The organism is Nocardia xishanensis NBRC 101358 (genome assembly GCF_001613365.1).
Lineage (GTDB): Bacteria > Actinomycetota > Actinomycetes > Mycobacteriales > Mycobacteriaceae > Nocardia > Nocardia xishanensis.
The window spans coordinates 57,672-111,508 of sequence record NZ_BDCF01000023.1 but is presented as its reverse complement, the minus strand read 5'-3'; the positions used below and the strand labels follow the sequence as shown (position 1 = coordinate 111,508).

Here is a 53,837-nt window from a genome sequence, read left to right as displayed (position 1 = left end):
CGCCGCGCGTGCGCACCCGGCACGGCCGGGGTCGCGGCGGCGCGTGGAAGCCGCGCAGCGGCGGCTCGTTGTGCGGAGCAGGCGACAACGCCTTGTGATCGTCGGACATCCGGCACCCCCTGAACTCGGACAGCTTGTCGCTAGCCGATTCTGCTCACCGGAGCCGCGATCGCTTGAGTAGTCGACTACCCGAAATCGGACCGCCCAGGATGATCCGCGTGCAGCAGCGCCGCGAGGGCGCGTCGGACGGCGGCGGAGGCGGCCGCGCGGGAAAGCCCGCGCCGTTCCACCAGGTGGTGCCGGAACGGCCAGCCGACGGTGGCGTCGATCGTGTCGAGCAGTTCCTCGTCGGATTCGCCGGTCCTGGTCAGCTCGGTGCGGAAGGCGTGCCCGAGTGCGGCGCGAATCCGGCTGTCGGTCAGTCGCATTCGCGCGTCGACGGCGGGCAGGCTGTGCGATTCGAGCAGGCCGAGCACCCGAGGGTTGCGCTGTAGCGCGAAGATGTCGGCGCTCTGCTCGACGACCAGATCGATGCGCGCGTCAAGCGGCAGCTCGGGATCGATGGTCCGGATCAGGGCCTCGACCTGTTCGGACTGCCGGTCGACAGCGGCGACGCGCAATTCGTCGATGCCGGGAAAGTGGACGAAGATGCTGCGCTCGGATGCGCCGGCGCGCTGCGCGATGTCCTTGGCCGTCGGCGCGAAGACGCCCTCCTTCACCGCGGCCAGCAGAGCGTCGATGATCGCGGTCCTGGTCTGCTCCGGATTGCGGCGCCGCCGCGCGCCGGTTGTGCCCTCACCCATGACCGCATCCGATCACAGGTCGCCCGGTCGGTCGGCGACCGGTCCCGAAGGCGCGGGCGGATTTCGGCGGGCAGAGCACTATTGCAGTATCGCTGCAATAGTGCGTATGGTCGACCGACCGCCGACGGACGGCGGCTGCCGGGCGCTTGCCCGCGGGACGAGCGAGGAGCGTGCATGGTCGAGCGGGAGAACGGGGAGACCGCGCGGCGAGTGTCCCGGCGCGGCGTCTTCGGCGTCGGCGCCGCCGCGCTGGCCGCCGCCGGCGTCGGACTCGGCGGCTGCGCGGACGACGACGAGGTGCGTCCCTCGGCCACCCCGACCGAGCCCAGCGAGCACATCCTGGCCGCGAACCAGCGGGCCGCCGAGACCATGCCCTTCTCCGACACCGAAGACTTCGCCGACGCCGACCGCGGCTTCCGCGCGGCGCTCGACCCGGGCGTCGTCACCGATGCGCAGGGAAAGGTCGTGTGGGACAACGACTCCTACGGTTTCCTGCGGGAGCCCTGCCCGCAGTCGGCGCATCCGAGCCTGTGGCGGCAGGCCCAGCTCACCGTGAAGCAGGGCCTGTACGAGATCGCGCCCGGCTTCTACCAGATCCGCGGCCTCGACCTGTCGAACATGACGCTGGTCGAGGGCGACACGGGCGTCGTCGTGATCGATCCGCTGATCTCGGCCGAGACCGCGGCCGCCGGACTGGCGCTCTACCGCGCGCATCGCGGGAACCGCCCCGTCACGGGATTGATCTACAGCCACTCCCACGTCGACCACTTCGGCGGCGCGCTCGGCGTGACCACCGAACAGGACGTCGCCGCCGGTCGCTGCCCGGTGCTCGCGCCCGTCGGCTTCCTGGAACACGCTGTCGCCGAGAACATCTACGCCGGAACGGCGATGGCGCGGCGCGCGGCGTACATGTACGGCGCCGCACTGCCGCGCGGCCGGAAGGGGCAGATCGGCGCCGGGCTCGGCCAGACCACCTCGCTCGGCACCGTCACCCTGATCGCGCCCACCGTCGAGATCGTCCGCACCGACCAAGAGGAGACGATCGACGGGGTGCGCATGGTGTTCCAGCTGACGCCGGGCACCGAGGCGCCCTCGGAGATGAACTTGTGGTTCCCCGGCCGCAGGGCGCTGTGCATGGCCGAGAACGCCACCCACACCATGCACAACCTGCTGACCTTGCGCGGAGCGTTGGTCCGTGATCCGCACGTGTGGTCGAAGTACCTCACCGAATCGATCAATCGCTACGGCCGCGCCAGCGACGTGGTGTTCTCCTCCCACCACTGGCCGGTCTGGGGCACCGACCGGATCGTGGAATTCCTTTCCGCGCAACGAGATCTGTACGGCTACCTGAACGACCAGACGCTGCGGCTGCTGAACAAGGGCTACGTCGGGGCCGAGATCGCCGAGATGATGCAGCTGCCGCCCGGCCTGACGAAGTCCTGGTCGACGCACGGCTACTACGGTTCGGTCAGCCACAACGTCAAGGCCATCTACCAGCGGTACATGGGCTGGTTCGACGGCAATCCCGCGCACCTGTGGCAGCATCCGCCGGTCGAGTCCGCCAAGCGCCACGTCGAGGCGATGGGCGGCGCGAAGGAAGTGCGGAAGAAGGCGCAGCGGGCCTACGACGCGGGCGACTACCGATGGGCGGTGCAGCTGCTCGACTACGCCATCTTCGCCGATCCGGCGGACACGACAGCGAAACTCTTGCAGGCCAGTGCTTTCGAGCAGCTGGCGTACGGATCGGAGAACGCCACCTGGCGCAATTTCTTCCTCAGCGGCGCGCACGAACTCCGCAACGGCTCGTTCGGCACGCCCACCCAGGCGAATTCCGGCAACCTGCTGAGCGCGCTCAGCGTGGAGCAGGCGTTCGACGCGATGTCGCTGCGCCTGGACGGGCCGAAGGCGTGGGACACCAGGTTGGTCATCGACTGGCGTTTCCGCGACGAGGGCGATCGCACGCACCGCGCCGAACTTCGCAACGGTGTGCTCGTGCACTACGACCGTCACCCCGGCGACGGACTGCCCGCACCGGACGCCACGATCACGCTCACCCGCGCCGCGCTGCTGCGATCGTTCGTCGCGGGCGGCGATCTGCGGGCGGCGGTGCGCGACGGCGAGATCGCGATAGAGGGCAACGCGGCGGCGCTCGCGCAGCTGCCAGGACTGTTCGACAAGCCGGATCCCGGCTTCGCCATCGTCACACCGTGACGCGAATGAGGGTGGCTCGCGGGCGGATCAGTCGATGACGCCGAGGACTTCCTTGCCGATCACGCCGGCCAGCACCTCGGTCGAATACGCCATGAGCTGACCGGCTTCGGCGTCGCGCAGGTGCCGCTGGATGGGCGAGCGCCTGAGGTATCCGGACGCGCCGCCGACCCGGACGCCGAGCTGCGCGACGTCGACGGCGACCTTGTTGGCGAGGTACTTGGAGCGTCCCAGCGTCGGCAGGAACGCGGGAAGCCCGTTGTCCGCCTGCCACAGCGCCTGCTCGTACAGCGCGTGCGCCGCGGCCAGCCTGGTCTGCGCGTCGGCGACCTCGTGCTGCACCCACTGTTGGTGCGACAGCGGAGCGCCGAGGATCACCCGCGATGTGGCGTGCTCGACGAGGGCGTCCAGCGCAGCGTCGGCGATGCCGAGCGAGAGGGCTGGCAGCCCGGCGGGTATCACCGCGAAATCGCCTGCGTCGGGCCGCCTGCCGCGGTATTCGGCGCGCAGCACGGTCCGTTCGAAGGACAGCAGTTGACTGCGGGTGGCGCGCAACCCGAGGGTGTCCCAGATCGGGATTATCGACACCGTCGCGTCCGGCGCGAGCCCGAAGAAGGTCGGCTCTCCGTCGACCAGGGCGTTGACCAAGAGATAGTCGGCGATCTCCGCGCCGGAGACGAAGCGCTTCGCGCCGGTCAGTTCCCATCCGCCGGGCGCGGGCACGGCCTCCTGTTGCGGCTGGAGGAACCGGTTGCCGCTGGCGGGTTCGGAGAGCGCGTTCGCGAATCGCTTGCCCGCCAGGAACTCCTGGGCGAAGAACGAGCCGAGCGTGTCCGCGGTGATCTCGGCCAGCGCGACGCCCGCGCCCGCGTGCATGGTCCAGATGGTCGCGGTGGAGGGATCGGCCTTCGCCAGCGTGCGCACCAGCCGCCCGAACGCCCGGTAGCTCAGTCCGGTCCCGCCGACGCGCTCCGGCAGCACCGCGCGATCGACCTCGGCCTCGCGCAGCGCCGTCAGATGGTCGACTGCGATCTCCGCGCGTTCGTCGTAATCGGCAGCGACAGACGCGAATTCGGCGGACAGCTCGGTGACGCGATCGAGCGCAGCACGCTCGCTGACGCGCAACGGGAAAGGACTGGGATCGGTCACTGGGCGCTCCGGTCGCGAATCGGCGGACGGGTCTCGACCAGCCTACGCAGCCAGGGCGCTGTTCGGCGCGAAGCGCTCTCGCTCACGGAACGGGCGTGACGGCGGGCAGTTGCCATCGACCGTCGATGGCCTCGGGCCGCGGCGCGTACAGCCGCATGATGAGCGAGAACTCGCCCTCCGCCGGAATGGGCAGCCAATTGTGCTGCGGCACAGCGGGTCCCGGATTCCGGTGCTGAATCGCCAGCTCGACCGCACCGTCCGGGCTCGGCACCACCGGCTCCTGATGGCCGATGGAATAGATGTTCGCCGGATTGGGCACCAGGTAGCCGTCCGCACCGTACGCGGTGATCGACCAGAACGCGTCGACGGGCGGGGTCTGCCGCGGCTCGAAACGCAGCCGGAACCGCTTGGGCGTGCCGTAGGTGTCCGCGGTGCCGAAATAGGTGGGATAGATCGCGTCCTGGGGCAAGTTGGTGCCCAATCCCTTGTCCGCCACCGCGGCTCGGTGCAGATAGTCGGTGCCGTAGACACCTGCTGCCGGATCGAAGGTCCAGCCGTTGTCCATCCGGGTCTGCGGGTCGACGTAGACGCCGATCGTCCGTCTCGCGTCGTCGGCCGCGGTGGTGAGGGCCGCGTTCGAGAGTCCCTCGACCCGGCCGCCCGGCTCGATACCGATGCGGGCGAACCGCTCCATCGCCGGTGCGTCGGCGGGTGCGGGCGGATCGATGCTCATCAGCGCGCAGAGCCGGTCGTAGAAGCGCCTGGCGTCCATCTCGGTGACCTGCTCGGCGGGCGGCCGCGACGGTGGCGGCCGCAACGGCTCGGCGGACGAGGGCCGACGAGCGACCCAGTCGTCCAGCGAGACCAGCCGCACGTCCCGCTGGATCGCGCGCACGGCCGGGATGTCGTCGGGGCCGTCGACCTGGATGCGGCCGAGCACCCACACCGTCGGCGTCGGCATCGGTAGCGGGGTCAGCTCGTCGGGCAGCGCGCCGGACCAGTTCGGTCCGGTGATCACGTAGCCGAACGGCGGCGTGCGTACCCCGGCCCGCACCTGAGGGTGCACGCTGCCCGGATTGTGCACGGTGTTGGTCCAGGCGTCCATGATCTGCATCAGCCAGAAGCGGTCCCGGTCCATCGCCGGGACCTGCAACGCGACGGGGCCGTGCGAGAGATCGAGCCAGGCGCTGGAATACAGGGTGTCCACGTTCAACCGCACGATGTCGCGCCGATCCGGCGTCGGCAGCACATCGGAATGCTGGAAATGGTTGACCGGCGTGCTCTCCAGCGCCGCCTTGCGCGTCTCGTGCATCAGCAGCAGCGGATAACCGAAGACGTAGGCCTCGTTCGCGATGGCGGCGGACTCGCCCGTGACGGCCGCGTCCTCGTCGTCGCGGCCGCACGCGGCAAAGCCGAGCGCGGTAGCCGTCGCCCAGCCGAGCATCGTGCGGCGCGTGATCACGCGTCCGGCACTCGACGACGCAGCGTCATCCGGCTCGCTCATGAGTCTCCTCGTGCGAACGTTCGAGGGACGGTTTCGCGAGTTCAGCCACTTATTCGTCGATCACATTCGATCCTCTGCCCACCGTAGCGCCTTGACCGGACAGCTGTCGACGGCCAGCGCGACGACCTCGGCGTCCGCCGGAGAAACCGACTCGACCAGCGGCGCGACGACACCGTCCGCGCCGACGCGGAACAGCGCGGGCGCGAGCGCCTCGCACATGCCGTGCCCCTCGCACCGGCCGCGGTCGGCCATGAGCTTCACCGCCCGATCCGTTCGAGCCGGATGGGCAATCCGTCGGCCGGCGTCGGTCCGGTGCCGGCCACCAACGGCACCTGGTAGCCGGCGGGCACCGTCCAGCGGTACTCGAGCAGCATCTGGTGCAGCACGGCTTTTACCGTCATCCCGCCGAAGTAGAGGCCGATGCACTTGTGTGCCCCGCCGCCGAACGGCGACCATGCGAAGCGGTGCGCCTTGTCCTCGCGGCGTTCCGGCGCGAATCGCTCGGGATCGAAAGCGTCCGCGTCGCGCCAGAATTCCTCGGTGCGCATCATGGTGTACGGACCGCACATGACCAGCGTCCCGCGCGGCACGTAGTGGCCGAGGATCTCGGTGTCGCGCAGGGTTTCCCGAGCCTGCTGGGCGACCGGCGCGTACATCCGCAGCGCCTCCTTGAACGCCATGTCCAGCGCGGGCAGCCGATCGAGATCGTCGTAGTCGAGCGAGACCTTGCCCAGCGCACGGGATTCGGCGCGCAGCCGCTCCTGCCACTCGGGATGCCTGCCCAGTTCGCCGACCAGCATGGCCGAGGCGATGGTGCTGGTGTCGTGGGCGGCCATCATCACGAAGATCATGTGCTGGACGACCTCGTCGTCGGTGAAGGTGTGGCCATCGACGGTGCTGGCCCGGCACAGCACGCTGAACAGGTCGTTGCCCTCTCCCGCGCGCTTGACCGGGAGTTCGCGGCGGAAGTATTCCTCGAGCACCCGGCGCCCGCGCAGCCCGCGCGCCCATACCCCGCCGGGCAGGTTGGCGCGCACCAGCGCCGTCCCGCCGTGCACCGCGTCCTCGAAGGCCCGCTCCAGCCGGTCGCCCTGCCGGCTGAACTCGGCGCCCGCGAACACCTCGGTGGCCTGTTGCAACAGCAGCTTCTTGATGGCGCTGTAGACCGGGAAATCCGGGGCGGGCCGCCACTTCTCGATCCCCTCGCGCAGCAACGGCGTGGTCAGGTCGAGGTAGCCGACCAGCCGTGGCCGGGTGAACGCCTGCTGCATGATCCGGCGATGGAACAGGTGGTCGTCGAAATCGCGCAGCAGCAGTCCGCCGCGGAAGAACGGGCCGATGAAGAACTCCCAGCCACGTTGCGCGGAGAAGACCTTGTCCCGGTCCAGCATGACGACCTCGAACGCCTCCGGGCTCGCGACGGTGACCACCGGCTTGCCGAGCACGCCCATCCACTGCACCGGACCGAACTGTTCGAAACGCTTGCGGGCGAACTCGATCGGATCGGCGAGGGTGTGCAGGGTGTATCCGATGCCGGGCGGCCCGAAGTCGCCGAGGGTCGGGCGCAGCCCGCTGCCCGCCGGCGGTTCGGCCAGCGGCCGCGCCTTCGCCGGATAGTGCCGCACCAACCGGACGCTGACCCGTTGCACCCGCCACGACAGCCGCGTCCGCAGCTGTCTGGCCCCTTCGGACACCGCACTGACTCGTTGTGGCACGAGAAGACTCATGGTCCTGTTCCCTTCGCGACGCTGCGATGCATCGACCATATCGGAAACAGACGTTTCCGTATACGATTGTTTCCCAACTTGTGCTGTGCCAAGCTGACCGGGTGACCCGAGCATTCACCGGCACCTACCGCGGGGTGTCCAGCGCCGAGCGCCGCGAGGATCGGCGCAGGCGCCTGCTCGACGCGGGGCTGGCCATAGTCGGCACCCAGGGGCTCGCGGCATTGACCGTGCGCGGGGTCTGCGAACAGGCCAAAGTCGGGCCGCGGTTCTTCTACGAGGCGTTCCCCGATCTGGGTGCGCTGGCCGCCGAACTGCTGCTCGCCGTGCAGCGTTCCGCGCTCGACAAAGCCCGCGCGGCCATCGCCGAGACCGAGGGCACGCCCGCGCAGCGCATCCGCGCCGGGGTGGCCGCCCTGATCACCGAACTCACCGACGACCCGCGCCGGGCCAAGCTCGTCTTCGCGCAGGCTTACGGCAACGAGGCGCTGATGCGCACACGCTTCGCGGGCATGCGCACCGTCGCCGCGACGATCATCGAGCAAACCCGCATCGTGCTCGACCTACCCGAGGGCCATGACGCGGCGGTCGCGGCAACCTCCCAGCTCATCACCGGCGGAGCCGCCGAACTGGTGCTCGTCTGGCTGGACGGCGGATTGGACGTCGACCGAGACGGCCTGATCGATCTGCTCGCGGATTTCACTATCGCGATGATCGATCGGCTTCCCGCGGTGGCCGGGCGGCTCAACGGCACCGCATGAACGCGCACGAACGCGCAGCGAACCGAACACATTCGGTCATCCGCGCCAATTGCCCGCGATTTGCCAATTCGGCGCTTCCGGGCCGGAGGTAACACCGGAAAGCCGCTCGGCAGTTGAATCATCGTGCGAGGTAATGCGTTTCACCAGGTGGACCGGACCGTTCGGCCACGATGTCCGCTCGGGGGCTATACACTGTTTTGTAGGTCAGTTCTCCTCTCAATTGCCGAATTGACCTCGGACACAAGATGTCCCGACCTATGACCGGCTGTTCTCTTCTGATTACGTTGGGAGGCAAGATGATCGATCACAGCCCCTTCGGTCCCGCCGACCCGCGGCCCACCCGGAGGTGCAGGATGATCGAGAGCGCGTACGCGGCCGAGGCGGCAGACACCACCGAACCGCGTCATCGCACCGCCGCCGACCCGGACGGGCCCGCCGCCCGGTTGCCGGGCAATCGCATGTGGACGGTCTCCGCCGTCGTCGTCGAAGCCGACGGCCCCAGTCCGCGCCACGGTGTGGTCGCGGGCGCCGATCTCGGCGACGCCGCCGAGCAACTGTGTGAATATCTGCCCGAGACCCGCTCCGACGAGGACTACTACCTCGTGGCCAGGCAGGTACCGCTTGTCGCGCACGGCCCGCGCAGCGGCGGCCAGATTCCGCGCCGCACCTGGGTCAGCCCGATCCAGCGCGACGACGATACGGGCCAGGCGACCTACGGGCGCTGGATGCGCGCCGAGGAGCATCCGCAGTTCCAGCTGCACGGACCCATCGGCACCAACTGAGCTCGACGACGCACCGGACCGCGTGATTCGGCCGGCTCAGGCCGAGCGCCGCGTCCGGTGGTCGGCGACATGCACTCGATTCGAGCACCGCGTCGTGCAGAAGCGCCGCCGGCCGTTGCGCGAGGTGTCCACGAACACCTGCGCGCACCCCGGTCGCGCGCAGCGCCCGATGCGGTTCGGGTCTTCGCAGTACAGTGCCGCGAGCCCGGCGGCGGTGTAGGCCTTCACCCGCTCGTCGGTCGGCGCCTCCTCGTCGGCGTAGTGCAGATGCGGCGCGCGGCCGTCGTGCGTCGAAATGTAAGGGCGGCTGGTCGTTTCCGCCAGCAGAGCGTTGAGCCGCGGCACCGAAGGATCGTCGAAGACGTCGGCGAGCCGCGCGATCCAGCGGCGCAATTCGGCGGTCTGCCGTGCGTCGAGCGACCCCAACGGCTTGTATCCCACCGCGTCGAGCACGTCGAGCAGATTCGCGTCCTGGTCGGCGTTCACCAGTCGTGCGGCCAGCTCGGCGGCCGTGCCGCCGTAAGGGTTGAAATGCACAAAGCCATTACATCAGGCTGAGCACATGTCCGCCATCTGCCCTTCCTGCTCCTGGTCCTCCCCCACGGTCGTTTCCGCGCACGGCGCGATCCGCTATCTGCGTTGCGTGTGCGGGCGCTGGCTGGTCAGCGAGGACGGGGCGGTGATCGCCGCGGCCGGCGACAGCTCGCTGGCGGAACCCGTCGCCGATATCGCCTGAGACCTCAGGCCGTCCGGGGGCCGCGCGGCGAACGACCCGTCTTGTCGCGGTACATGGCGGTGTCCACCGCGTGCATGAGCGCGTCGATCGCGCTCGGCCGGTCCACCACGTACACGGTGCCGACGCTGGCACCGACGTACACCGGATGACCGGCCACCCGCAACGGCGTCGCCAGTGCGCCGCGCAGTTCGTCGGCGACCGAGGTGAGCTGCGGCTCCCCCGCGCAGCGCTCGACCAGGACGATGAACTCGTCACCGCCGACGCGGGCGGCCAAGCCGCCGAGCGATTCGGCTGCGGCGCGCAGGCGCTGGGCCACCTCGTGCAGCACCCGGTCGCCGACGGTGTGTCCCCACTCGTCGTTGACCGTCTTGAAGCCGTCCAGATCCAGGTAGCACAGGCCGATCGGCGGCACAGCGCTCGCGAGCCGATCGAAGAAGAGCAGCCTGTTGGGCAGCCCGGTCAGGTTGTCGTGGTGGGCGTCGTGCCAGAGCCGGTCGGCCAGCTGCTTGCGCTCGGTGACGTCGACGGCCACGCCGATCAGGAACTGAATCCGCCCATCCGCGTCGCGCACCGCCGACATCGACAGGTCGATATGGGCCAGGCCGCCGTCCGGGCGCACGTGCGTGGTCTCCAGGCGAAATCGATCCGTCTCCCCGGCCAGCATGCTCCTGAACCGTCCGTAGGCGTGCCCGATGTTGGCGGGTCCGAGCAGTTCGGCGACCATGCGCCCCGGCATCTGTTCCTGCGGCAGTCCGAGCATCTCGGCGAAGGCGGCGTTCACCGCGAGCACCCGCCCGGTGACGTCCACGGTGCCGATCCCGACCGACGCGCCCGCGAACACGGCCTCGAACCTGGCCTCCGAGAGCTGGCGTCGCGCCTCGGCATCCCGCGCCGTGGCCAGCGCCGCGCCGAGCGTCGTCTCCTGTTCGGCCAGCGCGGCCGCACGCAACGCGCCGGTGCAACCCGCGGCGAACTCGGCCGCCACGGCCACCGCGCGATCGCGCACGCGTTCGTATTCCGCGCTGCCCGGCGGGCAGACCTCCGCGACCATGTCGTGGCAGATCACCGCGATCGAACGGCTGACCATCAGCGGGTCGCGATAGTTCGCGGCCACCAGCACAACGGCCGCGTCGTGGGCGTCGCGCAGGTCTCCGTCGCCGCGAATGGCGGCGACGAGCAGCTCGGACAGATCGGCGAGCATCGCCTCGGTCTCGGTTCGCGTGAGCGTGGGGGCGACGACGCCGTCCAGCGCGTCCGCCCACCGCAACGCCAGCTCACGCAGACCCACTACCGCGACCTCCTGCCCGTCCGACCGGCGCCCTCGACGATTCCGGCCTCAGCCCTTGCGACCGAGCCCGGCCAGGCCGAGCGAGCGGCCGGGCGCCTCGTGTAGATCGCGCTCGGATTCCGGTCGCCAGGCGGGTAGTTCCACGACACCCGGCTCCACCAGATCCCATCCGTCGAACATAGCCGCGATGGCCGCGGCGGAACGGAAGTGAATTCCGACCTTGCTCTGCTGCGCCGCGTTCGCACCGAGCTGCGCGGCGTCTTCCGGCCGCAGCTCCGAGGTCAGGTGGGAGATCGCGAGATAGGAACCGCTCGGCACGGCTTCGCGCAGCGCGGCGACCTTCTCGCCGGGCGCGTCCTCGTCGGAAAGCAGGTGCAACACCGCGACGAGCAGCAGACCGACGGGTCGATCGAAATCGATCGACCCGGTCGCGCGGACCTTGGCGAGCAGTTCCTCGGGCTTGCGCAGGTCCGCTTCGATCGCCGCGGCGCGGTCGTTGTCGCGCAGGATCGCCTTCGAGTGCGCGACGGCGACCGGATCGATGTCGACGTAGAGCACCCGGATCTCCGGGTCCAACCGCTGCGCCACCTCGTGCACGTTGCCCGCCGTCGGGATGCCGGAGCCGATGTCGAGGAACTGGCGGACCCCGGCGTTCACCAGATAGCGCACCGCCCTGCGCAGGAACGCGCGGTTGCTCAGCGCGACCAGCGGCAGATCGGGCACCAGCTGTTTGCCCAAGTCGGCGGCCTTGCGGTCGACCTCGAAATTGTGCGAGCCGCCCAGCAACGCGTCGTACATCCGTGCCGGGCTCGCCTGCTGCATATCCACGCCCTCGGGCGCCCACGCCGGCCTGTCCATCGCATACCCCTTTGTGTCCACGAGCCGGTCTTCCGCGACCGGGAGGCTCGCGCCGAACGGATGGTCTCGCCGATCACCCGCCAGGCGCCGTCCGCATCGTAACCGCAGGTACGAACGACAGTGCACCGCACAAGATCACAGTTGCGCACCGCGGTGCGCCGGATGCGGATACCCGCCCTTCGACCCTCTTACACCTCGAAATAAATGCAGACATGCGCATGTCTGCAAGATAGGCTAGGCTGTGGCGCGGCAGCCATCCGACAGGGAAGGGACGTTCGCTCATGGGAGATCAATGCGTGTCGCCGCGGCAACCGGCGCGACCGGCGAACAGCGCGGCGCGGGAACACGACCGCGCCGACGAGCTGCGGCATTCCCATGATCACAGCCACGAGCACGGCGACGGGCACCACCACGATCACGGCGTGTCCGCGGACTCGGACCCGCGCTGGCTGAGCATCGCGCTCGCACTGATCGTGGCGTTCATGGCGGCCGAGGTGGTGGTCGGCCTGCTCGCGCAGTCGCTGGCGCTGATCACCGACGCCGCGCACATGCTCACCGACGCCGCGTCGATCGTCCTCGCGCTCATCGCCATCCGGCTGTCCAAGCGACCCGCGCGTGGCCGGTACACCTACGGCTACAAGCGCGCGGAGATCCTGTCGGCGCAGGCCAACGGCATCACCCTGCTGCTGCTCGCGGCGTGGTTCGTCTACGAGGGCGTGAACCGGCTGATCCACCCGCCGGACGTGGCAGGTCCGCTGGTCTTCGTCACCGCGCTGGTCGGCATAGTCGTCAACATCGCCGCCGCGTGGTGCATCAGCCGCGCCAACCGCACCAGCCTCAATGTCGAAGGCGCCTTCCAGCACATCCTCAACGACATGTACGCCTTCATCGGCACGGCCATCGCGGGCGCGGTGGTGTGGCTGGCCGGTTATCCCCGCGCCGACGCCATAGCGGCGCTCGTGGTCGCCGCGCTGATGCTGAAGGCGGGCTGGGCGCTGGTCCGCGAATCGGGGCGGATCTTCCTGGAGGCCGCGCCGGCACACCTCGATCCCGACGCCATCGGCGCGCGCATCGTCACAGTCCCGCATGTATGCGAGGTGCACGATCTGCACGTCTGGGTGATCACCTCGGGCGAGCCCTCGCTGTCGGCGCACATCCTGGTCGACGACCGAGCCGACTGCCACGCCGTCCGGCTGGGGGTCGAGCGGGTGCTGCTGGCGGAGTTCGGACTGGAGCACACGACATTGCAGGTGGACCACGTGTCCGATCCGGATGCGCCGCGCGCCGATCTGCACTGCGCCGAGCCGCACGGTCCGGTGCACCGGGCATGAGATCGGCGCGGTGTCAATTTCATCGTTGTTGCGCTGCGGGTTCTTCGACCGGCTGAGGGCTGCGGCAAGAACAAGACTGTTTCTTCGCGGATCGTCGCCGCAAGCTTGGGCCGCCTACTGAGAACAGGAGAGCAGCTCATGACGACCGCGCCCAACACCGATCTGCCTTTGCACCTTTCGGGAAACAATGCGCCGATCACCGACGAAGTGACAGTGCGACCGGCCACGGTGATCGGGACCGTTCCCGAAGATTTGAACGGGGCGTATCTGCGCAACGGCCCCAATCCGCGCACGGGTTGGTCGCCGCACTACTTCGCCGGCGACGGCATGATCCACGCCGTGGCGCTGCGGGACGGACAGGCTCGCTGGTATCGCAACCGGTACGTGCGAACCCCCTTGTTCGCGCATCCCGGGCAGTCCAGGCTCTCGCTGACCCTCGACGGCGACACCGGGAAGCTGGACTACCGCGTCACCGCTGCCAACACCCACGTGGTCGCGCACGCGGGACGGCTGCTCGCGCTCGAGGAGGGCGGCTTTCCCTATGAGATCAGCCCGGAATTGGAGACCGTCGGACCGTTCACTTTCGCGGACGCGCTGCGTACTCCCATGACCGCCCATCCCAAGATCTGCCCGAGGACCGGGGAGCTGTTGTTCTTCGGCGTCCAGCTGCGCCCGCCGTACTTGACGTACTACCGGGCCGCGGCGACCGGCGAGCTGCTCCACGCCCAGGTGGTGCCCGTTCCGCGCGCGACGATGATGCACGACTTCGCCATCACCGAGACCTACGCGATCTTCATGGACCTTCCCGTGGTCTTCGATCCGGCCGGCACGGGCATGCCTTGGCGATGGGACGACCGGCACGGCGCTCGTTTCGGCGTCATGCCCCGGCAAGGCGGACGCGTGCGCTGGTTCGACGTCGAACCCTGCTACGTGTGGCACACCATGAACGCGTTCGAGGCCGCCGGCGCCATCACGGTCACCGGCTGCCGGGTGCCTACGCTGTGGCGAGGTGGTGCCGACGACATCGGTGGCGGACTACCGCGACTGCACCGCTGGCGGCTGGATCTGCGGACGGGCGCCGCTACCGAGCAGGCGCTCGACGACGCGGCGATCGAGTATCCTCGGGTCGCGGACGCCGAGGTCGGGCGGCACAACCGCTTCGGGTATGTCACCAGCTTCTCGCTGGAGGCCGAGCCGAACCGCTCGGAAGTCTACAAATACGACTTCAGCGCGGAAGTTTCGCGCCGAGTACATCGGCTGCCCGCCGGACACACTTGCGGCGAAGCGGTTTTCGTCCCGCGCCACGGCTCTTCGGGCGGTGACGACGGATATCTGATGACCTTCGTCCACGACCGCGCACGCGGCACCAGCTATCTGGCCATCCTCGACGCCGCCGATATGGACAACCCGCCTATCGCGGAAGTGCACCTGCCGGTTCGAATTCCGTCCGGCTTCCACGGAAATTGGGTGCCAGAGGTCTCCTGACGGTGCTCGGCGCGCCGGGAGCCGTCCCCGGCCTGGGTTGACCTTCATGTTGGTTGAGACTCCATGATTGCCCGGTGCGGAGTTCCAGGGTCGAGGAGTTGATCACCATCGGGGCGCTGGCGCGGGCCAGCGGCCTGACCGCGAGCGCGCTGCGGTTCTACGCCGACTGCGGGCTGCTCGCGCCCGCCGAGATCGACGCGGCGACCGGATACCGGTATTACACGCGCTCGCAGTGCGAGCGGGCGGTGCTGATCCGCCGGCTGCGCGGCATCGACCTGTCATTGGAGGCCATCACCGAGGTGCTCGCGGCCGATCCGGACCGCGCCGAACGGTTGCTGGACGCGCACGTCGCCGAGCTGGAGCGCCGTGCGAATGAGGCCGCGCGAGTCGCGGCGCAGGTCAAGCGGGCTCTCGGCGCGGTGCACGGCACGGCGGTGCCCGCGGCCGAATTGGCGCGCGCCATAGCGCAAGTCGGCCTGGCCGCGGCTGTCGACGACTCGGCTCCGGTGCTCACCGGCATCCTGGTCGAGGCGGATTCGAGCGCGCTGACGTTGACCGCCACCGACCGGTACCGGCTGTCGACCCGCACTGTCGCGCCGCTGCGGGACGGCGGTGAGTGGTCGGCCGTGGTCGCGGCCGCGACGCTGGCCTCGCTGCGTCCGTGGCTGGACTCGATCGAAGAGGTCGTGCTCGCGCCGCGCGGATCCGGCGTCGCGCTCACCTCCGGCGACACCGAGCACGACTGCGCTGGAATCGAGGAACCCTTCCCGGACTACCGCGCGGTGCTCGACGGACTGCCCGCGGTGCGCACCCGGGTACTGGTTGCCCGCGCAGCGTTGCTCGAGCTGCTGGAGACGGCCGCCGACGACAGCGTGGTCTGCGCCGTCGACGGGTCGGGTCTCGCGGTCTCCGGAGCGGTCACCGCCACCCGTCTGCCCGCCGTGATCACCGGCGCCCCAATGGATCTCGCGTTCCGATCGACGGTCTTGCGCCCCGCGGTCACGAGCGCGATCGGGCCGGAGCTCATGTTCGATCTCGCCGCCCCCGATCAACCCGTCGTCGTCCGTTCGGCGATCGACGGCGATCTCACCACCCTCGTCATGCCCACATTCGTTCCGAACACGAAGGACGGCCGATGACCGATCGAACCGATACCACCATGGACGCCATCACCCACGCGGTCGGACTCGGGCGCGCGGGCGACCGCGACACGGCCCGCACACTGCTGACCGACCTGTGGACCGAACTCGGCCCGCAGGGCGATCCACTGCACCGCTGCACCCTCGCGCACTACCTCGCCGACCTGCACGACGACGCCGCACAGGCCCTCACCTGGGACGTCCGCGCACTCGACGCCGCCGACAGCCTCACCGACGAACGCGTCCGCCGCCACCACGCGGACCTGAACGTGCGCGGCTTCTACCCGTCGCTACACCTCAACCTCGCCGACAACTACCGCCGCCTCGGCTCGTTCGAGGCCGCCGAGCGTCAGATCGACGCCGCCCGCGCCTGCCTGCACACGCTCGGAAACGACGCGTACGGCGCGATGGTGCGCACGGCGGTGGAGGAGGTAGCACAAGCGATCCGGGACGGCCGCACCGAACCACGAGCGTCCGCACCCAGCTGACCACCGCGTACAGCGCGCGACGCGAGACCCGCCGCTGAGCCGAGTGCCTGCTTGCCTCGGGAAACAGCAGAGTCCAGCTGAATCCGGTTCCGGCACTTCCGCACTCACGCCGAGGCGATTGCGGTGCCCGCCTCGCCCAACCTCACGCCAGCTCGAGGATCTGTCACTGTGACGACAGCACGCCGGAGACGCGTGCACGATCGGGATGTCGTGGCCCACATCGGAACAGCTCGACGAGGACGATGGACCCGGGCACTACCGTCGACAACCGCGACGGGATGGAAATGTTCTGCGAGAAGGAGGACGCGTGACATCGGGACCAGTACTGGTGGTCGGCGTCGACCCCGCCAAGCTCCCCGATTGGGACCCGGAACCGGTCCTGGCGGCGATAGCGCGCGGTCGGGACCGCTTCGAGGAACTCGGTATCGAGGCCGACTATTGCCTGGTAGCACTCGACGAGAACGCCGAGACGACGATCGTCGACGCGCTGACCCGCAAAGACTACGTCTGCGTGGTGATCGGCGGTGGCATCCGCACGCAGGAGCCATTGCTCGAATTGTTCGAAAAGGTGGTCAACCGTGTCAGGCAGTACGCGTCCGGCGCGGCCATCGCCTTCAACAGCAGCCCCGATGACTGCGCCGACGCGGCTCTGCGGTGGCTTCGCTAGCCGCACGGCCTTCCCTGATCGCTAGCCGACGCCATCGAACTCGAAGCGCAACCGCTCGTCTCCGGTCAGCCATTGCGCGTTCCGCTCCATCTCCTCGCGACGTCCGCGCGGAAGCGCCTCGAAGAAACGCACCGCCATCCGGTGCTGAGCACGGCGGTACCGCCACACACCCACCACCTCGCCGTCGACGAGCACCGCGCCCGGCGCGGACAAGGCCCGCCACACCTGTTCTCTCCGAGCCCGGTCGGGGACGAGCAGCGACCGATCCGCTTGGCGCAGATAGGGATCGCCCGGCGGAACCAGCAGAACCCCCTCCGGCGGCGGCGCACCGCGCACCTCGTCCAGCATCGATTCGGGCAGATCGCATTTCCGGTCGTCCACCCGTACTCGCACCAATGTGCTCGCCACCGCTCGCCACGGCTCGTCGGCGCCGACGCCGAGCCAGTCGCGGAACAGCGGACGGGTGGTCGGACCGTTCACCCGGAAGAAGGCCCGCAACAGCGCGAGGCGCGGCTGTCGCACGCCGACGGCAGGATGATCCGGCGTCGGGTACAGCATCGTCGCCCGGTTCGCCTCCGGCCCGAGCACGATCTGCGCCTGGCACCCGGCCGCGCGGAACAGCCCGTCCGGCACGTGCTCCGCTTCGCAGCGCTCGCACCAGCGCACCAACGCGCGCGAGACCCGCGCGGTCACGGCTGTGCTGACCTCGGCCTTCGGCATCGGCCGGGTGACAACAGCGCGCAGCGCCGCGGCGACCTCGGCGACGGCGCCGGCCTGGGCCGCACCGTCCTCGTCCGAGGGCCGCGGCGCCAGCGCGTCGCGCACCACGTCCAGCTGGGCCAGCCGATGCGCGTGCGGGGCGCCGCGCATCGACCACCAGCTCACCAAGGGCCCGGCCGGAGCGATCGCCCGGCCGAGCGGGGTGGAGCCGATGCGCTCGGTGCGCTGACGTAGCGAGTACGCGGCGCCGCCGAACCGGCCGTCCTGCAATCCGAGCAGCAGCAGGTCGTCCAGCGCCCCGCCGTTCGTTCGCCCGTTCAGGCCGTGGCGGCGCCAGCGGTGACCGAGCCACTGCGCACGGCCGACGGCGATCGTCTCGGTCATCGGCCCACTGTGGCGACCTCGCCGCCCTCAGTATTCGTCGGCAGGCCGCCAGGTCGATACCGCCCAGATCACCACGATGCTCAGGGCGATGATCAGGATCGACCAGTACGGGTAGTAGGGCAGCGAGAGGAAATTGAGGATGATCGCGAGCGCCGCGATGACGATGGCCGCGACCTTGCCCCAGGTACTCCCCGTCATCAGCCCGATCGAGCAGATCACCAGGACAACGCCGAGCACGATGTGGATCCAGCCCCAGGTCGAGATGTCGAACTGGTACACGTACTCGGGGCCGACGACGAACAGATCGTCCTTGACGACGGCCGAGATGCCCTCGAAGATCTGCAATACGCCAACGGTCAGCAGCAGGATCGCGGCGCCGATCGAGGTGCCCGCCGCGATGCCCTGGCGGACCGGGTGCCTGGTTTCCGGTGTCGGTGTGGTCATCTGCATTCCCTTCCGCGAAGGAGAAACCTGGATTTCCATCCCAACCGGTGCACCCGCGGAAAACCTCACCCGTTTCGGGTGAGGATTCGCGATCAGCGCGCCGCGGCGGACACCGGAGCGCGCAGGTGTGCGCGCGGCGTCGGCTTCAGCGTCTTGTTCAGGTCGGTGCGCAGCGTCGTCGCCGAATCCAGCAGATAGTTCTGGCGGACCTTCCACGGGTGACGCTCGCCCTGGCGAGGGAAGTCGCCGATGGAGCGCTGGACGTAGCCGGAGGCCAGGTCGAGCAGCGGGTGCTCGACGAGTTCGCCGTCCGGCTCGGGGACGACCGCCGCGTAGTCGTTGGCGTCCATGTGCCGTAGCACCTTGCAGACCAGGCGGGAGCTGAGGTCGGCGCGCAACGTCCAGGAGGCGTTTGTGTAGCCGATGCAGACCGCGAAGTTGGGCACGTCGGTGAGCATCGCGCCCTGCCAGACGAACTGCTCCGACAGCTGGACCGGCACGCCGTCGATGTGCGGGGTGATGCCGCCGAACGCGAGCAGTCGCAGCCCGGTGGCCGTGACGATGACGTCGGCCTCGACCACCCGTCCCGACTTCAGCCGGATGCCCTCGGGCACGAAGCGGTCGATGTGATCGGTGACGACCTGCGCCTTGCCCTTCTTCATCGCCTTGAAGAAGTCGGCGTCCGGCACCGCGCACAAGCGCTGATCCCACGGGTCGTAGCTGGGTGTGAAGTGCTCGGCGACGGCCTGCTCGTCCTTCAGCATCCGCGTGGTGAGGCCGGTCAGCAGTTTGCGCGCGGCCCCGGGAAAGCGGCGACAGTACTGGTAGAAGCCGATACCGAACAAGATCTTCTTGGTGCGGATCACCCGGTGCGCCAGGCGCGGCGGCAGCAGACGGCGGATCGCGTCGGCCTGCTTGTCGCGGCCGGGGACAGCGCTGATCCAGGTCGGGCTGCGCTGCACCATCGTCACCAGTTCGGCCTGCTCGGCCATCGACGGCACCAGCGTGACGGCGGTGGCGCCGCTGCCGATCACCGCGACCCGCTTGCCCGCGTAATCGAGATCCTCCGGCCAGAACTGCGGGTGCACGATCCGTCCGGCGAAGCTGTCCGCGCCGGCGAATTCCGGCGCGTGACCGCGGTCGTAGTCGTAGTAGCCCGCGCAGGCGTAAAGGAAGTCACAGGTGAGCGTGCGCTCGACGGTGCGGCCCGCCGCGTCGCGCTCGGCGAGGGTCAACGTCCATCGGCATGCGGCGCTCGACCAGTCGGCGGAGAGCACCTTGGTGCGGAAGCGAATGTGCCGGTCGATGCCGTGCTCGGTCGCCGTCTCCTCGATGTAGCGCAGGATCGATGATCCGTCGGCGATCGCCTTCGCGTCGCGCCAGGGCTTGAAGGGGTAACCGAGGGTGAACATGTCCGAGTCGGAGCGAATGCCCGGATAGCGGAACAGGTCCCAGGTGCCACCGAGCGCGTCGCGCGCCTCCAGCACGGCGTAGCTCTTGCCGGGGCATTCGGTCTGGAGCCGATACGCGGCGCCGATGCCGGACAGGCCCGCCCCGATGATCACCACATCGAGGTGGTCCCGGATATCGCGGTTTCGGACATCGCTGTCCTCCGGTACTGCTGCGGTCATGGATTCCAGTGTGCGGATCCGGTCGACGGCTTTCTTGACTTCACGCGACAACTATTTGACTCTGTACGACATGTCCGTCATCCGATCCGCAGGCTTGCGCGGTTTCCGCGCCACGGTGGCCGAGCTGGGCGGCAACGCCGAGGAGTACGCGACCGCGGTGGGCCTGCCGACGGCCGCGCTGGACGCCGACGATCTGCTCGTCCCCGACCATGCCGTCGCGGCGGCGCTGGAACTGGCCGCCCACCGCCTCGACTGCCCCGACCTCGGACTGCGCATCTCCTACCGCCAGGACCTGGACATGCTCGGCCCGCTGGCGCTGGCGATCCGCAACTCCCCCACGCTGGCCGACGCACTCGCATGCTCCTCGCGCTACCTGTTCGTGCACGCCCGCTCGCTCAGCCTCGGCCTGGCCGCCGACCCGTACGGCGATCCCGGTGTGGTCGCACTGCACTACGACGGACCCCCGGACATGCCCGCCCCGGTCCAGGGCACCGATCTCGGCCTCGGCTTCCTGCACCGCGCCATCCAACGGCTGGTCGGCGAACGCTACGGGCTGCGGTCGGTGGAGCTGCCGTACCACCCACCCGCCCCGCTGCGCGCCTACGAGGAATTCTTCGGCGCACCGGTGCGGGTGGGCCGGTCAGCGGCCATCCTGCGGATGCCGTGCGGTCTGGCCGATCGCCCGCTCTCCGGCGGCGACCAGCAGCTGCACCGGCTTGCCATGGCCTTCCTCGCCGAGCAGACCGCGGAGACCGGCACCTCGATCACGCCGCGGGTGCGCGCCGCGCTGCGCCAGCTGCTCGGCACGACGCCACCCGAAATCGCCGCGGTGGCGAGGATTTTGAGCACGCATCCGCGCACGCTACAGCGCAGGCTCGCCGCCGAGGGCGCCACCTTCGCTGCGCTGCTCGACGACGTGCGCCGCGAGGAGGCCCACCGCTACCTCACCACCACCGACATACCGATGAGCCAGGTCGCCTCGCTGCTCGGCTTCGCCGAACAGGCGACCTTCACCCGATCCTGCCGTCGCTGGTGGGGACGCACGCCCACCGCGCTCCGCCGCACGGAACAGCCGACACTCCGCCGAGCGGAACAGTCGAGACAGCGCCGCGCGGGCTGACTACGCGGCCTTGCGCACCTTCTCCACGGCGTCCACGAAGAACTTCTCGAACGCGGCCTCGTCCAGCGAATCCTTCAGCGCGGCGACGCGCACCACGACGGTGGTGCCGCGCAGCACGGCCATGCCCTGGTAGGCGGTGGAGGTGAGCGGCTTGCCGGTACCGACGGTCGAGGTGCTGACCGAGCGGTAGACGATGGCCTCGGCGCCCTTCAGCCCCGCGGGAGCGGCCAGGTTCTCCACCTTGACCACCGAGGTGATCTGCTTGCCCTCCACCGTCGAGGTCGCGCTGACCTCACCGCACTTCTTGTTCCCGTCGGTGATCTGCGCCAGGTCGGCGGTACGGCCCGCGACGAACTCCACGAACATCAGTCCGGCCTTGTCGTCGGTGGCGCCCGCGACCGCCGCCTCGCCGAGCAGGTTCTTGGTCGCGGTGCCCATATCCTGCTGGGTGCTCACGCAGTCCGCGGGGGTGATGGTGGAATTCTGTTGCGTACCCGCCAGATCGGCGGCCGCGGTCTCCAGGCGGTCCTTCGGCAGGTCCACTTTCTTGGTGCCTGCCGGGAATTCGGACTCCGACAGCAGTAGCTGGTCACGTGGGGTGCTGGGCGCGGCCGAACTCGTCGCCGCTTCGTCGTTCCCGCCGCAACCGGCGAGCAGCATGACGCCCGCCGAAATCCCCGCCAGCAGGCGTGCCCCTGAGTACCGCAGTGTGATCATGCCGGTCAGCATGCCAGTACCCGTCCCGCACGCCCGCACCGGTCCACCCCGTGCTACGCGCGCGAGGACATCCGGCGCGAAACCTTCTCGGCTACAAACTCATCGCCCTCGGTCCGCCGACTCCATCGCCCGGTTCGGCACGGCGCGGCGCGGACAAGGTCAGGCGGCGGGGATCACCTCTAGGAAGCCGGGTTCCGTCGGCATAGACTTCGGCCCGAATATCGACTCGGAAGGGGTCGCATGGACACGGTCCGAGAGGTTGCCGAAGAGGGCAAGCGGCTCATCGACCTGGCCTGGCTCGGCGAACTCACTCGCGACGACGCGGTGCATCGCTTCGTTCAGGTGGGGGACGGAATGATCTGTTCGGTCACGGCGGGCGAGATCATCGACGACGGCGTGCGCTGGCTGGACGCCAATGCCACTCGACTACGGATTCTCGGCTGGTGCGCCCTGCTGGAACTACCGCTGCTCGGCGGCTTCGCGGTGCTATCACTGGCTCTCGGTGACTATGTCGCCGCACTTCTCGCGCTCGCGCTGCTCGGCGGCATGCAGTTCGCGCATCGCAAACTGATCCCGCACCCGGCGCCCATCAGGCGCGCCCGCCGAGTCCGATCCTGAAAATTTCCTAACTTCGTCGCCGCCAACGCTTTTCGGCATGTGATCGGTACACGCCTCGTACAGTGAACGTGGCCTGCGGACCGGTCGACGACCCGCGGTCGGGGTTTCTGGCTTGCGGGGAGAGCGACCATGCGGATCGAAGAACTGGCAGCGGTCAGGGACGAAGAACTGGCCGCGGATGTCTGCGTGGTGGGTTCGGGTCCCGCCGGACTGACGATCGCGGCCGAACTGGCGAATTCCGCGTTGCGCGTGCTGGTGCTGGAGAGCGGGGGACGCGAATCCTCCGACGAGGCAAACGCACTCGACGACTACGACAACGTCGGCGCACGCCGGGCGCAGCCTGATCGGATCGCGGGCGACCGGATCCTCGGCGGCAATTCGCACTCGTGGAGCGGGCGCTGCGCGCTGCTGGACGAACTCGACTTCCGTCACCGCCCTTGGGTTCCCGGCTCCGGATGGCCGATCGGCCCAACCGATCTGGAGCCCTACCTGCCCCGCGCCGCCTGCCACATCGGCATCGGTCACGGCAGCGGCTTCACCGACGACGGCTTCTGGGAACTGGCCGGAAGAGCCCGCCCCGCCGAGGCGCTCGACCCGCGGCGGTTGCGCCCCTACTTCTGGCAGATCAGCCGCGACCCCGCCGACCCCTTCGACTGCAAGCGCTTCGGCGCGCACGTCGAAAGCCAGAGCACGCCCGATGTTCTGGTGATCGTCGGCGCGACCGCTACCCATCTCGATACCAACACGGACGGCACGCACGTCGAGACGCTGCAAGTGGCGGGCGCCGACCCGCGACCGCGAACCGTGCGCGCCCGCGCGGTGGTGCTCGCGACCGGCGGCATCGGCAATCCCCGCCTGCTGCTCGCCTCGCGCCGGGCACGGCCCGAAGGACTCGGCAACCGGAACGACCAGGTCGGGCGCTATCTCATGGATCACCGCTGCGGAGCGGTCGGCGCGCTGGAACCGGCTGCGGCCGACGCGATCACACAGCGCTTCGGCAAGTACGTGGTCAGGACGCCGCACGGCCGTCACACCTTCATGCACGGCGTGGCCCTCGCACCCGAGATCCAAGCTCGTGAGGGTCTGCTGAACTGCGCGTTGTGGTTACAGGAGGTGCCCGCCGCGGACGATCCGTGGGACTCGGTGAAACAACTGCTGCGCGGCCGCGGCGACCGCCACGACGCCAGGGTCGCCCTCGCCAATTCCGGACTGCTGCTCGCCGGTGCGCGACGGCGCCTCCTCCAGCACACCGGACTGCCGCACAAGCTGGACCGAATCGAGTTGCGCTGCATGGTCGAACAGGCGCCGAACCGGGACAGCCGGGTCACCCTCACCGATCGCGCCGACCGGCTCGGGATGCCGACGGCGCGGGTCGACTGGCGGGTGCACGACCAGGAGGACGTCACGGTGCGCCGCGCCGCCGGGCTGGCAGTCGCGGAGTTCGCCAGGTTGGGATTCGCGGCGCCGACCCTGTTCGACTGGGTCGCACCGGACAGCGCTCTGCCGCTGGAACTCACCGACTGGGCGCATCCGACCGGCACCACACGGATGTCGGCCGACCCGCGCGACGGCGTCGTCGACGCCGACTGCCTGGTGCACGGAATGGACAACCTGTTCGTCGCGGGCAGCTCGGTGTTTCCCACCACGGGCCACGCCAATCCGACGCTCACGATCGTCGCGCTGGCCGTCCGCTTGGCCGATCACCTCCGCACGAAGGTCGGCACTGCCGGTTAGGCGCACCACGTCGTCCCACCGGGTCCATTAGGGTACGAGATATGGAGGACTCGACGATCAGCGGTTCTCATCCGCACGAACCGCACGCGGGCGGATTCGCGACCAGGCTGAACTGGTTGCGCGCCGGCGTGCTCGGCGCGAACGACGGCATCGTGTCGACGGCCGGGCTCGTGGTCGGCGTCGCCGCCGCGACCACGACCACGAGCGCGATCTTCACAGCGGGCATCGCGGGTGTCTCGGCCGGTGCGCTGTCGATGGCGGTCGGCGAGTACGTGTCGGTCAGCACCCAGCGGGATTCCGAGCGCGCGCTGCTCGCCAAGGAGCGCAGGGAGCTCAGCGAGGTGCCCGAGTACGAGCTCGCGGAACTCACCGACATCTACCGCGCCAAGGGGCTCTCGCTCGACACCGCGCGCAAGGTCGCCGAGGAGCTCACCGCCTACGACGCCTTCACCGCGCACGCGGAGGCCGAACTCGGCTTGAATCCGCACGCACTCACCAATCCGTGGCAGGCCGCGTTTTCCTCGGCGGTCGCGTTCACCCTTGGTGCGCTGCTGCCGCTGCTGGCGATCCTGCTGCCGCCGGTCACCGCGCGCATCCCGGTGACCGTCGCCGCGGTGCTGCTGGCGCTGGCGCTCACCGGTTCGATCAGCGCGAGGCTCGGCGGCAGCGATCCCGTCCGCGCGATGATGCGGGTCGCGCTGGGTGGCGCGCTGGCCATGCTGGTCACCTACGGCATCGGGCAGCTGGCCGACGTCGCCGGCATCTGAAGGGGGCCCGAGCTCCCAGCCGCCGCAATGGTTTCGGCCGGGCGGCGTAGACTTCGGTGCTTTCCGAAGTCCGAGTCCGGAGGCCCAGCATGCCCTTCCGCGATCGCCGGGCGGCGGGTCGGCGACTCGCCCTGCGGTTGACCCACTTTCGCGACGCCGACGCGGTGGTGCTCGGGGTGCCCCACGGTGGCGTTCCGGTCGCCTACGAGGTGGCGGGCGCGTTACGCGCGCCTCTCACGGTGGTGATGGTGCGCAGGCTACGGGTGCCCTACCGGCCGGAGCTGGCGTTCGGCGCGGTCGGCGAGGGCGGGGTCGGCGTGATCGACGACAAGATTCTGGCGCGCGCGTTCATTTCCGAAACGGGGCGGGCCGAGCTGGAGGCGGAAGAGCGAGCCGACCTGGCCCGCAGCGCTATCCGCTACCGGGGCGGTGCGTCCGGTCTCGCGCTGCACGGCCGGACGGCGGTGATCGTGGACGACGGCATCGCGACGGGCGTCACGGCCCGCGCGGCCGTCGAGGTGGTCCGGGCGGCGGGTGCGGAACGCGTCGCGCTCGCCGCGCCTGTCGGAGCGGCTTCGGCCATCCGCGCGCTGGGCGGGCGGGTCGACCAGCTCGTGTGCCTCGAGGGCGCGGAAGTGGTCACGTCGATCGCCAGGTGGTACGGCGATTTCACCCCGGTGGACGACGCCCAGGTGTGCGACCTGCTGGACAGCGCGGCGGCCGACCTGCGCCAGCGTTCCGGCGGCCGCTAGACCGCTCGGCGGCATCCGGTCCCGGGCATGCCGATGTCGGCCGAGACTCGATGATCTCGGCCGACATCGGTCGATCGGTCAGCGCCGGAACGCGTCCCGCACTTTGCCTGCGGCCTGTTTCAGATTGCCGAAGACCTGGTCGCGCCTGCCTTCCGCCGACAGTCGCGGATTATCGGTCGCACGGCCGAAGAATTTCTTCACCTGACCACGTGCGGCCTGAACTCGATGCTCGAAACGACCGTTCCTGCGGTAATTTTCGTCACGCATCGCTGACCTCAGTAATAATGCCTGCGGCCGCCGACCGGACGGCCCACCGATCCGGCAATCCAGAGCGCCGCGCCGATGATCAGCACGATGATGCCCGCCGTGGTCAGCCATCCGATCCCGAGCAACCAGCCCACGATCAGAAGTATCAATCCGAGAATAATCACGGTCTCATCCCTTTCTTCTTGGTAAACCGTTGACTTGTCAGCCGGCAGTAGGAGCCTGTGTCTTGCCGCCCGGAGCGCCGGCCATCGGCGCGGTTCCGGACGGTCGGCGCAGGAATCGACTCGCGCTCCAAGCCGGCTTGCGGCCGGGCGGCGGCGCGACGGACGGCGCCTGCGGCGGGGGAGCATCGCGGCGAGTGGCCGCTATCTCCTGGCGTGACCTGCGCAGTTCCCTGCGCGCCTCGCTGCCGCGGCGGGAGGTGCGCCACAGCCCGGTCAGCACTAGGAGCAGCCCGAGCGCGCCCGCAGCGCCGATCACCGTGCCGTACAGGAACACCTCTCCCGCGGACGCTGTGAAGTGATAGTCGAAAACGGCGAAATCGCCCGTCGACGTGTGCAGCTCGCCGGTATTCGCCGCCACAGCGGCGACGCCGACGATCACCGCGCCGATCAGGACGATCAGCCCTATGAGAATGATCATGACAATCCTGGTGCGCTGAAAAGTTGTATTACGAATCCGCTATTCCCGGTTCCGGCGGGATCAAACTCACCGCGATCGCGGACGTTTGCGCCGCCCGGTTCCGGTGTATCCGCTGAACTGACCGCAACCGGTCGAATCAGCACCAAGGAGAGTCGGGAACATGACCTACACCTTCGATCTCACCGATTACTCGGACGAGTCCGCCGTCGTCGCCGAGAACGCGCTGCGCGGACTCGGCGGAGTCGATTACGTCGACGTGGACCGCGTCGCGGAGACGATCACGGTGAACTCGACCAGCCTCACCTACGGCGAGGTTCTGAGCGCGATCCGGCAGGCGGGCGTTCCCGCCAAGTAGCGCGCTCAGCGAGTCGGGCCGATATCGAGGCGTTCGGTCATCCGGTCGACGATCCGGCGGTATGCCGGGATTCGCGCCGCGCGGCCGGCGCCGCCTCGCGGCCCCACAACGGACGCTCCAGGTCGCGCTCCTTCATGTCGGCGTGCCTGCCCGTCAGCCGTTGCGTCGGGCCCTGAAGCAGCAGGGGGCGAACAGCCACGGGTGGCGAAGGCCGTGAACGGCAGCAGCAGGCTCGGCGCGACTGCCACGAAGCCTCCGCCGAGTAGTCCGTCAGCCTGCTGCCGACGAATCCCAGCGCGAGCCTGACCGCCACCACGAGTATCCGGCGCGCAGCCGTGTCAGCAGCGGCGGCAACCGCGACGGAGCCGACACCAGCCCGAACGGCGCACGCGCCGCGAGCGGAGTACTTTGGTGCGGACCGAACGGTGCCGAGAAGTGTTGGCGGACAAGCTGATGGGGGCTGGGGTGCGACAGATCTTCGATGCCGGTTTCGCGGCGGATCCGTGGCCGGTGCTGAGCGCGCTGCGTCGCGAGGGCGGCATGCACCGGGTCCGCACGCCCGACGGCCCTCCCGCGTGGCTCGTGACCAGGCATGCCGACGTGCGCGCCGCGCTCTCCGACGAGCGCTTGACCGCCGACGTCACCAAGGCCGGGCCGATCGACTACGCGGGATTCGCCGTCCCGCCCCCGATGGACACGCTGCTCGTCGCCGCCCCCGACGACCACGCGCGGCTGCGCCGCCTGATCACGGCCGAGATCGCACCGCGCAAGTCCGCCGAATGGGATGAGCGCGCAAGCGATCTGGTCGACACGCTGCTGCGGGACACCGATACGGACCCGAAGGCGGATCTGGTCGCGCGGCTGGCGATCCCGCTACCCGCCGCAGTGCTCGGCGAGCTGCTCGGCTTGGCCGACGCTGAACGCGAAGCCCTCCTGGCCTGGGCGAATTCGACGCTGCTTCCCGGCGCGACGGCGCCGCGCGCCAGGGACACGCTCGCCACCATGCGCACACTCGTCGACGCCGTGGTCGCGCGGGCAGGCGCGGGCACCGCGGTCGGGCGGCTGGTCGCCGCGCGCGACCAGACCGGTTCGCCGTCGGACGACGAGCTCACCGGTGTGCTGTTCTACCTGCTGTTCGTCTGGTACGAGGTGCTCGCCGACCTGATCGCGGGCGCGCTGCTCACACTCGTCGCCGAGCCCGCGCACCGCAGGGCTTTCCGCGCCGCAACCGACCGGCGGCGCGCGGTGGACGAGCTGCTGCGCTACCTCTCACCGCAGGTGCTCGCCGGGCCCCGTTTCGCGACAACGGATCTGGACATCGGCGGCTACACCGTCAAGGCCGGGCAGACCGTTCTGCTGTGCCTGGCGGGCGCCAATCGCGATCCGGCGGCGTTCGACCGGCCCGATCGGTTCGACCCGAACCGCACCCGCAACGCCCAGCTCGGTCTCGGCCACGGCCCGCACTCCTGTCTCGGCACCGCCCTCGTGCACGGCGTCGCCGGGGCGGTGCTCACCCACTTCTGCGACCGCTGGCCGGAGACCACGCTGACCAAACCGCCGCGAGAAATCCCGTGGCGCTCCGGTTTCCGGCACCGCGGTCCGCTGATCCTGCCGGTGGCACTCGCCTGAGCGCTCGGGCTTCGAACGCGACAACCTCGGATCACCTGCGCGGCAGTCCGATCGAGGCCACGCCTTCCGGTTCCGGCTTGCCGAGTGGGACGATGCGCCACCAGGTGACGCACCGCCACACCCATTCCAGCGGGCCGTATCGAAACCAGGACAGCCACAGATAGCTGACAAACGCTTGGAAGACAACGATTCCGGCGGCGAGTCCGAGCAGCGCGGGGTAGCGCGTGGTGCCGCCGAGACGCAGGTGCGATTCCGCGACCAGGATCAGCGCCGTGGCCGACACGTAGTTCGTCAGCGACATGCGCCCCATCGACGCGAGCACCTCGGTGAGCACCTCGAAGTATCCGGTGCGCAGCACGAGCAGCAAGCCGCTGACGTAGGCGAGTGCGCCGAACAGTCCCGCGATCGCCTCGATCGGACTGGTCCACAAATCCAGATACGGTGTGCGCCACTGCCATACGGCGGTCACGAGCGCGGCGGGCAGTGCGAGCGCGAAGACCGCAGCGAGCTGCCAGTTGCGGCCGTGTAGGTCGACGACGAGATCGTAACGGCCCGCGGACAAGCCGAGCAGGAACAGACCGGGCACCAGGGCGAGGCCGCCGCCGAGGGTGAGCGCCACGCCCACCGTGCCGACCAGGCCCGCGGTCAGAATCAGCCACGGCGGCAACGCGGATGCGGGCAGCAAGATCACCGCTCCAGCGACCGCGTACGGCAGCAGCGCCTCCCCTGGCTGGAACCGCTGGTGGACCAGCCCGAGCACGCCGAGCGCGATCAGCCTGCGCGCCAGCACGAGTCGTGGGCGCGCGGTCCGTTCGGTGGCGCTGTCCAGGAACAGCGCGAAGCTCAGGCCGAACAGGAACGCGAAGATCGGGAAGAAGCGCCCCTCGACCAGCACCGAGAGCGCGTGCCGGAGCGGGTCCATCGCCTCGCCCGAGGGAACGGTGGCCGTCATGTCGGTCATCTGCCAGATGATGACCACCGGGATGCCGCACAGGGCGAATCCGCGGACGGCGTCCAGTTCGTGAATGCGCTCACGCGGGGCGACGTCGTACATGTTCCGACAGTAACCGCCAGGTCGGCGGAATTCCGTCAACCGACCTGCACATGGCCGGCGCGAAAGCGAAGGTGCGGGAGATGTCGCACACATACACTTCACGCGCTAACTATTTGTGCGTTAACCTAGCCGGGACCCGAGGAGGAACCGTGGAGACCGAGATCGAGGACCCGCTGCGCCTGGACCGGCAGGTGTGCTTCGCGCTGGCCGTGGCCAATCGCGCGGTGCTCGCCGTCTACCGCCCGCTGCTGGAACCGCTCGGGCTCACGCACCCGCAGTACCTGGTGATGCTCGCGCTGTGGGGTGAAGCGCCGATGTCGGTGAAGGAGATCGCCGAGGCCATCCAGCTCGATTCGCCGACCCTCTCGCCGCTGCTCAAGCGCCTCGAGTCGGCCGGACTGATCAGCAGGGGCCGCGACCCGCGCGACGAACGAAACCTGGTCATCGATCTGACCGACACGGGCGCCGCGCTGCGCGCACAGGCCGAGCGGATTCCGCCCGCGGTGGTGCAGCGCCTCGGCGTCACCTTGGCCGACCTCGAGGAACTGCGCGAGGTGCTGACCCGGGTCAACGAGGCCGCCCGCCGGTCGGTGCTCGCCGACCCCGCATCGACAGGAGCCGACGCATGACCCGCGCCCGCCGCCGCCCCAATCCCGTCGAGTGGATCGGCTACGCCTTCGGGCGCGGGCTGCCCGATTCGTTGCGCGACTGGGTGCGCGACGACCTGACCGGAAAGCACGCCGTGGCACGCCATTTGGTGCGCGGCATGGTTCCGTTCACACCGCTGTTCGTGGTGTTCCTGTTCTTCCCCGGCGAGCTGTGGTTGCGCGGGTCGATGGTGCTGCTCGCGATGCTGCTCGCGGTGTTCTACACCGCGGCGTTCATGCCGATGAACCGCGCGCACCGGTTGACCAAGCACGGGCTGCCCGCCGATCTGGAGAACCCGGAGCGGGCGCGCAGGCGCGCGCTGGAACGCGCCCGCTACGCCGCGCAGCATCCGCACTGAACAAGCTCAACGGAGGACGAGCGCGAGGCGCGCGTGCCTGCGCACGAAGATGCTCGGGACCCATTGGGCCGCATCCCGTTCCGGGGCCAGCTCGAACGACTGGGTAGCGGCGAGCAGCGCCCCGAGCGCGACTCGCGCCTCCAGCCGGGCGAGTGCGGCCCCGACACAGAAGTGGACGCCCTTGCCGAACGCGAGATGACCGCGCTGGACGGTGCGATCCAAGCGGAGCCGGTCGGCGTCGGGAAAGACGGCCGGGTCGCGGTTGGCCGCACCCCAGAGCAGGAGCAGGTGCGTGCCCGCGGGCAGGTCGACGCCGCCGAGCGTGGTGTCGGCGACGACGTGCCGATGGTGGGCGCGGAAAGGCGATTCCAGTCGCAGCGCCTCTTCCAAGAAAACCGGTAGCAGCTCCGGATCCTCCCGGAGTCGTTGTTGCAGAACCGAATCGGTGGCGAGCAAGCGGACGGCGTTGCCGATCAGGCCAGCGGTCGATTCCCCGCCCGCGCCGACCAGCTGCACCAGCATCAGCACCGCGACCTGCGGCTCGAGCTCGCCCGCCGCGCAGGCCCTCGCCAGATCGCCGAGCAGGTCGTCGCCGGGGGCCTCGCACGCCGCGGTGAACGCCCGGTGCAGATGACCGGCGAGCTCGGTCGCCGCGGTGATCACGATCCCGAGCCGATCGGTGGTGACCACCCCGCCGAGCAGCTCGGTGGAGGCGTAGCCCCACTCGACCAAGCGCGGGACATCCGCGTCGGGCAGCCCGATCAGACCCGCGACCATGGTCATCGGAAGGCGGTCGGCCATCGCCGTCATCCACTCGATGCGGTCGCCCTCCACGCCCTCGGCCCATAGCCGCCGGACGTTTGCCTGCATCGTGGGCTCCAGTGCGCGAATACGTTTCGCGACGAGCGCGGGTAGCACCAGTTTGCGCTGGCGCAGGTGCTCCGGATCGTCGGCGGTGGCGAGCACGTGCACCGCCTGCTCTTCGCCGTCCATGTCGAAGACCGACGCCGAGCCGTCGGGCTGGTGTACCAGAGCGGCGGTCAGGTGCGAGGAGAAATCGGCGGAGCGGGTGGCCGCCTCCACGACGAGATCCCAGCGGCTCACCAGGTAGAAATCGGTGCCGTCGACCCGGTGCACCGGCGCCGTACGGCGCAGCCGGTCGTAGAGGGGATACGGGTCGTCGAGCGAGCCCGGGTCGAACAGGTCGATTTCGTCCACTGCGCGGGTCATCCGCTCCGCCTCTCGTACTCCGACAGCAATGTCGCACATTAGGTTTCGCCGCCGCGGCGGCCCGAGCCGGGGAGACCATCGCCGCCGCGATCGCAGGAACGACGGGCGGCGAGCGCGTCGCGGCCGCGATCCTCGCCGCGCTCGAAGCGGTGCGAGCCGACCGCGTCGCCATCGCCTTCCTCAACGGCGCGGCCCCGCACGAGATCGAGCGGTTCCTGGCAGGCAACCCGCGGCTCGCACAGGCAGCCTCCGCCCTCACAGCCACCGGCGACAACCCAACCGCCGGACAGTGGATAGTCCGCGTGGTCCTCTCCCTGTTGTTCTGGCCCGCAGGCGATTACGCCACCGAGCGGGCCCTGGTCGAACGATTCGTCGTCCCGGTCTTCACCCCCGCCTAGCCGCGTAGCGCACTATCGCATCCTCGCCACAACGCATCAGCAACGGCGTCTCGCTCAGGCGTCCGCGGGCGGTGCTGGTTCGGCCGGTGGCGGAGGCGGGACCGGGAGTGGGAAGAACTGGGGCACGATCGGCGGTGCTGGGGCGGCCGGCGGCGGGGGTGCGAACGGCGGGCCGGCGGGGGCGACCGGGGGTGCGGCGGGTGGCGGTGCGAACGGAGGGCCGGCGGGGGCGACTGGAGGTGCGGGAGGCACGACCGGCGGTGCGGGGAAGACCGGCGGTACCGGCGCGCCCGCGCCCTGTTCCTGCTGGACGCAGATCCACCGGCCGTCCGGGGACAGGCCCCAGTGGGCGGTGATGCCGTCGTGCGAGCAGTCGTCGCCGACCTGGTGGTCCTCGCGGGCCTGCTCTTGCGGCAGGCAGATCCACTGGCCGTCCGGGGCGTGGCCCCACTGCGCGGTGATCCCGTCGTGCGAGCAGTCGTCGCCGACGCGGTGCGGTTCGCGGCCCTGTCCCAGCGGCACGCACGTCCACTGGTCATCGCGCAGATCCCACTGCGCGGTGATGCCGCCCGCCGAGCAGTCGTCGCCGATCCTGCGTGCCTGCGGGACGGCCGGCGCGGCCGGACGGGCGGTCGTGGTCATCGGCACGGTGCGCGCGGTGGGGGCCGCGGCCGTCGATTTGGTGGCGAACGCGGGCGTCGGCCCGGCGTCGGGATCCGGATTCGACCGCAGCACGAGTCCGATCGCCACCACCACCGCGAGCGCCGCGGCGATGGCCGCGGCGATCATGAGAACGTGAGTGTTGTTCGCCCCTTCGTCCTTGTCATGAGGCGCAGGGCCGCCGCCGGACTCCACCATCGCACCGCCTTCGCTGCCGAACAGAGAACACCGTCACGAGTAGCCGATCTTTCCCGGCAGGTTACCCGAAGGTCGCTGTCACGAAGACCATCCACCCGAATCCCGTGTTCCCACTGCTCATCAGCCACCCAGCAACCGATTCGCCGGTAGCCACGCAGACCCTCCGCACGCTTCACAGAGCTTGTACGCGCTGCGAAGCGAGTGGTAAGTCTGCGAGACCCGTTGCGAGGCGGCCTATTTGATGGCGACGCGGACCTGGATCGCGTCGTCGTCGGTGCTGTGCAGCGCTTGACCGATCAGGGTGCTGAGGTCGAGCCGGGGCGCGGCGGAGGCGCCCGCGTCCGCTAGCGGTCGCAGGCCCGGGACGAGTGCGCGCAGTTCGGGACCCGCTTCGCGGAGCCAGGCGGTGAGCTTCTCGAGGAACGGCACGACGCCGTCGCCCTCGAGGTACATCTCCGGACTGCCCTGCGCGGTGACCAGGCGACCGACCGCCTCGACCAGCTCGTCGAGCGCCTGACCGAACCGCACCAGGCCGGGCGCGCCCGCCGCGGTGGCCGGGCCCGCCCATTCGATGTCCGCGGCGGCGAGCTGAAAACTGTCGAGCAGCTCGGCGATCTTCGGTGACCTGGTCATGATGGTCGAGGCGAGCAGATCACCGGACCTGGCCAGCTCGGGCATCACCGACTCGGTGCCGGTCACGGACTCGCTCATGGTCTCCACCAGCGAGCCGACGACAGCGGGATCGAGCTGGTTCATGGTCTTGGTGACCATGCGCGCCACCTCGGCGACGGACAGCGGCGTCCGCACGTCCTCGGTGTCGAGGCGCTGGCCGTCGCGCAGGTACGGTCCGCCCTCGCCCTTCGGCACGAACTGCACGTACGGCTCGCCGAGCGCCGAGAGATGTTCGATGGTGACGACGCTGCGGGTGGGCACCTTGTGCGCGGCGTCGACACGGAAGCCGACCTCGACGCCGGCGGCGGTGTTGTCCACCGAGGTGACGTCACCGATCTCGATGCCGGTCAACAGGATCGGCGAACCGACACCGAGCCCGCCCGAGTTCTTCAGCACCATGGTGGCGTGGGTGTAGTCGGCGAACGGATCGAACCGCACCACGCCGAATGTCAGGTAGGCCGCGCCCAGGATCATGATGGCGGCGATGCCGCCGAGCGAGGCAAGCGAACCGATCTTCATCGGACGGCTCCGATCATGCGCAGGGTCTCGACGATGCGATCGACCTGCTCCTGTTCCGCGACGGGACCGGCCTCCGCCCGCACGCCGGTGATGTTCACCTTCGGCCCGCGCTCGACGAACGGAATGATCTTGTCCCGCAACAGCGCGACCAGCATGGCCAGGTTCGAGGGGTTGCGCAGATCGAGCGGTCCTCCGGTGGCCAACGGCACGAACGCCCTGGCCGCCGCGTCGCCGGACTGTACAAGCGGCGCGAGCCACACCAGCGACTGGCCGACCGGGCCGAGCCCGCCGAAGATCTTCGTCACGCCGTCGATGGATCGCGTTGCGGCGCCGAGGCGATCCACCGAGGCCGCGCTGAGGACGTTGTCCAGCTCCGGCTGCACCTTGTGCAACACATCGGCGTTGTTGGCGAGGCCGTAGAGCAGCTTGTCCACCTGGTCGAGGTTGGCGGCCAGGTCGGCGGCGTCGGCGCCCATCACGCCAGCGATCCGCGCGGTCTCCTTCGGATCCTGCGGCAGCACCGAATTGAACCGGTTGACGATGTCCTGCAACTGGCCTACCGCGCCGCCCTGCACGAAGAACGCCATCGCGGCCATCGTGTCCTCGAGTTGCACAGGAGGTTTCGTGTGGTCGAGATCGATGGTGCCGCCTGGTTCCAGCAGCGAGCCGAAACCGTCCGGCGGGGTGGTCAGTGCGATGTGGATGTCGCCGAGCACCGTGTTCTGGCGCAGCTCCGCGATCGTGTCGGACGGCAACCGTACCGATTTCGCGATCTCGATGTCCACGACGACGTACCCGCCACGGCCCTGCGGCGACTCGGCCGCAGGCACCACGATGACCTTCTCGACGGCGCCGACCTGCGCGCCGTTGGCGATGACCTTCGCGCGGGCGGGCAGGTTCAGCGCGTTCGCGAACTCGATCCGCACGCGATAGGTCGGGCCGGACACCGAGGTGCCTGGCACCGGCACCGAGGACGGGTCGAAGGCACAGCCGCCGAGCAGAACGGAGGCCGCAAGCGCCAGCGCGATCGCGGTGCGGCGCAGGGTTTTCGGCCGCCTCAGCGGCACACTCCGCTCACTCATGCCCGCGCCTCGCTGACGCTCGGCCCCGGCATGCGCGAGACACGCCGGCACATGAATCGCTCACTGCGTTCGCTCATCGAGCACCCGCCAATCCCAGCACCAACTGCACCAGCTCCACGTTCACCATGCCGTTCTCGACGCCGGCGCACCGGCCTGGCGACACCGTGTTCATGGCCGCGCACACCTGCTCGGCGTTCTGCTGCGGGATCGCCACCTTCGGTGGGGCGTAGGTCAAGCTCGCCGCGCCGGTGTCAGGATCGGCGACGCTGCGCAGCGCGGAGGCGAACACCGGTGTGGTGAGCACGATCTCGCGCAACGAGCCGACGTTGGCGCGCAACAGCTTCAGCATCGGCACCGCCCGATCGAGCAGGGCGAGGATCTGGTCGCCGAACGAGTTCGTGAGGTCGTCGATCATCGGCAGCACCTCGGCCAAGCCGTCGAACAGCTGCGCGCCGGGGATCAGCAGGTCATCGCTCGCCTGGTTCAGCACCGGTCCGACGCGCACCAGCATGCTCTGCAGATCGCCCCAGTACCGGTTCACCTTCTGCGACACCGAGGCGAACGCGTCGAAAATACCCGCGAGGTGGCCGATGTCGGCGTCCGGCGATTTCAGCGCCGATCCGAGCTTGCGGATCAGCTCGTTGATCTGCGGGCCGGTGCCGGCCGTCGCCCTGTCCAGCGAGCCGAGCCCGTCCGCCAGTGAATTCGGCTGGGACGGATCTGGTCCCACGATCTGGTCGGAGAGTTGCGCGAGCGCCGTGAGGGTCTCGGTGAGACTCTTCGGTGTCAGTGTCTTGGTGATGCACCGAGAACTGTTCCAGCGCTCCAGGTTCGTGCCGCTGGCCAGCACGGCGAGTTCGCGGTCGGCGACGACGGTGTCGGACACGGTGGTGGCCGAGGCGTCGGCGTACACCGGATGGTCGGCGTCGACCTCGAAATCGACCCGCACGTTCGGGCCCTGGTTACGCACGGAGGTGACGCTGCCGACCGTGATGCCGCGCATGGTCACCTGGTTGCCCTCGTACAGGCCGATGCTGTCGGGCATGATCGCGCAATAGGATTCGGTCTTCTTCATCGGATCGAAGACGACGAAATAACCGGCCACCCCGAGCAGCGCGATGACCGCGACGCCCGCGATCGACATGAACGCCTGGGTGCCGAGCAGCTTCTTCAGCATCAGCACTCCTTCCCCGGCACCGGCACGCACACCGACGACAGATCCAGACCCGCGGGGGCGCGCACCGTCGCACCCGAGTGGTCGAGCACGATGCCCTCCTCCGGGATCACCAGCGAACGCAACTTCTCGCCGAGCCGCTCGGTGCTCGCGATCATCGGTTCGAGCTTGCCGCCCATCTCCTCCAGCCGCGGCAGCGCGTCGGCCAGCTGCTGCGTCCTCGGCTTCAGCGTGGAATTCCAGGCTGGCGCGAGCGCGGCGAGCCGCTGCACCACGCTGTTGATCAGCGCGACGGACTCGCGCAGTTCCGCGCGCTTGTCGATGAGCACGGTCTCGAGCAGGTTGACGTTGTCCATCAGCCTGCCCAGGTCGGTCTTCGCGCCGTCGTACATGGTGACGTATTCGTCCGCCACCGCGATGGCATTGGAGACCTGGGCGCGCTGGCGGTCGATGGCGTCGATGTAGCCGCCGACCATGTCCAGCGTGGTGCGCAGGGTGTCGGGCGCGGAGGTGAGCGAATCGTCCAGCGCGGACAGGTTGCGCCGCAGCGTGTCGCCGTCGAGCTCCTTCAGCGGCGTCGCGGCGTCCTGGAAGGTCTGGATCAGGCTGTAGGGCAGGCGGACTCGATCCGCGGGGATCGGCTTCTCGCCGAGCGGCGCGTCTCCCGCGGGGAACAGCGCGACGTAGTGGCCGCCCACCACCGTGAGCATGCGGATGTCCAGCGAGGTCTTGTCACCGAGGAACACCTCGGATTTCACGGTGAACTTCATGACCACCCGGTCCGGCTTCAGATCCAGCGATTCCACCGAACCCACCGGGACACCGGCGAGGCGCACGTCGTCCCCTACCTTCACCGACTGCGCCTCCGACAGTTCGGCCGTGTAGGTGGCCTTGCCGAACGGCACCGCGTACAGCACGCCCGCCGCGACCATGCCGAGCACGACGAGCGCAGCGCCGCTGACGCCGAGACGAATCTCCTTGCGCCGCTTGGCCGCGTCGTCGAGGATCGGCCGGTTACCGCCGAACCAGCGGGAAATCACGCCTGGCATATCGCCACCTTCTGTCCGGCTACGAGGACGCGCACCGGGGCAGGCAGTTCGGCGGCGCCCTTGCTGCACTCCGGTCGCCAGCCGGCGACGGTGCGCGGCAGCGCGTTGTCCACCGACTGCAGCAGGCCGGGCAGCCTGCCGAAGACCTCGACCGCCTGCTGCGGATCGGGGAACAGGCCGCGGATCATCGCGTCGATGTCCTGGTCGCCGTGCGGGTCCAGCCCGAGCGTGGCCAGCAGCCGGTCCAGCGGACCGAGCACCGCGGGCGCGGACATCGCGAAATCGGCGAGCCCGCCGATGTTGGCCTGCAACGACTGGAAGACGTCGCTGAGCCGGGCCAGCAGCGGCACCAGGTAGTGCACCCGTCCGCCGACCCGGTCGGCGATGTCGGACATGTTCTTCACCAGCTGACCGATCACCTGCTGGCGGTCGCCCACATACTCGCTGAGCTTGCCGATGGCCGCCATGGCAGGGCCGATGCCGGTGCCGTCGCCCTCGATCACCGCGAGCATGCTCTCGGTGAACTGGTTGACAGCCTCGGGGGACAGCGTCGCGAGCACCGGCTTCAGACCGTTGAACAGGCTGGTCACGTCGAACGAAGGAACTGTCATGTCGGTGCCGATCAGCGCGCCCTCGGCCAGGCGCACACCGGGATTCGGCTGCTGCTGGAGATCGATGTACCGCTGCCCCGTCAGGTTCTGGTACCGGATGGCCAGCGTGCTGTTGTCGTAGATCGGGGTCGCCGTGCGCACCGTGAGATGGATCTTCGCCTTCACCCCGTCGAGCGAGATCTTCTCGACCTTGCCCACCTGCACGCCGTACATGCGCACGTCGTCGCCGACCTTCAGTCCGTTCGCGTCGGTGAACAGCGCGTCGTGCGCCTGGGTCTCGCCGGACACCGGCCGCTCGATCGCGGTGAGCACCAGCGCGAGCACCACCGCCATCACCGAGGCGAAAACACCGAGGCGCCAAGCCGCGCCGAGCACCGTCATCGCACACCGCCCTGGCCGAGCAGCGGCACCGCGATACCGGGCACGCCCCGCAGGTCGACCTCCGAATTCAGCACCGGCCCGTCCGGCGTTTCCGGCATCGCCGCGCGCAAATGCTCCAGCAGCAGACGTAATTCGGCTGCTGACTGCTGCGGACGCGGCACCATCTGGGCGAGCACGCTCAGCAGCGGCGCCAGCATGTCGGTGGCCTCGGCCAGCTGCCCGCCCGCGGTGCTCACCGTGGTGGCGAGGCCGGGCAGGATCTGTCCGGTGAGTGCGGCTACGCCGATGTCGTAGCGGTCCTTGCCGGTCTGCACGATCCGGATGTCGTGAATCTGATCCAGGATTTGGATGGTCGCGCCCGCGAAGTCCCCGCCGCCGTCGAAGGCCGGGCCCAGCCTGCCCATCAGCTCGGAGGCGGGCATGGTCTGGTTGTCGGCGATGGTGCGCGCCACCGTGATCAGCGCCTGCACCAGCGGCGTGAACGCCTTGAAGTCCGCCGAGACCTGCGCGATGACGGTCGCCAGCTGCGGGCTGAAGACCGAGGCGCCCACCTGCGACAGGCTGCGCAGGATACTGCCCATCGTCGCGTCGTAGACGCCCGCGGCGCGCGGGCCGGTCAGGTCGATCTCGGTGTCTTGGCGGAGCGGTGAACCGCCAGGGCCACGGCGCAGTTCGAGTTCGCTGATGCCGAACAGATTGGCGGGCGCGTAGTCGACCAGCAGCGAGTCGTCGATGCCGTACAGCCGGGAGTCGTCCAGCCGCAAGGTGATTCGCTGGGTGCCGCGCTGGCCGGGCGCGATCCGCGCCACCTCGCCGACCAGCACGCCGTCCAAGCGCACCTGGGTGCCCTCGGCGACGCCGTCGCCGATCTGCTCGGTGCGCAGCGCGATGCGCAGGCCGTCTTCCGAGCGCACCGTGCGGTAGAGCGCGGTGGTCAGCGCGACCACCGCGATGAGCGCGACGATCACCAATCCGATCGTGCGCGAACGTTTCTTGTCCGCGGCGACGCCGGGCAAGCCGTACTCAGGCAATGTTCACCCCGTGAAGCTGATCGCCGTGTCGAAACCCCACAGCACGATGGACAGCACCATGTCGATGGCGATGATCGCCACGAAACTGGTGCGCACCGCACGACCCGACGCGATACCGACGCCCTCCGGGCCGCCGGTGGCGAAGAAGCCGTAATAGCTGTGCACGAGAATCACCACGGTGCCGAAGATGGCGACCTTGATCACCGCGGCGATCACGTCGAACCCGGACACGAACTGGAAGAAGTAGTGGTCGTAGACGCCCGCTGACTGGCCGTGCACCAGCGTGATGAGGCCTCGGCAGGCGAGGTAGGACAGGATCAGCGCGATCAAGAAGGTCGGCACGATGGCCAGCGCGCCCGCGATCACCCGGGTGGTCACCACGAACGGGACCGAGCGCAGGCCGAGCGATTCGATCGCGTCGATCTCCTCGGAGATGCGCATGGAGCCGATCTCCGCGGTGATCCGGCAACCCGCCTGTGCGGCGAAGCCGACCGCGGCCGCGATCGGGGCCAATTCGCGAGTCGTCGCGTAGGCCGAGACGATGCCGGTGACCGGTCCCATGCCGAGCATGTCCAGGGTGGCGAAGGATTCGACGCCCACCGAGGCGCCCATGACCAGGCCGAGCACGACCATCATCGGCACCGTGCCGCCGCCGACCACGATGGAGCCGCGGCCCCACGTCATGTTCGTGATGGCGCGCATGGTCTCCGCGCGGTAGCGCTGCAACGTCAGCGGAATCGACGAGAGCACCTGCCAGACGAACACCGCGACGAAGCCGAGCGAATCGACCGCGCGCAGGACGCGGCTGCCGCGCCGGAAGTAGCGCGCGACGGGAGCGAATCCCTTCGGGACGTAGGACGAGACCGCCATCATGCCAGCCTGGTTGGCAGGAACATCGCGGTCACCTGCGTCAACACCAGATTCACGCACACGATCGACACCACCGACAGCACCACCGCCGCGTTCACCGCGTCAGCCACGCCCCGCGGGCCGCCCTTGGCCTCCAGCCCCCGCTGACACGCGATGATCACCACCACGAACCCGAAGATCAACGCCTTCACCAGCGAGATCCATACATCGGCGGCCGTGGTGAACGACCCGAACGTCGCCCAGTAGCTACCCGGCGTCACCCCTTGTCCGCCGATCGCCACCGCGTAGCCCGCCAGCACACCGACGAAGATGATCAGCACGTTCAGCAGCGGGGCGACCACCAACATCGCCACCATTCGCGGAATCACCAACCGGTGCACCGGAGAGATGCCCATCGTGTGCAGCGCATCGATCTCCTCCCGAATCGTGCGCGCACCCAGATCCGCGGCGATCGCCGCGGCTCCGGCACCACCCAGCAAGAACCCGGTGGCCATCGGCGCACCCTGCTTGATCACGCCCAACCCACCGGTCGCGCCGAGCAGCGAATCCGCGCCGAGCGTGTGGATCAGGTTCCCCACCTGGATCGAGACGATCACTCCGAACGGGATCGCCATCAAGATCGCGGGCACCGTCGTCACCGTGACCAACCGCCACGCCTGCACGATCGCCTCGCGCCACTGGAACTCCCGGCGCGCGATGTCACCGACCGTTCCGGTCACCGACTCCTGCGCGATGCCCACCGCACGACCGAACGTCCGCAACGACGACACCATCGTCTCGGAGAAATTCTCGCGAACGATCGCGGTCGCGGATTCGCGGTCCGCGGTGCGGATTTCCGTGGTCATAGCCGGGGCCCGCGTGCCGCGCTTTCCGCACGGGAGATGTCGAAATTCATGGCGCTCTCCGAATCCGGCGTCAATGCCAACATCCGTCAAGCTAATCGGTACTCCGCGTCACAACAAAATTCGGTTGCTGTGACGCTGGCCACTCGATAACTGTCCAAGTAACCACTCTCCGCTATTCGTGAGACGCATCACGACGACTACGGACTAGCGGCGAGGAACACAAAAGCCGAGAACAGAGCCAGATGGACGCCGCCTTGCAGCAGCGTGGCGCGACCGGGAACCACGGTCAGCACGCCGACGACAACCGTCAGCGCGAGCAGCACCATCTGCGTCGCGCCCAGTCCCAGCACCAATGGACCCTGTAGCCAGATAGTTGCCACAGCGATGGCGGGGATGGTCAGGCCGATGCTCGCCATCGCCGAACCCAACGCCAGGTTCAGGCTGATCTGCACCTGATCGCGGCGGGCGGCGCGCACCGCGGCCAGCGTCTCGGGCAGCAGCACGAGCAGCGCGATCGCCACGCCCACCGCCGCGGGCGGCATGCCCGCGTTCGCCACCGCCGATTCGATGGTCGGCGAGACCACTTTCGCCAGTCCCACCACGCCGACCAGCGCGACCAGCAACAACCCGAGACTGGCGAGCGTCGCGCGGACCGAGGGGCGCTTGTCACGCGCGTCGTCGTCGGTGACAACGCCGTCCGCTTCCACCGGGAGGAAGTCGTCGCGGTGGCGCACCGTCTGCACCATGACGAACAGGCCGTACAGCGCGAGCGAGGCGACCGCGGCGAAAGCGAGCTGCGCGGGCGAGAACTCCGGGCCCGGCACGCTCGAGGTGAAGGTAGGCAGCACCAGGCTCAGCGTGGCCAGCGTCGTCACCGTGGCCAGCGCCGCGCCGGTGCCTTCCGCGTTGAACACGGCCAGGCGTCTGCGCAGGGCGCCGACCAGCAGTGCCAGACCGAAGATGCCGTTGCAGGTGATCATCACCGCGGCGAAGACGGTGTCGCGAGCCAGGGTGGCGGACTTCTCCCCGCCGGAGATCATCAGCGTCACGATGAGCGCGACCTCGATCACCGTCACGGCGACCGCGAGCACCAACGATCCGAACGGCTCTCCCACCCGGTGCGCGACGACCTCGGCGTGATGCACCGCGGCGAGCACCGATCCCGCGAGGAACACCGCGACCACGATCACCCCCGCTGTCGGCAGACTCCGGCCCCACGTGGCGACCAAAGCGACTGCGGCGAGGAGAGGGATGAACACGGTCCAGCGGGTTGTCAACGCACGGATCATGCCTTCCATCGTCCCAGCTATCTCCGGGCACCCAGATCGGTATCATCGGGGGGATGCAGCAACGACTCCGCGAGGCCGTCGCAGCGAGCATCCTGCTCGTCCCGCTGCTGGCCGCGTGCACCACCGCACCGCAGGCCCAACCAGTGCTCGCCGCGGCCACGACCAGCGAATCCGTGGAACGCGACGGAACCTTCGTGATCGATGTCGCGCCGCAGACCATGCGATGCACCGGCGCCGCGCCGATGGACTGTCTGCAGATCCGCCGCGACCACGACGGCCCGTGGGAGTTGTTCTACGGCTCGATCACCGATTTCGAGTTCCAGCCTGGCTACCGCTACCGCCTGCGCATCGAACAGACCCCGGTGGCGAACCCGCCCGCCGACGCGTCATCGGTGACGTGGCGGCTGGTCGAGGTGCTGGACAAGCAGCCCGCATAGGCGGCGCGGTTCGTCATACGAGTGAGAGCGCAGGCGCCCTCAGCGGTACATGCCGAGGCGCCCGGCTCGCAGGTCGTCGAGGGCGTCGAGGTAGAGCTGGTTGGTCAGCGCGGGCGTGGCGTCCAGATCGAAGTAGCGCAGTTCGAGCGATTCCGCGTCGCCACCGAGACGCCCGCCGATCGGCGCGCAACGAAAGAACACGGTGATCGGCTGCACCACGTCGCCGTTCGGGTACACGTGCCGGTAGCCGGTATAGATGCCCTGGAGCGCTTCGATTTCCACCCGCAGGCCGGTCTCTTCGGTGACCTCCCGCACCACGGCCGACGCGGCCGACTCCCCCAGCTCGATGGCTCCACCGGGCAGGCCCCATTGACCATCGTCGCTGCGACGTTGCATGAGGACGCGCCCGTCGGACACCACGCACGCCGCGGCGTACGCCAGTTGAATGTGGTCGTGGCCGACCCGCTCGCGCAGCCAGCGAATGTAGTCGGCCACCGCTCAGTCGTTCAGGTCGACGCGGACGGTGAGCAGGTCGGTGCCGACCAGCCGGACGGCGGCGCTGTTGGCGCGCGGCAGCTCGCGCAGGCGCGCGCGGGCGTCGTCTTCGGGGAGCAGGTGCGCGGTTCCGGTGTGCCAGCGGCCGTGCAGCCGCACGCGAACCCGGTTGTCGGCTTTGATGTTCCGGACGTACTGCGAGCGCTCGCCGAACTCGGAGACCAGCCAGAACTGGTCGCCGGACCGGCGGCCGCCGATCGGGGTGATGCGCGGTTCGCCGCTCACCCTGCCTTTCGTCTCGAGCAGCTGCTGATTCGGCAGCCTGCGCAGGATCGGGTTGCCGACCCAGCGCTGGAAGGTGGTCACCAGACGGTGTTGCACATCGTCCCTCTTCGGCATACGCCGACCGTAACACCGCGAAGGACGAGCGGCACGCCGCACACGGCGGCGCGATACCAGATCGCTATTTCCGCTGTACACCGCGACTTTCACGGATCATGTGACGCAGCGCGGACGCCATGTCCATACCGGGCAGTGCGAATCGTTTCCCCGCTCGCCCCGCCATAAGCGAGAATTTGCCGGTGCGGACCCAGTTCACCCACGAGCTCAACGCGTTGACGAACGATCTGACGCTGATGTGCCGACTCGCCCACGACGCCGTCGAGCGCGTCACCGACGCCGTCGCGGGCGCCGACCTCGCAGTCACCTACGAGGTCTTCGCCCTCGACGAGCAGCTACAGAAGATGTACGGCGCGTGCGAGGCGCGGACGGTGGTGCTGCTCGCACTCCAGGCGCCGGTGGCCAGGGATCTGCGCCACGTGGTGACGGCGATCCAGATCGCCAACGAGCTGTCCCGCATCGGCTGGCTGACCAGCCGCGTTGCCGACCAGGTCTACCGAAGTCATCCCAATCACGTAGCGCCGCAACTCATCCTGGACGTGCTGACCGAACTCGGCAGGTTCGCGGCGCACCGCACGGCGCTCGCCGGGCAGGCCGTTGCCACCGCCCACCAGTCCGCCGACGCCCAGCAGGTCACCGCGGCGCTCACCGGTCTGCGCGAGCGCCTGCACGCGGCGTTGATCGATCCGGAGCGATCGCAGCCCGCCACCGCGGCCATCGACCTCGCACTGCTCGGCAATTACCTGGAGCGTTGCGTCGACCACACCACGCGCATCGAGCGCCTGATTCGATTCCTGGACACCGGGGTACCGCCGATGGCCCAGCCGCCGGACTCCGAGCTGGACGAGGACTGAGGGCGACCAACAGTCGCGTACCACTGCGGGTCGCACGTCCGGACGACCGATCGACTTGTCCGAAGGCGGATTACGGCCCGCACGTGACGGCCGCCACAAAGCGCCGCCCCCAGGCGAACGTCCCGCGCGAAGCTTCACCTCGGGACCTACCCCTCATCAGCCCCGTGGCGTCGCGCGGTGCGACTGCGGCCTGGACAACCGCACGCCCGCACGCACGCGGACGAATTCGTTCGTGATCCGCCCCCTGAGCCGGCGCCGGCACGACGGCTCAGGGGTGGTCCGGCATTCCCCGGTTCCCCGTGCGGCACAACCCGTCGCCGACGAGTGTGCCGAACGTCATACTCGGCGTTGGCATTCCGGCATAGCCGGGACAAGGTACTTTGGCGCCCGCGATAATTGCACGAGGTAGGCGTTAGGAAACAACTCGATGAAGCTCACGGCGCGGCAATCGTCCCTCTGGCACCCGGCGGCCGGGAGAGTCATCGGCGACGCGGCGATCTCGTTCGACGGAGGATCGCTGTGAACCGCAAAGTGCTGGCCGTGATCGCACCGATCGTCTTCAGTCTCTCGCTGACCGCGGCATGCACCGTTTCTCGCGGCACCGACAGCAAACCGCAGACCTCGCCAGGACAGCAGACTTCGACGTCCGCCAAGGAAGTTCGTGACCTGCTCGCGAAACTCGCTGTCGCGCAGGAAGCCGCGATGACGGGGTACAGCCGCGAGAAGTTCCCGCACTGGGACACCAACAAGCCCGAACACGGTTTCGGCGCCGACTTCACGCAATACAGTCGCTGCACCACGCGGGAAGTGATGCTGCTGCGCGACGCCGTCGGCTCGGTCCGGCTCGACCCCAAAACCTGTGCGCTCACGGTCGGTTCCGACGGCGGCTGGCGCGATCAGTACGGCGTGCTGGACGGCAAGACCGGACAGCTCAAAGAGTACAAGTGGATCACCGACCCGTCCGGCGTCGACGCCGAGCACATCGTCCCGCTGGCCGAGGCGTGGCGATCCGGTGCGGCCACGCGCGACGAGGACACGCGACGCCGCATCGCCAACGACGCGATCAACCTCGTCGCCTCCGACCCCTCGGCCAACCGGTCCAAGGGCGATCAGGACGCCGCGAACTACCTGCCGCCGGGAAACTTCCGGTGTGGCTATATCGGTCGCTACCTCCAGATCAAAGTAAAATACGGCTTGACCATCGATTCCGCCGAACAGTCCGCCCTGCGTACCGCAGTCGACGACTGTGTCAGCCGAGGAGGGTTCAGATAATCGACATCATCGAGATCTCCGGCAAGGCCGCCGTCATGACCGAGGAGGAAGGGACGGTGTCCGGCGATCTCGATGTCACCGTCGATGCGACGGGCAAGGGACTCGTCCGCTACCGCGACACCGAGACATGGCTGACCATCGGTAATCTCGACGGCAATCCCCCGCGCACCTGGTCGACGACCGCCGAACTCGCCGCCGCCATCGAAGCCGGACGCGGCGCCCGCGACGCGGCGGGCAACCTGGTGTTCTTCGAGGCGTGACGAGTTCGCGCGCGTCCTGCTGACGCCGAACCGCCGCGACGTGACCGGCTAGGCGTCGATACCGATGTACTGCTGGTCGAGGCGGATCCGGCCCTCGCCGTCCAGCGCGATCACCTCGTAGCCGCCGCCGACCACGGCGCCGTCGGCCCTGGTCACCATCGCCCAGCCGAAGCCGATCAGGTTCGCGGTGAGCTGGGTGGCGGGACCGTGCGTTTCGAAGAGGTGCTCGCCGGGGGCGACGAACATCTCGTAGGCGCGGCTCACGCGCCGCTCCAGGGCTTCGGCGCCGCGCACCTCGAGCGGCGGGATCGGGAAAGCCAGGTTCGTCGCGGCGTCGCGGATTGCTTCGGGGGGATCGACCAGCACCTGCGCGCCGTCGACGGCCCAGAGTTCGTCGATCAGGTTGCGGCGCAGCGTGGGATCGGGCTCGTTCCAGAGTGCGATGTACCGCTCGGCGAAGCGGGCCGGTTCTTTGTCTTCGTGCTGAGTGCTCATGGCACCGAGTTTGGCGAGAACGATGCGGCGCCGCGATTCCCCGCAGGGTATGGCGCGGCCGCACCGGGTTCGATATCAAAGACCGATGAGCACCGTGGCGCAGTCACCCAGGTACACCGTGGCCCAGCCACGAACGAACACCGTGGCCCGGCCACAGACGAACACCGTGGCCCAGTCCCCCGTCGACGCGGAGACCCAACCCGGCGCGTTCGCGCATCAGCTCAAACGCTGGCGCACCACACGCCGGGTGAGTCAGCTGGACCTGGCCATCCGCGCCGACACCACCCAGCGCTACCTCAGCTTTCTCGAACAGGGCCGCTCCCGCCCCGGCCGCACCATGGTCGTGCGCCTGGCCGAATCTCTGGACCTCTCACTGCGGGAACGCAACGGTCTGCTCCTCGCCGCGGGCTACGCGCCCGTCTTCGCCGAATCACGATTGGACACACCGGAATTGGCGCCCGTCAGGGAAGCGCTCGACCGCATACTCGATGGTCACATGCCCTACCCCGCGGTCGTGGTGCGCCCGTACGGCGTGCTGGTCGCCGCCAACGCCGCCTTCGAGCTGCTCACCGAGGGCGCGGCGCCCGAACTGCTGGCGCCGCCGGTCAATGTGCTGCGGCTGGCGCTGCATCCCGATGGCCTCGCCCGCCGGGTGCTGAACATGCCGGAGTGGGGCAGGCACGTGATCGAATCGCTGCGCGGGCGGGCGCTGCGCAGTCCCGATCCCGAGTTGGACGCTTTCATCGCCGAGTTGGCGGGCTATCTCCCGGCCGCCGAACCCGGCCCCGACCATCTCGGGTTCGCCGTCCCGCTGCGGTTGCGCAGCGACGCGGGCGAATTGCGGCTGATCACCACCATCACATCCTTCGCGACCGCCGTCGACGTTACCCTCTCCGAGCTACACCTGGAGGCGTTCCTCCCCGCCGACGACCACACCGCAGCCATCCTCCGCACCCGCACCGACCGCTGACACCGCACACAGCCACCACACGCCTCACACAGCGCCAAGCCCTGTGAAGCGTGGAAACGGTGTGTGGGAACAGCTCACCGGCGGCTGGCGCGCCGGTAGCCGATCACGGCGGGCACCGAGAACACGATGACGCCGCCGATCGACCAGACGAAGGTCATCGTGAGCGGGTGGGCCAGCGGACCGCCCAGTGAGAGCGCCTTCATGGTGTCCACCGCGACCGACATCGGCTGGTTTCGGACAACGGGCTGGATCCACTGCGGGAAGGCGATCAGCGGGACGAAGCCGGTGCTGAAGAACATCAGCAGCGAGGTGAGGATGGTGATGCCCTCCACCAGTGTGGCTTTCGCGGTGAACACCGCGACGGCGGTGACCATGGTGGCGAAGGCCAAACCGAAGATCACCGGAATGACCACGAACAGCAACGCGGCCAGGAATCCTTGGTGGAAGCGGAAGCCGAGCGCATGGCCCACGACCAGGACCACGATCGTGCCGAGCAGAATCCGGCAGCCCTCGGCCAGGATTCGGGCGATCAGCCCGGAGGACCGGTGCACCGGCAGCACCCAGAAGCGGGCGAGCAGCCCCGCGTCACGTTCCCTGCCGAGCATCACCCCGCTGGCCACCGCGCCGCTCAGCGCGCCGACGACGGCGACCATCGGCACGGACCCGTACAGCGCGTCGGTACCGGAGAACTTCGCGATCTGATTGCCGATGACGATGTCGAGCATCAACAGCAGCAGGCACGGGATGATCAGCGTCTCCAGCAGCGCCACGGGATTGCGGGACCAGCGCAGCAGCAGGCGCTGGGTCTGGATCGCGGTGTGCCGCAGCAACGAGGCCGGCGAGCTCTCGCCGTGCGACAGCGTCGCGCGTTGGGTCGTCACGATCATCACGCCCTCCTCGAGCTAAGCCGGACCGCTGTCGGCACGCAGACGATCAGGATCGCCGCGGCCCACAGCAACGGCGGTGTCATCAGCGCCCAGCTCACCTCGCCCGCACTGCCTTTCGTGTCGCCCGCCAGCGCGCGCAACGCGATGACGAACTGCGATACCGGCTGGTTGCGCACGAAAGGCTGGATCCAGCTGGGGAATTGCTCCGCCGGAGCCAAGCCCGTCGACAGCATGCCGAGGATCAACGGCGGCAGCACCAGCGCCTGGGTGGTCGCCTCCGGACTCTTGGTCAGCGTCCCGATGACGTCGGCGCCCAGCGTGAACACGATGCCGATGAGCAACGAGAAGCCCAGGAAACCGAGCGTGTGCCAGCCGTCGAGGACGAAGCGGAAACCTATGATGTGCCCGCAGACCAGACCCGCCGATATCGCGATGCACAGCCGGAAAACATTGCCGGACATGCGCGCCGCGACCGGAACCAGCGGACCGATCGGCATCGAGCCGAAGCGGCGGTCGATCCCGGCGACGGCGTCGGTGGCCGACCGGAACGCGGCGCCGATCGCGGTGAACGCACAGGCCTGCAGGATGACGATGGGCATCATGAACTGCGCGTAGCTGCTGAATCCGGTGCCGATGACGGTCATCACCGTCTTCAGCGGAATGTAGAAGCTGGCGGTGAAGGCAGCGGGCGCGACGATGGAGCTGAGCACCTCACCGCTCTTGATCGCGGGCGTCACCAGCCTCGTGGTGAGCACCCACCACTGTTGCGCGCGGACCGGCGTGGCGCGGGTCTCGGTCAGCCAGGCGCCGGCGGTCATCCGGCCGCTCCCGTCTCTGTGGCCGCCAGGTGGCCGGTGAGCTGGAGGAACACGTCGTCGAGGGAGGGACGGCGCAGGGCGATGTCGACCAGCTGGATGCCGGCCGAGTCCAGCCTGCGCAGCGCCTCGGCGAGCGTCTTCGCGCCCTCGGTGGCGGGGATCGCGATGCGGTCGGACTCCGGTGTGAGCGCGGCCCGATTCTCCTCGGGCAGCAGCGAACCCAGCGCGGCCGCGATGGCGGGCAGATCCTCCATCCGCAGCGGCACCACCTCGCAGTAGCTGCCGCCGGTGCGCGACTTCAGTTCGTCGGCGGTGCCTTCGGCGATGACGACGCCGTGATCGATGACGATGATCCGGTCGCACAGCGCGTCGGCCTCTTCCAGATACTGCGTGGTGAGCAGCGTGGTGATGCCGTGCTTGCGGAAGCCGGACACCAGATCCCACACGCCCTGGCGGCTGCGCGGATCAAGGCCCGTGGTCGGCTCGTCGAGGAACACCACGTCGGGCCTTACGACGAGCCCGCACGCGATATCGATGCGCCTGCGCATACCGCCGGAATACGTGCCCACTCGCCGGTCGGCGGCGTCGACCAGGTCGAACTCGGCGAGCAGTTCGTCGGCGCGCGCCCGCGCGGCGGGTTTGCGCAGACCCATCAGCCTGCCGAACATGACCAGGTTCTCGTAACCGCTGAGCATGTCGTCCAGCGCCGCGAACTGCCCGGTCAGCATGATCGAGCGGCGCACCGCCGCCGGGTCGGCGACCACGTCGTAGCCCGCGACCTGCGCGCGGCCGCGATCCGGCGCGATGAGCGTGGAAAGGATGTTCACCATGGTGGTCTTGCCCGCGCCGTTCGGGCCGAGAATGCCGAGCACCTCGCCCTGCGCGGCGGTGAAGTCCACGCCGCGCAGCGCGTGCACCTCCCCGAAGGACTTCTCCACGCCTTCCACCACAACTCCGCTGTCGTTCACTGCATGCCTCCAAGATGCTCGTCGAGCACACGCGCGATGATCGGAAGCACGTGTGGTGCGGTCATTTCGTCGTGGGTGACCTCGACGTCGTAGTCGGTGATCGCGCCGGTGACGTACGGGCGCCAGCCCTCGGGGCCGAAGATGTCCGAACTGTCGACGGTGGCACTGAAATACAGGGCGTCGCCGTGGTAGACGGGACGCTGATATCCGGTTCTGGTGCGCGCCGACGCGTTGTAGGAGCCTGCCATGCGCTCGAGCGTGTCGGCGTCCACCAAGGCGACGCCGCCGGTTCGCTCGGCGATCAACGCGGCCGCGTCCTGCGCCGTGGCGCCGGCGGGGACGTCCTCGATGCCGAACACCGCGCCGAAGGTGCTGACGAACGAGCCCGCGGTGAGCGGCTCGATGCTGTCGCCGTCGATGTCGGCGGTGTCGGCGTCCAGCAGCGCGAGCACACCGACCGGCGCGCCCTCCTGCTCGAGCCGGGCGGCCATGGCGTGCGCGATGAGCCCGCCGAACGACCAGCCGAGCAGGTGATACGGGCCTTCCGGTTGCACGGCGCGGATCTCGCGGATGTAGCGGTCGGCGAATTCCTCGATGCTGCGCACGGACGGTTCGCGACCGCTCAGATCCGGCGCTTGCAGGCCGTAGATCGGGCGGCCCGGCGCGAGCGCCTCCGCGAGACCCAGGTAGGTCCACGACATTCCGGACGACGGATGGATGCAGAACAGCGCGGGCCCGTCGCCGCCGAGCCGGATCGGGAGCAGCACGTCGAGACCGAGGGCCGTGCCAGGCGCGGGCGGCGCCGCCGCGGCCGCGAGTTCGGCCATGGCGCGCTCCTCCTCCGCGCCCGCCGCGCGCGCCTCCGGTGTCATGGCGAATTCGGCTGCGGCACCGAGCGCTTCGATCCACAGGCGGGAGAGCTCGGCGACGTCGGCGCGATCCAGCAGCGTCGCGGGGAAGCCGAAGGTCGCGCGCAGCCGGTCGCCGATGACCACGGCGTTGACGTCGACCTCGGCTTGCAGCGGCACGTCCCGGCATTCGGTCGCCGGCAGGTCGCCGAGCTCGTCGGTGGGCAGCCAGCCGAGTCCTTCCAGGCCGGGCGGGATCTCGCCGGTGGCGTATCGGCCCAGATAGTTGAAGGCGACGCGGCCGGGCAGGCGGCGCGGAAGCTGTTCGGCGGTCTGCTGATTCAGGTAGCGCAGCAGGCCGAAACCGATGCCCTTGTCCGGCACGGCGAGCAATTGGTGCTTGATCGCGCGGATCGCCTGGCCGAGCGCGGGGCCACCGGCCCATGCCTCGTCGACGTCCACCGTCCCGAGGTCGAGCCGCACCGGGTAGATGCTGGTGAACCACCCGACGGTCCGGGAGAGGTCGGCGCCGGGGATCACCTCCTGCTGACGGCCGTGCCCTTCCAATCGCACCAGGACGCTGCGCTCCTGGCCGGCCCGCCACTTGTGCAGGGCGAGGGCCAGCGTGGTGAGCAGGGCGTCCTCGACGCCGCCGTGGAACAACGCGGGCAGCGTGGTCAGCAGCGCGCCGGTGACCTCCTCGGACACCTCCGCCTCCACCATGCGCAGCTGCCCTGCCTGATCCACGGCCGGATCGAGCTCGCGGCCACCGATCAGCGGATCGGGTCCGTCGATCAGGCTGCGCCAGTAGTCGAGTTCGGCGACCCGCGCCGCGCTGTGCGCTTCCTCGGCCAGCGCGTGCGCCCAGCGCCGCATCGACGTACCGGTCTCGGCGAGCACCGGCGTCGCGCCCGCCGATACCTGCGCCCACGCGGCCATCAAGTCGGGCACCAGGATGCGCCAGGACACGCCGTCCACGACGAGGTGGTGCGCGATCACGATGAGGCGGCCGGAGCGGCTGCGGTCTCCGGCCTCGCCGACCGGATCGAGCCAGAGGAACTGCAACACCACACCACGCGCCGGCTCGAGCCGGTTCATCGCGGAATCCATTTCGATGAGCGCGTATTCGCGCAGGTCGACCGTGTCCGCGTCGGCGGCGAACTCGATGCGGCGGATCAGGCTCGCCACGTCGACGCTGCCCGGTTCGGACACCTCGAGCCGCACGTCGGGATCGCGCAGCAACCTGGCGCGCAGCATGTCGTGGCGGTCGACCACGGCCGCGATCGTCGTCGCCAGCTGCTCGGCGCGGATGCCGACGGGTAGTTCGAGCACCGCGGTCTGCGCGAAACGGTCGTAGTCCCCGCCGCGTTCGATCATGTACCGCACGATGGGCGGCAGCGGCATCTCGCCGACCCCGCCGCCGGGCAGCTCCTCGAGCACCACCTGCTCACCCGCCGCGTCGGCCGCCGCGGCCAGCGCCGCGACGGTGCGGTGCTCGAACACCTGGAGCGGGGTCACGGTCACGCCGCCCTGCCTGGCGCGGGAGACCAGTTGGATGGCGAGGATGCTGTCGCCGCCGAGCGCGAAGAAGGAGTCATCGGCGCCGACTCGCTCGCGGCCGAGGAGTTCGGCGAAGACGGCCGCGAGCGTCTGCTCGGTGGGTGTGCGCGGCGCGACGTACTCGGTCCGTTCGTCGGCGAACACCGGTTCAGGAAGGGCTTTCCGGTCGAGCTTGCCGACGGCGTTGAGCGGAATCGCGTCGAGCACGACGAAGGCCGCGGGCACCATGTAGCCCGGCAGCGCCGCGGCGGCGTGCGCGCGCAGCTCATCCACGTCCAGTTCGACGCCGGATTCGTGGACCACGTAGGCGGCCAGCGCGGTGGCGCCGGACGGGCCGCGGACGCCGAGCGTCACGGCGAACTCCACGCCTTCGGCCCGGCCGAGCACGGCGTCGATCTCGCCGAGCTCGATGCGCTGGCCGCGCACCTTCACCTGGAAATCGGTGCGGCCCACGTATTCCAGTTCGCCGTCGCCGCCCCAGCGCACCAGGTCGCCGGTGCGATACATCCGCTCGCCCTGCGCCCCATAGGGATTCGCGACGAAGCGGGTGGCGTTCAGATCCGGTCGTGCGTGATAGCCGCGGGCCAGTGCGGGACCGGCGAGATACAACTCCCCCGCGACTCCCACCGGCACCGGGCGCAGCCGCCCGTCCAGCACCAGCACCGCCGCGCCGCGAATCGGACCGCCGATGGTCACGGGCGCGTCCACCGACAGCGCAGCCGAACCCGTCGCCCAGATGGTGGATTCGGTGGGGCCGTAAAGGTTCACCATGGTCCGGTCCCGCGCCCAGCGTTCCACCAGC

General features: G+C 69.3%; 59 protein-coding genes (1 of these 59 only partly in view). 24 read left to right on the top strand and 35 right to left on the bottom strand.

Annotation, left to right across the window (positions count from 1 at the left end):
- Positions 1-185: 185 nt before the first annotated feature.
- Positions 186-803 carry a TetR/AcrR family transcriptional regulator gene (locus NX1_RS19865; RefSeq protein WP_068061451.1) on the bottom strand — a complete coding sequence of 206 codons (618 nt, stop codon included), beginning with the start codon at positions 801-803 and terminating at the stop codon, positions 186-188.
- A gap of 369 nt (positions 804-1,172) precedes the next feature.
- On the opposite strand from NX1_RS19865, the gene NX1_RS19860 reads away from it, so the two are divergent.
- The gene (locus tag NX1_RS19860; protein WP_245668589.1) at positions 1,173-3,014 is read left to right on the top strand and encodes an alkyl/aryl-sulfatase; all 1,842 of its coding nucleotides are present in this window, start codon (positions 1,173-1,175) and stop codon (positions 3,012-3,014) included.
- A 27-nt stretch (positions 3,015-3,041) separates the two neighbouring features.
- Here the strand turns inward: NX1_RS19860 and NX1_RS19855 are convergent, their stop codons facing one another.
- The 4 genes from NX1_RS19855 to NX1_RS19840 all read right to left on the bottom strand — a co-directional run bounded on the left by NX1_RS19855 (position 3,042) and on the right by NX1_RS19840 (position 7,391).
- Positions 3,042-4,160: an acyl-CoA dehydrogenase family protein gene (locus NX1_RS19855; RefSeq protein ID WP_068061448.1), complete on the bottom strand. Its 1,119-nt coding sequence runs from the start codon at positions 4,158-4,160 to the stop codon at positions 3,042-3,044.
- A gap of 82 nt (positions 4,161-4,242) precedes the next feature.
- Entirely contained in the window at positions 4,243-5,664 is a 1,422-nt protein-coding gene (locus NX1_RS19850) for a DUF1254 domain-containing protein (protein WP_245668583.1), read from the bottom strand.
- A 60-nt stretch (positions 5,665-5,724) separates the two neighbouring features.
- A complete protein-coding gene (locus NX1_RS19845; protein ID WP_068061505.1) occupies positions 5,725-5,916 on the bottom strand; it encodes a ferredoxin in 192 nt (63 codons plus the stop codon).
- A gap of 5 nt (positions 5,917-5,921) precedes the next feature.
- Positions 5,922-7,391 (bottom strand): cytochrome P450, encoded by a 1,470-nt coding sequence (locus NX1_RS19840; protein ID WP_157119875.1) that lies wholly within the window; start codon positions 7,389-7,391, stop codon positions 5,922-5,924.
- 101 nt (positions 7,392-7,492) lie between these two features.
- Between NX1_RS19840 and NX1_RS19835 the strand changes: the two genes are divergently transcribed.
- Together NX1_RS19835 and NX1_RS19830 are read left to right on the top strand one after the other, a co-directional pair.
- On the top strand, positions 7,493-8,149 hold the full coding sequence (locus NX1_RS19835; protein ID WP_068061443.1) for a TetR/AcrR family transcriptional regulator: 657 nt from the start codon (positions 7,493-7,495) through the stop codon (positions 8,147-8,149).
- Between the two features lie 353 nt (positions 8,150-8,502).
- Positions 8,503-8,931: a hypothetical protein gene (locus tag NX1_RS19830; RefSeq protein ID WP_068061441.1), complete on the top strand. Its 429-nt coding sequence runs from the start codon at positions 8,503-8,505 to the stop codon at positions 8,929-8,931.
- A gap of 36 nt (positions 8,932-8,967) precedes the next feature.
- Here the strand turns inward: NX1_RS19830 and NX1_RS19825 are convergent, their stop codons facing one another.
- The gene (locus NX1_RS19825; RefSeq protein WP_068061439.1) at positions 8,968-9,468 is read right to left on the bottom strand and encodes a CGNR zinc finger domain-containing protein; all 501 of its coding nucleotides are present in this window, start codon (positions 9,466-9,468) and stop codon (positions 8,968-8,970) included.
- Between the two features lie 25 nt (positions 9,469-9,493).
- On the opposite strand from NX1_RS19825, the gene NX1_RS35515 reads away from it, so the two are divergent.
- Positions 9,494-9,667 (top strand): hypothetical protein, encoded by a 174-nt coding sequence (locus NX1_RS35515; RefSeq protein WP_245668582.1) that lies wholly within the window; start codon positions 9,494-9,496, stop codon positions 9,665-9,667.
- Between the two features lie 4 nt (positions 9,668-9,671).
- On the opposite strand, the gene NX1_RS19820 is transcribed toward NX1_RS35515, so the two are convergent.
- A complete protein-coding gene (locus NX1_RS19820; RefSeq protein ID WP_068061436.1) occupies positions 9,672-10,955 on the bottom strand; it encodes a sensor domain-containing diguanylate cyclase in 1,284 nt (427 codons plus the stop codon).
- Between the two features lie 48 nt (positions 10,956-11,003).
- Entirely contained in the window at positions 11,004-11,813 is an 810-nt protein-coding gene (locus NX1_RS19815) for an SAM-dependent methyltransferase (RefSeq protein ID WP_068061433.1), read from the bottom strand.
- 422 nt (positions 11,814-12,235) lie between these two features.
- Here NX1_RS19815 and NX1_RS19810 point away from each other — a divergent pair, with 422 nt between their 5' ends.
- From NX1_RS19810 to NX1_RS19790, 5 genes are all read left to right on the top strand, one after another.
- The gene (locus NX1_RS19810) at positions 12,236-13,144 is read left to right on the top strand and encodes a cation diffusion facilitator family transporter (RefSeq protein ID WP_245668588.1); all 909 of its coding nucleotides are present in this window, start codon (positions 12,236-12,238) and stop codon (positions 13,142-13,144) included.
- A gap of 138 nt (positions 13,145-13,282) precedes the next feature.
- A complete protein-coding gene (locus NX1_RS19805; protein ID WP_068061428.1) occupies positions 13,283-14,629 on the top strand; it encodes a carotenoid oxygenase family protein in 1,347 nt (448 codons plus the stop codon).
- Positions 14,630-14,703: 74 nt separating this feature from the next.
- On the top strand, positions 14,704-15,768 hold the full coding sequence (locus NX1_RS19800; protein WP_068061426.1) for a DNA polymerase III subunit beta family protein: 1,065 nt from the start codon (positions 14,704-14,706) through the stop codon (positions 15,766-15,768).
- Entirely contained in the window at positions 15,765-16,256 is a 492-nt protein-coding gene (locus NX1_RS19795; RefSeq protein ID WP_068061424.1) for a hypothetical protein, read from the top strand. The genes NX1_RS19800 and NX1_RS19795 overlap by 4 nt, the downstream gene beginning before the upstream one ends.
- A 307-nt stretch (positions 16,257-16,563) precedes the next feature.
- A complete protein-coding gene (locus NX1_RS19790) occupies positions 16,564-16,923 on the top strand; it encodes a hypothetical protein (protein ID WP_068061421.1) in 360 nt (119 codons plus the stop codon).
- A 21-nt stretch (positions 16,924-16,944) separates the two neighbouring features.
- Here NX1_RS19790 and NX1_RS19785 read toward each other — a convergent pair whose 3' ends face one another.
- The 3 genes from NX1_RS19785 to NX1_RS19775 form a co-directional block, all read right to left on the bottom strand.
- Positions 16,945-18,027, bottom strand: coding sequence for a DNA glycosylase AlkZ-like family protein (locus NX1_RS19785; protein ID WP_068061419.1), 1,083 nt, complete (start codon positions 18,025-18,027; stop codon positions 16,945-16,947).
- A gap of 27 nt (positions 18,028-18,054) precedes the next feature.
- Positions 18,055-18,477: a DUF7144 family membrane protein gene (locus tag NX1_RS19780; RefSeq protein ID WP_068061417.1), complete on the bottom strand. Its 423-nt coding sequence runs from the start codon at positions 18,475-18,477 to the stop codon at positions 18,055-18,057.
- An 86-nt stretch (positions 18,478-18,563) separates the two neighbouring features.
- Positions 18,564-20,102, bottom strand: coding sequence for a flavin-containing monooxygenase (locus tag NX1_RS19775; protein ID WP_068061414.1), 1,539 nt, complete (start codon positions 20,100-20,102; stop codon positions 18,564-18,566).
- A 70-nt stretch (positions 20,103-20,172) separates the two neighbouring features.
- On the opposite strand from NX1_RS19775, the gene NX1_RS19770 reads away from it, so the two are divergent.
- Positions 20,173-21,222, top strand: coding sequence for an AraC family transcriptional regulator (locus tag NX1_RS19770; RefSeq protein WP_068061501.1), 1,050 nt, complete (start codon positions 20,173-20,175; stop codon positions 21,220-21,222).
- On the opposite strand, the gene NX1_RS19765 is transcribed toward NX1_RS19770, so the two are convergent.
- On the bottom strand, positions 21,223-21,939 hold the full coding sequence (locus NX1_RS19765; RefSeq protein ID WP_157119873.1) for a hypothetical protein: 717 nt from the start codon (positions 21,937-21,939) through the stop codon (positions 21,223-21,225). It abuts the gene before it with no gap.
- 240 nt (positions 21,940-22,179) lie between these two features.
- On the opposite strand from NX1_RS19765, the gene NX1_RS19760 reads away from it, so the two are divergent.
- The 4 genes from NX1_RS19760 (at position 22,180) to NX1_RS19745 (ending at position 25,810) form a co-directional block, all read left to right on the top strand.
- Entirely contained in the window at positions 22,180-22,557 is a 378-nt protein-coding gene (locus tag NX1_RS19760; protein ID WP_068061408.1) for a hypothetical protein, read from the top strand.
- A 129-nt stretch (positions 22,558-22,686) separates the two neighbouring features.
- Positions 22,687-24,291 (top strand): GMC oxidoreductase, encoded by a 1,605-nt coding sequence (locus tag NX1_RS19755; protein WP_068061403.1) that lies wholly within the window; start codon positions 22,687-22,689, stop codon positions 24,289-24,291.
- Between the two features lie 41 nt (positions 24,292-24,332).
- Entirely contained in the window at positions 24,333-25,058 is a 726-nt protein-coding gene (locus tag NX1_RS19750) for a VIT1/CCC1 transporter family protein (RefSeq protein ID WP_068061400.1), read from the top strand.
- Positions 25,059-25,147: 89 nt separating this feature from the next.
- Entirely contained in the window at positions 25,148-25,810 is a 663-nt protein-coding gene (locus NX1_RS19745; RefSeq protein ID WP_068061397.1) for a phosphoribosyltransferase, read from the top strand.
- Between the two features lie 78 nt (positions 25,811-25,888).
- On the opposite strand, the gene NX1_RS19740 is transcribed toward NX1_RS19745, so the two are convergent.
- From NX1_RS19740 to NX1_RS19735, 3 genes are read right to left on the bottom strand one after another with little or no spacing between them, the layout of a single operon-like run.
- Positions 25,889-26,077, bottom strand: coding sequence for a CsbD family protein (locus NX1_RS19740; RefSeq protein ID WP_068061394.1), 189 nt, complete (start codon positions 26,075-26,077; stop codon positions 25,889-25,891).
- 8 nt (positions 26,078-26,085) lie between these two features.
- On the bottom strand, positions 26,086-26,241 hold the full coding sequence (locus NX1_RS36970; protein WP_169812253.1) for a DUF6131 family protein: 156 nt from the start codon (positions 26,239-26,241) through the stop codon (positions 26,086-26,088).
- A gap of 37 nt (positions 26,242-26,278) precedes the next feature.
- Positions 26,279-26,719, bottom strand: coding sequence for a hypothetical protein (locus tag NX1_RS19735; RefSeq protein ID WP_068061391.1), 441 nt, complete (start codon positions 26,717-26,719; stop codon positions 26,279-26,281).
- Positions 26,720-26,879: 160 nt separating this feature from the next.
- Between NX1_RS19735 and NX1_RS19730 the strand changes: the two genes are divergently transcribed.
- Positions 26,880-27,074, top strand: a complete 195-nt coding sequence (locus tag NX1_RS19730) for a hypothetical protein (protein ID WP_068061389.1) — start codon at positions 26,880-26,882, stop codon at positions 27,072-27,074.
- Between the two features lie 37 nt (positions 27,075-27,111).
- Here the strand turns inward: NX1_RS19730 and NX1_RS36425 are convergent, their stop codons facing one another.
- Positions 27,112-27,273 (bottom strand): hypothetical protein, encoded by a 162-nt coding sequence (locus NX1_RS36425; protein WP_157119871.1) that lies wholly within the window; start codon positions 27,271-27,273, stop codon positions 27,112-27,114.
- Positions 27,274-27,485: 212 nt separating this feature from the next.
- On the opposite strand from NX1_RS36425, the gene NX1_RS19725 reads away from it, so the two are divergent.
- The gene (locus tag NX1_RS19725) at positions 27,486-28,703 is read left to right on the top strand and encodes a cytochrome P450 (protein ID WP_157119870.1); all 1,218 of its coding nucleotides are present in this window, start codon (positions 27,486-27,488) and stop codon (positions 28,701-28,703) included.
- A 31-nt stretch (positions 28,704-28,734) separates the two neighbouring features.
- On the opposite strand, the gene NX1_RS19720 is transcribed toward NX1_RS19725, so the two are convergent.
- Positions 28,735-29,757 (bottom strand): DUF418 domain-containing protein, encoded by a 1,023-nt coding sequence (locus NX1_RS19720; protein ID WP_068061386.1) that lies wholly within the window; start codon positions 29,755-29,757, stop codon positions 28,735-28,737.
- A 149-nt stretch (positions 29,758-29,906) separates the two neighbouring features.
- Here NX1_RS19720 and NX1_RS19715 point away from each other — a divergent pair, with 149 nt between their 5' ends.
- Positions 29,907-30,386, top strand: coding sequence for a MarR family winged helix-turn-helix transcriptional regulator (locus NX1_RS19715; RefSeq protein ID WP_068061383.1), 480 nt, complete (start codon positions 29,907-29,909; stop codon positions 30,384-30,386).
- Entirely contained in the window at positions 30,383-30,763 is a 381-nt protein-coding gene (locus tag NX1_RS19710; RefSeq protein WP_068061380.1) for a DUF5313 family protein, read from the top strand. Before NX1_RS19715 ends, NX1_RS19710 begins: the two co-directional genes overlap by 4 nt.
- 6 nt (positions 30,764-30,769) lie before the next feature.
- On the opposite strand, the gene NX1_RS19705 is transcribed toward NX1_RS19710, so the two are convergent.
- A complete protein-coding gene (locus NX1_RS19705; protein WP_068061377.1) occupies positions 30,770-31,993 on the bottom strand; it encodes a cytochrome P450 in 1,224 nt (407 codons plus the stop codon).
- A 149-nt stretch (positions 31,994-32,142) separates the two neighbouring features.
- Here NX1_RS19705 and NX1_RS19700 point away from each other — a divergent pair, with 149 nt between their 5' ends.
- Positions 32,143-32,391, top strand: coding sequence for a hypothetical protein (locus NX1_RS19700; RefSeq protein ID WP_068061375.1), 249 nt, complete (start codon positions 32,143-32,145; stop codon positions 32,389-32,391).
- Between the two features lie 54 nt (positions 32,392-32,445).
- On the opposite strand, the gene NX1_RS19695 is transcribed toward NX1_RS19700, so the two are convergent.
- From NX1_RS19695 to NX1_RS19650, 10 genes are all read right to left on the bottom strand, one after another.
- Positions 32,446-33,249, bottom strand: a complete 804-nt coding sequence (locus tag NX1_RS19695; RefSeq protein ID WP_068061373.1) for a hypothetical protein — start codon at positions 33,247-33,249, stop codon at positions 32,446-32,448.
- 234 nt (positions 33,250-33,483) lie between these two features.
- Complete coding sequence (locus NX1_RS19690; RefSeq protein ID WP_068061366.1) at positions 33,484-34,440, bottom strand: MlaD family protein; 957 nt, start codon at positions 34,438-34,440, stop codon at positions 33,484-33,486.
- On the bottom strand, positions 34,437-35,522 hold the full coding sequence (locus NX1_RS19685; protein ID WP_084501576.1) for an MlaD family protein: 1,086 nt from the start codon (positions 35,520-35,522) through the stop codon (positions 34,437-34,439). The genes NX1_RS19690 and NX1_RS19685 overlap by 4 nt, the downstream gene beginning before the upstream one ends.
- Positions 35,523-35,595: 73 nt before the next feature.
- On the bottom strand, positions 35,596-36,699 hold the full coding sequence (locus tag NX1_RS19680) for an MlaD family protein (RefSeq protein WP_068061493.1): 1,104 nt from the start codon (positions 36,697-36,699) through the stop codon (positions 35,596-35,598).
- The gene (locus NX1_RS19675; RefSeq protein WP_068061363.1) at positions 36,699-37,745 is read right to left on the bottom strand and encodes an MlaD family protein; all 1,047 of its coding nucleotides are present in this window, start codon (positions 37,743-37,745) and stop codon (positions 36,699-36,701) included. Before NX1_RS19675 ends, NX1_RS19680 begins: the two co-directional genes overlap by 1 nt.
- Complete coding sequence (locus NX1_RS19670) at positions 37,733-38,737, bottom strand: MlaD family protein (RefSeq protein WP_068061360.1); 1,005 nt, start codon at positions 38,735-38,737, stop codon at positions 37,733-37,735. Before NX1_RS19670 ends, NX1_RS19675 begins: the two co-directional genes overlap by 13 nt.
- Positions 38,734-39,768 carry an MlaD family protein gene (locus NX1_RS19665; RefSeq protein WP_068061357.1) on the bottom strand — a complete coding sequence of 345 codons (1,035 nt, stop codon included), beginning with the start codon at positions 39,766-39,768 and terminating at the stop codon, positions 38,734-38,736. The genes NX1_RS19670 and NX1_RS19665 overlap by 4 nt, the downstream gene beginning before the upstream one ends.
- 3 nt (positions 39,769-39,771) lie before the next feature.
- A complete protein-coding gene (locus tag NX1_RS19660; RefSeq protein ID WP_068061353.1) occupies positions 39,772-40,638 on the bottom strand; it encodes an MlaE family ABC transporter permease in 867 nt (288 codons plus the stop codon).
- Positions 40,638-41,483: an ABC transporter permease gene (locus NX1_RS19655; RefSeq protein ID WP_068061346.1), complete on the bottom strand. Its 846-nt coding sequence runs from the start codon at positions 41,481-41,483 to the stop codon at positions 40,638-40,640. Before NX1_RS19655 ends, NX1_RS19660 begins: the two co-directional genes overlap by 1 nt.
- 197 nt (positions 41,484-41,680) lie before the next feature.
- Positions 41,681-42,772: a calcium:cation antiporter gene (locus NX1_RS19650; protein WP_218024149.1), complete on the bottom strand. Its 1,092-nt coding sequence runs from the start codon at positions 42,770-42,772 to the stop codon at positions 41,681-41,683.
- A 53-nt stretch (positions 42,773-42,825) separates the two neighbouring features.
- Between NX1_RS19650 and NX1_RS19645 the strand changes: the two genes are divergently transcribed.
- Positions 42,826-43,209: a DUF4377 domain-containing protein gene (locus NX1_RS19645; RefSeq protein WP_068061340.1), complete on the top strand. Its 384-nt coding sequence runs from the start codon at positions 42,826-42,828 to the stop codon at positions 43,207-43,209.
- Positions 43,210-43,248: 39 nt separating this feature from the next.
- Here NX1_RS19645 and NX1_RS19640 read toward each other — a convergent pair whose 3' ends face one another.
- Positions 43,249-43,704 carry an NUDIX hydrolase gene (locus NX1_RS19640; protein ID WP_068061337.1) on the bottom strand — a complete coding sequence of 152 codons (456 nt, stop codon included), beginning with the start codon at positions 43,702-43,704 and terminating at the stop codon, positions 43,249-43,251.
- Between the two features lie 3 nt (positions 43,705-43,707).
- Positions 43,708-44,103 carry a nitroreductase/quinone reductase family protein gene (locus NX1_RS19635; protein WP_068061335.1) on the bottom strand — a complete coding sequence of 132 codons (396 nt, stop codon included), beginning with the start codon at positions 44,101-44,103 and terminating at the stop codon, positions 43,708-43,710.
- A 182-nt stretch (positions 44,104-44,285) separates the two neighbouring features.
- On the opposite strand from NX1_RS19635, the gene NX1_RS19630 reads away from it, so the two are divergent.
- From NX1_RS19630 to NX1_RS19620, 3 genes are all read left to right on the top strand, one after another.
- Positions 44,286-44,957, top strand: coding sequence for a phosphate signaling complex PhoU family protein (locus NX1_RS19630; protein ID WP_068061490.1), 672 nt, complete (start codon positions 44,286-44,288; stop codon positions 44,955-44,957).
- A gap of 519 nt (positions 44,958-45,476) precedes the next feature.
- Complete coding sequence (locus NX1_RS19625) at positions 45,477-46,229, top strand: HNH endonuclease family protein (RefSeq protein ID WP_245668581.1); 753 nt, start codon at positions 45,477-45,479, stop codon at positions 46,227-46,229.
- A 35-nt stretch (positions 46,230-46,264) separates the two neighbouring features.
- Positions 46,265-46,489: a hypothetical protein gene (locus NX1_RS19620; protein ID WP_084501575.1), complete on the top strand. Its 225-nt coding sequence runs from the start codon at positions 46,265-46,267 to the stop codon at positions 46,487-46,489.
- A 48-nt stretch (positions 46,490-46,537) separates the two neighbouring features.
- Here the strand turns inward: NX1_RS19620 and NX1_RS19615 are convergent, their stop codons facing one another.
- Positions 46,538-46,984, bottom strand: coding sequence for a hypothetical protein (locus tag NX1_RS19615; protein WP_068061332.1), 447 nt, complete (start codon positions 46,982-46,984; stop codon positions 46,538-46,540).
- 85 nt (positions 46,985-47,069) lie between these two features.
- Here NX1_RS19615 and NX1_RS19610 point away from each other — a divergent pair, with 85 nt between their 5' ends.
- A complete protein-coding gene (locus NX1_RS19610) occupies positions 47,070-47,954 on the top strand; it encodes a helix-turn-helix domain-containing protein (protein WP_084501574.1) in 885 nt (294 codons plus the stop codon).
- Between the two features lie 74 nt (positions 47,955-48,028).
- On the opposite strand, the gene NX1_RS19605 is transcribed toward NX1_RS19610, so the two are convergent.
- The 4 genes in view from NX1_RS19605 to NX1_RS19590 are tightly spaced (each overlapping or abutting the next) and all read right to left on the bottom strand, a layout consistent with a single transcriptional unit that may run on beyond the window.
- A complete protein-coding gene (locus tag NX1_RS19605; RefSeq protein WP_068061329.1) occupies positions 48,029-48,841 on the bottom strand; it encodes an ABC transporter permease in 813 nt (270 codons plus the stop codon).
- A complete protein-coding gene (locus NX1_RS19600) occupies positions 48,841-49,659 on the bottom strand; it encodes an ABC-2 transporter permease (protein WP_084501573.1) in 819 nt (272 codons plus the stop codon). Before NX1_RS19600 ends, NX1_RS19605 begins: the two co-directional genes overlap by 1 nt.
- Positions 49,656-50,627: a daunorubicin/doxorubicin resistance ABC transporter ATP-binding protein DrrA gene (locus NX1_RS19595; protein ID WP_068061327.1), complete on the bottom strand. Its 972-nt coding sequence runs from the start codon at positions 50,625-50,627 to the stop codon at positions 49,656-49,658. The genes NX1_RS19600 and NX1_RS19595 overlap by 4 nt, the downstream gene beginning before the upstream one ends.
- On the bottom strand, positions 50,624-53,837 hold the end of the coding sequence (locus NX1_RS19590; RefSeq protein WP_084501572.1) for a non-ribosomal peptide synthetase. Its footprint extends 10,415 nt past the window's final position; the window shows 3,214 of its 13,629 coding nt (coding positions 10,416-13,629); its start codon lies beyond the right edge, outside the window; it ends in the stop codon at positions 50,624-50,626. Before NX1_RS19590 ends, NX1_RS19595 begins: the two co-directional genes overlap by 4 nt.

Coding starts and splice junctions, on each gene's coding strand:
- NX1_RS19650 (WP_218024149.1), bottom strand. CDS start 42,772: ATGATCCGTGCGTTGACAACCCGCTGGACCGTGTTCATCCCTCTCCTC.
- NX1_RS19760 (WP_068061408.1), top strand. CDS start 22,180: ATGGACACGGTCCGAGAGGTTGCCGAAGAGGGCAAGCGGCTCATCGAC.
- NX1_RS19670 (WP_068061360.1), bottom strand. CDS start 38,737: ATGACGGTGCTCGGCGCGGCTTGGCGCCTCGGTGTTTTCGCCTCGGTG.
- NX1_RS19740 (WP_068061394.1), bottom strand. CDS start 26,077: ATGCGTGACGAAAATTACCGCAGGAACGGTCGTTTCGAGCATCGAGTT.
- NX1_RS19745 (WP_068061397.1), top strand. CDS start 25,148: ATGCCCTTCCGCGATCGCCGGGCGGCGGGTCGGCGACTCGCCCTGCGG.
- NX1_RS19610 (WP_084501574.1), top strand. CDS start 47,070: ATGAGCACCGTGGCGCAGTCACCCAGGTACACCGTGGCCCAGCCACGA.
- NX1_RS19755 (WP_068061403.1), top strand. CDS start 22,687: ATGCGGATCGAAGAACTGGCAGCGGTCAGGGACGAAGAACTGGCCGCG.
- NX1_RS19770 (WP_068061501.1), top strand. CDS start 20,173: ATGTCCGTCATCCGATCCGCAGGCTTGCGCGGTTTCCGCGCCACGGTG.
- NX1_RS19730 (WP_068061389.1), top strand. CDS start 26,880: ATGACCTACACCTTCGATCTCACCGATTACTCGGACGAGTCCGCCGTC.
- NX1_RS19680 (WP_068061493.1), bottom strand. CDS start 36,699: ATGCTGAAGAAGCTGCTCGGCACCCAGGCGTTCATGTCGATCGCGGGC.
- NX1_RS19695 (WP_068061373.1), bottom strand. CDS start 33,249: ATGGTGGAGTCCGGCGGCGGCCCTGCGCCTCATGACAAGGACGAAGGG.
- NX1_RS19805 (WP_068061428.1), top strand. CDS start 13,283: ATGACGACCGCGCCCAACACCGATCTGCCTTTGCACCTTTCGGGAAAC.
- NX1_RS19860 (WP_245668589.1), top strand. CDS start 1,173: ATGCCCTTCTCCGACACCGAAGACTTCGCCGACGCCGACCGCGGCTTC.
- NX1_RS19780 (WP_068061417.1), bottom strand. CDS start 18,477: ATGCAGATGACCACACCGACACCGGAAACCAGGCACCCGGTCCGCCAG.
- NX1_RS19750 (WP_068061400.1), top strand. CDS start 24,333: ATGGAGGACTCGACGATCAGCGGTTCTCATCCGCACGAACCGCACGCG.
- NX1_RS19645 (WP_068061340.1), top strand. CDS start 42,826: ATGCAGCAACGACTCCGCGAGGCCGTCGCAGCGAGCATCCTGCTCGTC.
- NX1_RS19845 (WP_068061505.1), bottom strand. CDS start 5,916: ATGGCCGACCGCGGCCGGTGCGAGGGGCACGGCATGTGCGAGGCGCTC.
- NX1_RS19720 (WP_068061386.1), bottom strand. CDS start 29,757: ATGTACGACGTCGCCCCGCGTGAGCGCATTCACGAACTGGACGCCGTC.
- NX1_RS19685 (WP_084501576.1), bottom strand. CDS start 35,522: ATGAGTGAGCGGAGTGTGCCGCTGAGGCGGCCGAAAACCCTGCGCCGC.
- NX1_RS19660 (WP_068061353.1), bottom strand. CDS start 40,638: ATGGCGGTCTCGTCCTACGTCCCGAAGGGATTCGCTCCCGTCGCGCGC.
- NX1_RS19635 (WP_068061335.1), bottom strand. CDS start 44,103: ATGCCGAAGAGGGACGATGTGCAACACCGTCTGGTGACCACCTTCCAG.
- NX1_RS19840 (WP_157119875.1), bottom strand. CDS start 7,391: ATGAGTCTTCTCGTGCCACAACGAGTCAGTGCGGTGTCCGAAGGGGCC.
- NX1_RS19690 (WP_068061366.1), bottom strand. CDS start 34,440: ATGAAGATCGGTTCGCTTGCCTCGCTCGGCGGCATCGCCGCCATCATG.
- NX1_RS19830 (WP_068061441.1), top strand. CDS start 8,503: ATGATCGAGAGCGCGTACGCGGCCGAGGCGGCAGACACCACCGAACCG.
- NX1_RS19615 (WP_068061332.1), bottom strand. CDS start 46,984: ATGAGCACTCAGCACGAAGACAAAGAACCGGCCCGCTTCGCCGAGCGG.
- NX1_RS19705 (WP_068061377.1), bottom strand. CDS start 31,993: ATGACCCGCGCAGTGGACGAAATCGACCTGTTCGACCCGGGCTCGCTC.
- NX1_RS19795 (WP_068061424.1), top strand. CDS start 15,765: ATGACCGATCGAACCGATACCACCATGGACGCCATCACCCACGCGGTC.
- NX1_RS35515 (WP_245668582.1), top strand. CDS start 9,494: ATGTCCGCCATCTGCCCTTCCTGCTCCTGGTCCTCCCCCACGGTCGTT.
- NX1_RS19775 (WP_068061414.1), bottom strand. CDS start 20,102: ATGACCGCAGCAGTACCGGAGGACAGCGATGTCCGAAACCGCGATATC.
- NX1_RS19735 (WP_068061391.1), bottom strand. CDS start 26,719: ATGATCATTCTCATAGGGCTGATCGTCCTGATCGGCGCGGTGATCGTC.
- NX1_RS19765 (WP_157119873.1), bottom strand. CDS start 21,939: ATGATCACACTGCGGTACTCAGGGGCACGCCTGCTGGCGGGGATTTCG.
- NX1_RS19815 (WP_068061433.1), bottom strand. CDS start 11,813: ATGGACAGGCCGGCGTGGGCGCCCGAGGGCGTGGATATGCAGCAGGCG.
- NX1_RS19620 (WP_084501575.1), top strand. CDS start 46,265: ATGACCGAGGAGGAAGGGACGGTGTCCGGCGATCTCGATGTCACCGTC.
- NX1_RS19710 (WP_068061380.1), top strand. CDS start 30,383: ATGACCCGCGCCCGCCGCCGCCCCAATCCCGTCGAGTGGATCGGCTAC.
- NX1_RS19785 (WP_068061419.1), bottom strand. CDS start 18,027: ATGACCGAGACGATCGCCGTCGGCCGTGCGCAGTGGCTCGGTCACCGC.
- NX1_RS19655 (WP_068061346.1), bottom strand. CDS start 41,483: ATGACCACGGAAATCCGCACCGCGGACCGCGAATCCGCGACCGCGATC.
- NX1_RS19865 (WP_068061451.1), bottom strand. CDS start 803: ATGGGTGAGGGCACAACCGGCGCGCGGCGGCGCCGCAATCCGGAGCAG.
- NX1_RS19675 (WP_068061363.1), bottom strand. CDS start 37,745: ATGCCAGGCGTGATTTCCCGCTGGTTCGGCGGTAACCGGCCGATCCTC.
- NX1_RS19605 (WP_068061329.1), bottom strand. CDS start 48,841: ATGATCGTGACGACCCAACGCGCGACGCTGTCGCACGGCGAGAGCTCG.
- NX1_RS19850 (WP_245668583.1), bottom strand. CDS start 5,664: ATGAGCGAGCCGGATGACGCTGCGTCGTCGAGTGCCGGACGCGTGATC.
- NX1_RS19600 (WP_084501573.1), bottom strand. CDS start 49,659: ATGACCGCCGGCGCCTGGCTGACCGAGACCCGCGCCACGCCGGTCCGC.